Annotated in this window: 49 protein-coding genes and 1 pseudogene (2 of these 50 only partly in view); 28 read left to right on the top strand and 22 right to left on the bottom strand. The window is 68.9% G+C overall.

Going from position 1 to position 57,671, the window contains the following annotated elements:
• The 3 genes from ACZ7OI_RS15970 to ACZ7OI_RS15960 form a co-directional block, all read left to right on the top strand.
• A protein-coding gene (locus ACZ7OI_RS15970) for a helix-turn-helix domain-containing protein (RefSeq protein WP_470264936.1) crosses the window boundary here: on the top strand, nt 1-201 show its 3' portion. The gene continues 726 nt to the left of window position 1, outside the view; 201 of the gene's 927 nt are visible here — the last part of the coding sequence; its start codon lies off the left edge, out of view; its stop codon occupies nt 199-201.
• A 122-nt stretch (nt 202-323) separates the two neighbouring features.
• Nucleotides 324-743, top strand: coding sequence for a hypothetical protein (locus ACZ7OI_RS15965; protein WP_470264935.1), 420 nt, complete (start codon nt 324-326; stop codon nt 741-743).
• 189 nt (nt 744-932) lie between these two features.
• The gene (locus ACZ7OI_RS15960) at nt 933-1,202 is read left to right on the top strand and encodes a hypothetical protein (RefSeq protein WP_470264934.1); all 270 of its coding nucleotides are present in this window, start codon (nt 933-935) and stop codon (nt 1,200-1,202) included.
• A 9-nt stretch (nt 1,203-1,211) separates the two neighbouring features.
• Here the strand turns inward: ACZ7OI_RS15960 and istB are convergent, their stop codons facing one another.
• Complete coding sequence (istB, locus tag ACZ7OI_RS15955; RefSeq protein ID WP_470264933.1) at nt 1,212-2,012, bottom strand: IS21-like element helper ATPase IstB; 801 nt, start codon at nt 2,010-2,012, stop codon at nt 1,212-1,214.
• Entirely contained in the window at nt 2,009-3,643 is a 1,635-nt protein-coding gene (gene istA / locus ACZ7OI_RS15950; protein WP_470264932.1) for an IS21 family transposase, read from the bottom strand. The genes istB and istA overlap by 4 nt, the downstream gene beginning before the upstream one ends.
• A 140-nt stretch (nt 3,644-3,783) precedes the next feature.
• On the opposite strand from istA, the gene ACZ7OI_RS15945 reads away from it, so the two are divergent.
• The 11 genes from ACZ7OI_RS15945 to ACZ7OI_RS15895 all read left to right on the top strand — a co-directional run bounded on the left by ACZ7OI_RS15945 (nt 3,784) and on the right by ACZ7OI_RS15895 (nt 10,115).
• Nucleotides 3,784-3,951, top strand: a complete 168-nt coding sequence (locus ACZ7OI_RS15945; protein WP_470264931.1) for a hypothetical protein — start codon at nt 3,784-3,786, stop codon at nt 3,949-3,951.
• 79 nt (nt 3,952-4,030) lie between these two features.
• Nucleotides 4,031-4,396, top strand: a complete 366-nt coding sequence (locus tag ACZ7OI_RS15940; protein ID WP_470264930.1) for an HNH endonuclease — start codon at nt 4,031-4,033, stop codon at nt 4,394-4,396.
• A gap of 292 nt (nt 4,397-4,688) precedes the next feature.
• Entirely contained in the window at nt 4,689-4,928 is a 240-nt protein-coding gene (locus ACZ7OI_RS15935) for a hypothetical protein (RefSeq protein WP_470264929.1), read from the top strand.
• Between the two features lie 56 nt (nt 4,929-4,984).
• Nucleotides 4,985-5,644 (top strand): hypothetical protein, encoded by a 660-nt coding sequence (locus tag ACZ7OI_RS15930; RefSeq protein ID WP_470264928.1) that lies wholly within the window; start codon nt 4,985-4,987, stop codon nt 5,642-5,644.
• Nucleotides 5,641-5,832 (top strand): hypothetical protein, encoded by a 192-nt coding sequence (locus ACZ7OI_RS15925; protein ID WP_470264927.1) that lies wholly within the window; start codon nt 5,641-5,643, stop codon nt 5,830-5,832. Before ACZ7OI_RS15930 ends, ACZ7OI_RS15925 begins: the two co-directional genes overlap by 4 nt.
• Before the next feature lie 2 nt (nt 5,833-5,834).
• Nucleotides 5,835-6,254 carry a response regulator transcription factor gene (locus ACZ7OI_RS15920; RefSeq protein WP_470264926.1) on the top strand — a complete coding sequence of 140 codons (420 nt, stop codon included), beginning with the start codon at nt 5,835-5,837 and terminating at the stop codon, nt 6,252-6,254.
• Between the two features lie 330 nt (nt 6,255-6,584).
• A complete protein-coding gene (locus ACZ7OI_RS15915; protein ID WP_470264925.1) occupies nt 6,585-7,520 on the top strand; it encodes a hypothetical protein in 936 nt (311 codons plus the stop codon).
• A gap of 260 nt (nt 7,521-7,780) precedes the next feature.
• The gene (locus ACZ7OI_RS15910) at nt 7,781-8,728 is read left to right on the top strand and encodes a hypothetical protein (protein WP_470264924.1); all 948 of its coding nucleotides are present in this window, start codon (nt 7,781-7,783) and stop codon (nt 8,726-8,728) included.
• 186 nt (nt 8,729-8,914) lie between these two features.
• Nucleotides 8,915-9,328 (top strand): hypothetical protein, encoded by a 414-nt coding sequence (locus ACZ7OI_RS15905; protein ID WP_470264923.1) that lies wholly within the window; start codon nt 8,915-8,917, stop codon nt 9,326-9,328.
• On the top strand, nt 9,321-9,824 hold the full coding sequence (locus ACZ7OI_RS15900) for a hypothetical protein (protein ID WP_470264922.1): 504 nt from the start codon (nt 9,321-9,323) through the stop codon (nt 9,822-9,824). Before ACZ7OI_RS15905 ends, ACZ7OI_RS15900 begins: the two co-directional genes overlap by 8 nt.
• A 60-nt stretch (nt 9,825-9,884) precedes the next feature.
• Nucleotides 9,885-10,115 carry a hypothetical protein gene (locus ACZ7OI_RS15895; RefSeq protein WP_470264921.1) on the top strand — a complete coding sequence of 77 codons (231 nt, stop codon included), beginning with the start codon at nt 9,885-9,887 and terminating at the stop codon, nt 10,113-10,115.
• 199 nt (nt 10,116-10,314) lie between these two features.
• Here the strand turns inward: ACZ7OI_RS15895 and ACZ7OI_RS15890 are convergent, their stop codons facing one another.
• The 17 genes from ACZ7OI_RS15890 to ACZ7OI_RS15810 all read right to left on the bottom strand — a co-directional run bounded on the left by ACZ7OI_RS15890 (nt 10,315) and on the right by ACZ7OI_RS15810 (nt 39,859).
• Nucleotides 10,315-10,683 (bottom strand): hypothetical protein, encoded by a 369-nt coding sequence (locus tag ACZ7OI_RS15890; RefSeq protein ID WP_470264920.1) that lies wholly within the window; start codon nt 10,681-10,683, stop codon nt 10,315-10,317.
• A 45-nt stretch (nt 10,684-10,728) separates the two neighbouring features.
• The gene (locus ACZ7OI_RS15885; RefSeq protein ID WP_470264919.1) at nt 10,729-12,534 is read right to left on the bottom strand and encodes a hypothetical protein; all 1,806 of its coding nucleotides are present in this window, start codon (nt 12,532-12,534) and stop codon (nt 10,729-10,731) included.
• 1 nt (nt 12,535) lies between these two features.
• Entirely contained in the window at nt 12,536-18,166 is a 5,631-nt protein-coding gene (locus ACZ7OI_RS15880; protein ID WP_470264918.1) for a hypothetical protein, read from the bottom strand.
• 76 nt (nt 18,167-18,242) lie between these two features.
• Complete coding sequence (locus tag ACZ7OI_RS15875; RefSeq protein WP_470264917.1) at nt 18,243-22,265, bottom strand: type IV secretory system conjugative DNA transfer family protein; 4,023 nt, start codon at nt 22,263-22,265, stop codon at nt 18,243-18,245.
• A gap of 64 nt (nt 22,266-22,329) precedes the next feature.
• The gene (locus ACZ7OI_RS15870; protein WP_470264916.1) at nt 22,330-24,390 is read right to left on the bottom strand and encodes a hypothetical protein; all 2,061 of its coding nucleotides are present in this window, start codon (nt 24,388-24,390) and stop codon (nt 22,330-22,332) included.
• 163 nt (nt 24,391-24,553) lie between these two features.
• A complete protein-coding gene (locus tag ACZ7OI_RS15865; RefSeq protein ID WP_470264915.1) occupies nt 24,554-27,463 on the bottom strand; it encodes an AAA family ATPase in 2,910 nt (969 codons plus the stop codon).
• A 248-nt stretch (nt 27,464-27,711) separates the two neighbouring features.
• Complete coding sequence (locus tag ACZ7OI_RS15860; RefSeq protein ID WP_470264914.1) at nt 27,712-28,263, bottom strand: hypothetical protein; 552 nt, start codon at nt 28,261-28,263, stop codon at nt 27,712-27,714.
• 185 nt (nt 28,264-28,448) lie between these two features.
• Complete coding sequence (mobL, locus tag ACZ7OI_RS15855) at nt 28,449-30,716, bottom strand: relaxase MobL (protein ID WP_470264913.1); 2,268 nt, start codon at nt 30,714-30,716, stop codon at nt 28,449-28,451.
• 93 nt (nt 30,717-30,809) lie between these two features.
• A complete protein-coding gene (locus ACZ7OI_RS15850; protein ID WP_470264912.1) occupies nt 30,810-31,766 on the bottom strand; it encodes a hypothetical protein in 957 nt (318 codons plus the stop codon).
• On the bottom strand, nt 31,766-32,254 hold the full coding sequence (locus tag ACZ7OI_RS15845) for a hypothetical protein (RefSeq protein ID WP_470264911.1): 489 nt from the start codon (nt 32,252-32,254) through the stop codon (nt 31,766-31,768). Before ACZ7OI_RS15845 ends, ACZ7OI_RS15850 begins: the two co-directional genes overlap by 1 nt.
• Before the next feature lie 59 nt (nt 32,255-32,313).
• Nucleotides 32,314-33,039, bottom strand: a complete 726-nt coding sequence (locus tag ACZ7OI_RS15840) for a hypothetical protein (protein WP_470264910.1) — start codon at nt 33,037-33,039, stop codon at nt 32,314-32,316.
• Nucleotides 33,036-33,833: a hypothetical protein gene (locus ACZ7OI_RS15835; protein WP_470264909.1), complete on the bottom strand. Its 798-nt coding sequence runs from the start codon at nt 33,831-33,833 to the stop codon at nt 33,036-33,038. The genes ACZ7OI_RS15840 and ACZ7OI_RS15835 overlap by 4 nt, the downstream gene beginning before the upstream one ends.
• Nucleotides 33,834-33,896: 63 nt before the next feature.
• Nucleotides 33,897-34,613, bottom strand: coding sequence for a hypothetical protein (locus tag ACZ7OI_RS15830; RefSeq protein WP_470264908.1), 717 nt, complete (start codon nt 34,611-34,613; stop codon nt 33,897-33,899).
• Nucleotides 34,610-35,566, bottom strand: a complete 957-nt coding sequence (locus tag ACZ7OI_RS15825; protein WP_470264907.1) for a hypothetical protein — start codon at nt 35,564-35,566, stop codon at nt 34,610-34,612. Before ACZ7OI_RS15825 ends, ACZ7OI_RS15830 begins: the two co-directional genes overlap by 4 nt.
• A 185-nt stretch (nt 35,567-35,751) precedes the next feature.
• Nucleotides 35,752-37,596: a phage tail tip lysozyme gene (locus tag ACZ7OI_RS15820; RefSeq protein WP_470264906.1), complete on the bottom strand. Its 1,845-nt coding sequence runs from the start codon at nt 37,594-37,596 to the stop codon at nt 35,752-35,754.
• 427 nt (nt 37,597-38,023) lie between these two features.
• Nucleotides 38,024-39,331, bottom strand: a complete 1,308-nt coding sequence (locus tag ACZ7OI_RS15815; RefSeq protein WP_470264905.1) for a hypothetical protein — start codon at nt 39,329-39,331, stop codon at nt 38,024-38,026.
• A gap of 156 nt (nt 39,332-39,487) precedes the next feature.
• Complete coding sequence (locus tag ACZ7OI_RS15810; RefSeq protein ID WP_470264904.1) at nt 39,488-39,859, bottom strand: hypothetical protein; 372 nt, start codon at nt 39,857-39,859, stop codon at nt 39,488-39,490.
• Nucleotides 39,860-40,302: 443 nt separating this feature from the next.
• Between ACZ7OI_RS15810 and ACZ7OI_RS15805 the strand changes: the two genes are divergently transcribed.
• From ACZ7OI_RS15805 to ACZ7OI_RS15745, 13 genes and pseudogenes are all read left to right on the top strand, one after another.
• Nucleotides 40,303-40,737 (top strand): helix-turn-helix domain-containing protein, encoded by a 435-nt coding sequence (locus tag ACZ7OI_RS15805; RefSeq protein ID WP_470264903.1) that lies wholly within the window; start codon nt 40,303-40,305, stop codon nt 40,735-40,737.
• A gap of 1,525 nt (nt 40,738-42,262) precedes the next feature.
• A complete protein-coding gene (locus ACZ7OI_RS15800) occupies nt 42,263-42,835 on the top strand; it encodes a hypothetical protein (RefSeq protein WP_470264902.1) in 573 nt (190 codons plus the stop codon).
• Between the two features lie 503 nt (nt 42,836-43,338).
• Nucleotides 43,339-43,626 carry a hypothetical protein gene (locus ACZ7OI_RS15795; protein ID WP_470264901.1) on the top strand — a complete coding sequence of 96 codons (288 nt, stop codon included), beginning with the start codon at nt 43,339-43,341 and terminating at the stop codon, nt 43,624-43,626.
• A gap of 1,545 nt (nt 43,627-45,171) precedes the next feature.
• Entirely contained in the window at nt 45,172-45,795 is a 624-nt protein-coding gene (locus ACZ7OI_RS15790; RefSeq protein WP_470264900.1) for a sulfite exporter TauE/SafE family protein, read from the top strand.
• A 272-nt stretch (nt 45,796-46,067) separates the two neighbouring features.
• Nucleotides 46,068-48,320 carry a xanthine dehydrogenase family protein molybdopterin-binding subunit gene (locus ACZ7OI_RS15785; protein ID WP_470264899.1) on the top strand — a complete coding sequence of 751 codons (2,253 nt, stop codon included), beginning with the start codon at nt 46,068-46,070 and terminating at the stop codon, nt 48,318-48,320.
• A 1-nt stretch (nt 48,321) separates the two neighbouring features.
• Complete coding sequence (locus tag ACZ7OI_RS15780; protein WP_452080021.1) at nt 48,322-48,798, top strand: (2Fe-2S)-binding protein; 477 nt, start codon at nt 48,322-48,324, stop codon at nt 48,796-48,798.
• Complete coding sequence (locus ACZ7OI_RS15775) at nt 48,795-49,610, top strand: FAD binding domain-containing protein (protein WP_470264898.1); 816 nt, start codon at nt 48,795-48,797, stop codon at nt 49,608-49,610. Before ACZ7OI_RS15780 ends, ACZ7OI_RS15775 begins: the two co-directional genes overlap by 4 nt.
• 131 nt (nt 49,611-49,741) lie before the next feature.
• Nucleotides 49,742-50,428, top strand: coding sequence for a flavin reductase family protein (locus ACZ7OI_RS15770; protein ID WP_470233080.1), 687 nt, complete (start codon nt 49,742-49,744; stop codon nt 50,426-50,428).
• Between the two features lie 376 nt (nt 50,429-50,804).
• Nucleotides 50,805-51,656, top strand: a complete 852-nt coding sequence (locus ACZ7OI_RS15765; RefSeq protein WP_470264897.1) for an ESX secretion-associated protein EspG — start codon at nt 50,805-50,807, stop codon at nt 51,654-51,656.
• Nucleotides 51,657-51,703: 47 nt separating this feature from the next.
• Nucleotides 51,704-52,138 carry a hypothetical protein gene (locus ACZ7OI_RS15760; protein ID WP_470264896.1) on the top strand — a complete coding sequence of 145 codons (435 nt, stop codon included), beginning with the start codon at nt 51,704-51,706 and terminating at the stop codon, nt 52,136-52,138.
• 11 nt (nt 52,139-52,149) lie between these two features.
• Nucleotides 52,150-54,249 carry a PPE domain-containing protein gene (locus tag ACZ7OI_RS15755; protein WP_470264895.1) on the top strand — a complete coding sequence of 700 codons (2,100 nt, stop codon included), beginning with the start codon at nt 52,150-52,152 and terminating at the stop codon, nt 54,247-54,249.
• Between the two features lie 7 nt (nt 54,250-54,256).
• Nucleotides 54,257-54,556, top strand: a pseudogene (locus tag ACZ7OI_RS15750) (type VII secretion target); the annotation flags it as partial.
• 349 nt (nt 54,557-54,905) lie between these two features.
• Nucleotides 54,906-55,496 carry a YbaB/EbfC family nucleoid-associated protein gene (locus ACZ7OI_RS15745; protein ID WP_470264894.1) on the top strand — a complete coding sequence of 197 codons (591 nt, stop codon included), beginning with the start codon at nt 54,906-54,908 and terminating at the stop codon, nt 55,494-55,496.
• Between the two features lie 202 nt (nt 55,497-55,698).
• On the opposite strand, the gene ACZ7OI_RS15740 is transcribed toward ACZ7OI_RS15745, so the two are convergent.
• Nucleotides 55,699-55,941 carry a hypothetical protein gene (locus ACZ7OI_RS15740; RefSeq protein WP_470264893.1) on the bottom strand — a complete coding sequence of 81 codons (243 nt, stop codon included), beginning with the start codon at nt 55,939-55,941 and terminating at the stop codon, nt 55,699-55,701.
• 73 nt (nt 55,942-56,014) lie between these two features.
• Nucleotides 56,015-56,356 carry an MmcQ/YjbR family DNA-binding protein gene (locus ACZ7OI_RS15735; RefSeq protein ID WP_037811366.1) on the bottom strand — a complete coding sequence of 114 codons (342 nt, stop codon included), beginning with the start codon at nt 56,354-56,356 and terminating at the stop codon, nt 56,015-56,017.
• An 89-nt stretch (nt 56,357-56,445) separates the two neighbouring features.
• On the opposite strand from ACZ7OI_RS15735, the gene ligD reads away from it, so the two are divergent.
• Nucleotides 56,446-57,438, top strand: a complete 993-nt coding sequence (gene ligD / locus ACZ7OI_RS15730) for a non-homologous end-joining DNA ligase (protein ID WP_470264892.1) — start codon at nt 56,446-56,448, stop codon at nt 57,436-57,438.
• Between the two features lie 23 nt (nt 57,439-57,461).
• Here the strand turns inward: ligD and ACZ7OI_RS15725 are convergent, their stop codons facing one another.
• Nucleotides 57,462-57,671 carry the final stretch of a TetR/AcrR family transcriptional regulator gene (locus ACZ7OI_RS15725; protein ID WP_470264891.1) on the bottom strand. 366 nt of this gene lie beyond the right edge of the window, so 210 of the gene's 576 nt are visible here — the last part of the coding sequence; the start codon falls outside the window, past its right edge; it ends in the stop codon at nt 57,462-57,464.

Here is a 57,671-nt window from a genome sequence, read left to right as displayed (position 1 = left end):
CTCGGCGCGAGTTCCTTCGTCCTCGACGATGCCCAGCATTATCGGCGCACCCTGCGGAAATTGGACGCCTGCGCGATGTCTCCCGGTCAATCGCTGGCCTACATCTGGGGCCGAGCCGCCGGTCTGGTGCCAACGTCGCCAGCGGGAGCACCACGTGACGCGACGAGGTTCCGAGAAAAGGCGCCGGCTCGCACCGGATAGCAGCCGCGCACACGCCAAAACCGTAGGCCGGTCTCCGCCGAGAAGCTCACGGCGGTAGCGAGCCCTGCTCTTCGCGCTCGCCATCAGACGAGCGTCCGACCACTACGGGAACAGGAACGACCATGCCGAAATACCGAATCGTCTCCGAACTCGACCCCGGCGACGCGCATCGCGATCCCCGCGGTAAACGTCTGCGGCTCGACGAAGCGCGGCTCGACAGCGTCGTGGACGCAAACAGCCTCGCCGAGGCAGTTGCCGACGCCCGCGACACCGCACCGCACTGCGATCGACGGATCGTGGCGATCGAGGAAATCCATCCCGGATTCGCCTTCACCGACGAAGACCTCACCAGCGCCCTCACTTCGTCGGCGCTCGACGAACCGCTGGCACCGGCGAGCTTCGACTCCGGCACCGGTCCGATCTACGGCAACCGCCAGGTCAACATCTTCGGCGACGTCGTGGACGCGGTTGCCGAGCGCCTGCGCGAGACCGGGCTCGTACCGGGACTGAGCGTCTCCGCCGTCATGGCCGACTACGCCTGATTTCGGCAAGTCGAATTGGCCCCGGTTCGGCATTCTGATATGGCCCCGGCGGTCGGGTTGCGGGATCGGTCGGCATCTTGATGTGGCCCCACCTGCCCTTGTCGGCGACGGGCCGGCACTCTGATTTGGCCCCGCCTCGTCCGGGTGTCTCTGCTGGTCGCGGACTGGCCCGCTGGTGACGATGACGTGGTGAGCGAGCGTGAGCCTGGCCCGGCGGTGGTGACGTTGGTGTGGGCGCTGGACGAGGTGTTCATCGGGTTCGCGGGCCAGCCGGTCGCGGTGGTCCGCCGCGAGCTGGAGGACGCCTGCGAGACGTGGGACTGCCGGCTGGAGGAGGACGCGTTGGACGTGTTCGCGGCCGAGATCGCCGCCGGTGAGCGGGTCGAGATCGACGCGGGAACGGTCCGCGTCCCGCCGGCCGGGCCGGTCGAGGCGGACTGGCGCGACGCCCCGTTCTGACCGGTGTGGTCAGCTGGCTCGGTTGGTGCGGCGGCGTTTGGTGGTGCGCAGCCGGAACGACTCGCTGCCGGTCTCGATGATGGACGCGTCGAACGTGAGCCGGTCGACGATCGCGGCGCAGAGCCGCGGGTCGGTGAAGGTGCGGGCCCATTCGCTGAACGCGGAGTTGCTCGCGATCGCGATGCTGGAGCGTTCCTCCCGCTCGGTGAAGACCTGGAACAGCAGCTCGGCGCCGCGCCGGTCGAGTTCGAGGTAGCCGAGTTCGTCGAGGCAAAGGAGATCGACGCGGCCGTAGCGGGCGATGGTCTTGGACAGGTGCTTGTCGTCGGCGGCCTCGACGAGTTCGTTGACCAGCGCGGCGGCGGTGACGTAGCGGACCTTGAACCCGGCCTCGGCGGCGGCGGTGCCGAGCCCGATCAGCAGGTGGGACTTGCCGGTGCCGGAGTCCCCGATCAGGCAGACCGGCTGCCCCGCGCGGATCCAGGCTCCCTTGGCGAGGGTGTGCACGAGCGCGGGCGGGACGTTCGGGTTCGCGGCGAAGTCGAAGTCCTCCAACCGTTTCGTGCGCGGGAAGCAGGCTTGTTTGACCAGGCGGGCCTTGCGGCGGACCTCGCGGTCCTCGCACTCGATGAACAGCAGCTCGGACAGGAAGCTCTTGTAGGTGGCCTGCTGCCGGGCCGCGGCGGCGGCCTGGTCGCCGAAGCGGTCGCGGATGGTGGGCAGCCGCAGGATCCGGCAGGCCTGCTCGATGGCGGCGTCGGCGGCTTCCTCGGTGAGCTGGTCCCGGCCGCGGGCAGTGGTGCGGGTCATGACGCGTTCCCCTTCCTGGGAGTGTTGCGCAGCAGCTGGTCGTAGGCGGCGACCGACGGCGCCGGCCGGGAGTCCGGCGGCAGTTCGGGATCGCGGCGGCGTTCGGGCAGGGACACGACCTTGCTGCGGCTGCGCTGCGGCCTCGGCGGCTCGACCGTCGTGGTGTCCCCGGCCGCGGCGGCGTGCTTGCGGGCCTCGATCGCCACCACGTCCGGCGAGACCGACCCGGCCTCCAGCGCGGTGCGGATCCCGGCGATCACGTGCGCATGCCTCATCCGCCGGTGCAGCAGCAGGATTTCGATCAGCAGCCGGGTGCCGGCCTGGTCGCCGTGCTTGGCCCGCGCAGCGGCCCAGAACGCGTCGTGGGCGGCGGTGAACCAGCCCTTCTGCCGCGCGTGGACCAGCGCGGTCGCCCCGCGCAGCGCGCCCGGTTTGCCGGCCAGGACCTCCAGGTAGTGATCGAGCACGAGGTGCTGCCCGCCCTTGGCGGTCACCCGGGGGTGCCGCGCGACCTCGGTGGATCCGTGCAGCACCACCAGTTCCTCCGCGTCGAGCTTGGCCCGGACCGTCTGCCCGATCAGCCGGGCGGGGACCGAGTAGAGCGCTTGGCGGACGGTGATCCTGGCGTAGCGGTCGACCCGCGGTGTCGTGGTCAGCGCGATGTCGAACTCGTCAGTCGGCAACGGCGCCAGCAGCGGCGCCTCGAGAGCGAAGTCCTGCCCGATCGTGGCCGTCCGCTGGTCGATGTGGCGGGCGTCCTCGGCGAGGTCCGCCGCGGCGAGCCGGTCGTTGATGGCGGCCAGCCCCGAGACATCCGGGATCTTCGGGACCGGGACGAACCAGCGTCGCCGGAACCGGCCCCCTTCGCCCTCGACCCCGCCCTTCTCGTGCGCGCCTTCTTTGCCTGGCATGCAATAGAAACTCGTGATCCCGTAAGCAGACTTGAACAACACCCAACGATCCGTCTCCACCCGTGACCGTCCGAAGCAGACCCGACGGACCGCGGAAGACAGGTTGTCGTAACGGATCTCCCCGGCCGGGACACCGCCCAGCTCGGTGAACGCCGCGACATGCCCGGCGAAGAACGCCTCCTGCCCCTGCGACGAGTAGACGCGGTGAATCACCTTGCCGGAGAACGACATCCGCAGCGTGAACAGGAAGCACTTGGTGTCGACGCCGCCGACGTTGACCCAGACCTCGGCGAAGTCGACCTCGGCGTCCTGCCCCGGAAGGTGCGTCTGCGGAACAAACCCGTCCATCACACTCGCCCGATTCCTGGCTTCCAGCACGATCTCCGGCCGCCGCTTCGCGACGTACTTCGAGACCGTGCGATAGGCGATCGTCGCGTCGCGCTCGTCGACCAGCCGCTCCCAGATCCGGTGCGCGGTATGCCGCTGCTTGCGCGGCGCGTCCAGATCCGCCCGCAGCATCCCGTCCATCGCCTCACGCAACGGGCCCGTCACCGGCGACGACCGCGCCGGGGTCTTCCGTGGCGGCGGCACCGCCGACCCCAGGGCCTGGCGCACCGTCCGGCGATGCACCCCGTGCCGCTCAGCCAACGCCCGAACAGACAGACCTTCCACCCGGGCATCCCGCCGGATCAGCGCGAACAACTCCACCCTGGACACCATCCCGGCTCCCACGCGGACGGCCCCTCGCCGGCACTGTCCACCCAGGACCCTCAATTCGACCCACCGACTCGCACGCCACGAGCAGGAATTCCCCCGATCGGTGGGGCCCGCTAACGGTGCCGAACCGGGGCCAAATCACGATGCCACGGCCATACGCCATGGTCGAGATCTTCGACGACTGCCGCGGGATCTATTTGTCCGTCGGCACCGACCTGGCGGAGCTCACGGACAATCGCGACGCCGTCGGCTGGGACGGCGTCCTCGCGATCGGCCGGGCCCTCGTCCGCCTGAGCAACGTCCTGCACTGACCGCTGGGCGGCCCGGCAACCTCCGGGCCGCCTGCAGGAGGCGACCGCAGCGCGGCCGTGAATCTCCGATCCAAGGAGCATGCCTGTGAAAGACAGTCTTCTTCCGGCCTGCCTGGCTATTGCGTTCATCGGGTCGGCGCTGCTGGTCGCGATCCGCAGGCGCGGCCAACGTCGGCGCGATCGGCGACGGTTGTTCTCCTGGCAGGAGAAACGAATCCTGCTCTCCCGCGCGGGGCACCGCTGTGAATACAAACCGTTGCTCTGGTCGCGCTGCCGGGCAACCGTCGGCTTGGAAGCCGATCACGTCGTTCCGTGGAGCAGGGGAGGCCCGACTCAGCTGTGGAACGGCGCGATTCTCTGCCGCCGCCACAACCGTCGCAAGTCCGGTCGGATACCCACGGTGGTCTACCGCTGGCGGCTCGTCCGCCGCCGGAGGAGACGCTGACGGCCACAGTCTGAAACCCGAGACGCATGCCAGTTTTCGCGGGACAGCCCCTCAGCTTCACTTCGCGTCACGACTGACACTGGCCTCTGCGGTGCGCGCCGGGGAAAGCCAACCAAGCGTTGGGCACGCCCAACTCGTCGTCCAGGCCGGCCGTCACCGCCGAGTACACGAACCGGCGAACCTCCCGCATGTCCGCGGTCGCCGCTGTGCTCGCCGACGGCTCCTGGACCAGAACTTCGGCGGAAGGCCGCGCGGCACTCGGCGCCGACGACATCGCAATGAGAGGACAGCCATGGCCACCACCGGCACTACCTGCGAGCACTGGACACGTGACGAGATCAGCGTCGCAGTGAACCGGGCGGCCGACGAGATCGCGGCGCTGGCACCTGAAGACGAGCGGCTTCGCGAGGCTCTCTTGCTCGTGGTGAACACGTCGCTGCATTTCCTCGAACACCCCGAGGCAACCATGCGCGACGCCGACAACGCGGCCTACAGCGAACCGGATGCCGACCTCGCATGGATCCGTCGGTGATCCGTCGCGCTCCATGCGACAAGAACCCCGCCCGAAATGCACAAGGAGACACCGCCGTGAGCACAGACATGTCCATCGTCCTGATCGCCGTCCCGGCACATCGCACCCAACCGCCGGACTACGACAAGGGGCGGCGTCTGGTCGAGAAGATCGACAACGCCGCGCTGTTCGAATTCGACGGCCCCTGCGGCATCGAGAGCGAGATCGGAGCTTTGCTGCCCGAGTTGGACCCGGAGACGGAGGTTTTCGACGAGGCGGGGGAGCTCCGGCTCGACATCGTCCGGCGTGCCGGCCTCGCCGTGATCGACGGGCTCGAGAAGGCCCTCGCTTCTCGCGAGGTCTCTCGAATCACGGTCGGGGGCTTCACGCTCTATGTCTCCGGGGGTCTCACCGAAAGTGACCCGCCCGCGGACGCGGTCGAGCAGATCGAGAGCGCGTCCATGCTGCCAGACTTCGTGCTCAGGGAAATGGGCTTCGTGCCCGATTGCAGCACGCCGCCTCTGCTGGACGACGACGAGGTCCGGCGCCGCACATGCATGCTGGTCGAGCGCCATCAGCAGATGCGCGCAAACTTCGCGACGATCGCTGTCCACCGCATCCAGGACCCCACAGCCCAAGCAGTCTTCACGCAGTTGCGTACCGTCGTCGCCGCTCAGCATCTCCCTGCGGTGGAGAAACTGGCCGAGATCGAGACGATCTTGGGCGGTGCGGCATGAACCGCCCGGTCGCCCGGGTGCGCGGACCGCTCGGGAGCACGGTCGCGCAGGGCAGCCCGCGTCCCAGGAAGCTGGTCGAGAAAGGCAGCGCCGAGGAACGCAAGCTCGCCCGCGCGGAAGTCCGACGCCGCGCCGTCAGCGCTGCCGACCACGCGACGCTGCTCGACATGCTGGGGCTCGAGGAGTGAGCGTGACAGACCGGAGCTCGAAACATCGTCCCGGCCGCGACCCTGGTGCGATCGTCGCCGTCCTTGTCGTCACCGCGGCCGCCCACCCGGCGGTGGCGCGTGCGCTCAACGGGATCGTGAACCAGCAAGAGATCCCTGCGCGCCCTGGGCAGCCGCGCACGTTCAGGGTCGAAGAACGGCGAGCGCGCCGGGGGACTGCTCCTCTCTTCGGTTCGGATCTCACTCGACGCGAACGCGAGGTCCTCGCGCTCGTCGCGGAAGGGCAAACGAATGCCGACATCGGCCGTTCGCTTCACTTGTCAGTCGAAACGATCCGAACGCATGTCAAAAGCATTCTCCGCAAACTCGGCGCTCGCGACCGCACCCATGCCGTCCATCGTGCACACGCCAATGGCTGGTTCGGGAACAACGCAGGCGTATAACGAACTAGACGGGGCGGCGGCCGGCACGGTGCTCCTGCGTTATTCCCGGCAACCCCGCCCTTTGTGCGCATTGAGGGGGACGTCGTGCTGGATGCCTGGGAGAACGGGAACCCGTTTCGAGCGCTGAATACCTCATCCGCATCAGCACGATCCCCGGATGTGTGCACTGCCGCGCGTTGCGGAGAATGCGACGCCCTCGGAGGCGACCGTTGCCGCGGGTCCATGAAGGCGTGAGCCGTCCTGAGGTTGCGCCGATTTCGCTGTTGCCCGGCACTATCGGGTCATGCCGGCAGCGCGCCATGGTGCCCCTGAGCATCGAGAAGGAACAACATGAACGAGCCCCACAACCCTTATGAAGCGACCTATGCGGAGTTTCTGCGCGCGACCGCAGGCCATGAGCTTTCCGTGCTCCTCGACGACGGTGTCTACCGCCATCTCCGGATCGCCAAACCAGGCACGCGTGCGTGGTCCTGGGATATCGTGACGTGGCCCGGCCATCTGGCCACCGCCGGTGACATCGCATCCGGGTACACGTTTACTCGCATGCACGACATGCTCGAGTTCTTCGAGCTCCCCTCCGGGCTTCGGAACAGCTACTCGGACGGTGCCCCGGGCATCGATTTCATCTACTGGGCCGAAAAACTGTGCGGCGGCCGATCGCTCCAGGTCAAGCAGTACGATCCGGACGTCTTCCTGCAGAAGGTCGACGAGTCGCTCGACGAGCACGAGGACTTCTCCGGCGAGGCCATCGCCCAGGTCCGGGAGGGAGATCCGTCTGTGGCGGACCGTCGCGCGGATGCGCGAGCAGCCATTCTCGACGCCGCTCGATTGCACGGCGACTCGGAACACGAGGCGCGCGACTGGCTGCGCGCGCTGCCGCAGGCGGATGTGTTCAGCCAGGACGCGTCGTGGGACTGGGATCTGTCGGTCTACACCCACGGCTTCGTGACCGCGTGCTACTGCATCGCCCTGTCCGTTCAGCTCTATCGCGAGACCCGTGCCCGGGCCTGTGTCCGTGCGGTCCTGGAGTTCGCAGGAGAAGCCATTGCCGACGAAATCAGGACAATCAATCGCGACAGCCCGTATCCGGCGGACGCGGCCGCAGTCGTGCGGGATCGCATCGCGGAGGCCCGTGTCGGCATCAAACTGCTGACTGACGATCCGCCGACGGCAGCGAACGCAACTGGGACCCCGGCCGCCAAACACGCCCGGCAGATTGAGACACGGCCGATCCGGGCTCGGCACGAGAACAGTCCGGTGCTGTAGCGCTCTCCCGGATCACGGCATCGTATTCTTCCCTCGCCGCTCCCGAGAACTTAGTCGCGGCCGCACACCGTCGCGTTGGCTCAGGCCACGTGCAATATCTGCCCTGGACCGGCATTCACAGAATGCCGCGACCGCAGCGCGCCGACAGGTCCTCCCGGACCCGAGACACCACGGCTTCCGCTTCCAGCGCACTGCCGTGCCCCCGCCGCTCCTCGGACCGATATGCACAGCCTTGCCCTGCCAAACGAAGAAAGCAGACCATGAGCAAACCCAAGAATCCTCATGCCGAAACCTATGCTCGTTTTCTCCAGCGGACAGCCGAACACCGACTGTCTGTCCTCCACGACGACGATGTATACCGCCACCTGCGGACTGCGCGGCCCGGCACGGACCGAGAGACCTGGGACCTTGTCACATGGCCGGGGGGCGTGGCCATCTCCGGCGGCCACACCGCCGCATACATGTTTACCTGCGCTGGCGACATGATCGAGGTGTTCGACCTGCCCGACAGCGAAAGGAATTGCTACTCCGATGGCGCGCCGCGCATAGACTTCCGTCGCTGGTCCGAAATGCTTTGCGAAGACCGATCGCCCGACGAGGTCAGGGAATACGACGACAGGGTGCTGAAGCAGCACGTCCGTGCTTTTCTCGACGACCACGAGAAGTTCTCGACAGCAGCTATCGCCCAGGTCCGGACCGCAGACCCCGCCGAGGCGGATCGTCGCGGCGCGACACGGGAGCGCACCATGGGCAGCATTGCTCACACTTACTATACCGACGAGTCCGCAGCTCGGGACTGGCTCCAGGATCAAGCGCAATGGGAAGTGTTCGGTCATCACCCGACTGATGCGTGGGATTTGTGTGCGTACCCCGACAGCTTCCTGCTGGCCTGCTACCGCATCGACCTGACCGTCCGGCTCTACCGCGAGGCCCAGGCGCGAGCGCAGGTCGGCAGGGTCGTGGAGTTCGCGGAGCAGCGCATCGCAACGGAGTTGCGAGCAATTCGCGATTGCCGGTATTCGGCCGACGAGGCCGCAACGGTGAAGGCCCGAATCGCCGACGCTCAGATCGGCATCGGCCTGCTCACTGTGGACCCGGTCGGCGCGGGTGGCTCGAAGGGCGGCGGCCCGGCTGGCGACAGCAAGGACGCCCCGAGGGCGATCGCGGGCACGGCGTCCCAGGTCGAACAAGCAGTCCGCATCATCTGATGAGTGGACCCAGCCGCTTGGCGTTCGCCTCTGCAGTGGCGAGAGCATCACCCGGAGACGGCACCTCGGCAGCATCCACCGTCGTAACAGCTGATGAGCGTTTCACGCGCGAGGCTGCCACGCTGCGGTGGGCCGCATGTCTAATACATCAATGACAAGCGATTCGATAAGCAATAGAGTTGAGTCATGAGTGACGAGCCCGACGACCCAGGCGGCCGTCTTCCGAAGTTCGCCGTCAACGTCCAGCCGACCGGCCAGATCAGGGCCGCCGACCTGACTGCGTTGCTGGAGCGCTTTCGCGGCGGCAATGCTGAGCCGCTGATCTTCGGCGACGGCAACAAACCGGAAGCTGTCGTGATCCCCTTCTCGGCTTTCCTGCGCTTGATGAAACACGACCAGGCCGATTTCGCCCTAGGCGAAGGCGCATTCCGGGACGAGGTGGCCCGCAGGGTTGCCGAGGCCGATGCGCACAACCCTGCGGGCGGCGTCGGCGCCGAGGTCACCGTCGACGAACTCGCCGAGTCCCTTGGCGAATTCGGCCGGCGGTGGGCTGAGGAACGCCGTGGCGCTCAGCCGGGCGAGGCGGGCCAAGATGGATGAACAACGTCGCATCCGCATGGTCGTGCTGCCAGGGTTCGAGGAAGACCTCCGCGCCCTCCACGCCGCGGCGAAGAAGGACCGGCACAGCCCGGAAAGCCAGCTTCTGCGCTTTGCTCTGAACAGGTTGGAGCGGATCGCTCAGGGCGAACGCGGCAGGCACCGGCTCGAATACATGTCGAGCTACCCGGATATTTCCGACTGCGAGACGAGCTATGTGCGGTCGGCAGCAGGCCATAATACGCACAGGCTCGTGTGGCGCGAGCTCGTGCCTGAAAACCCCGATCAGCCGGTCACTCGCGAGATCATCGCTCTGGGGGAGCGCGAGGCTGGACATGCCTACTATGTGGCAGGGCAGCGCCTGGGCCGCCCTGTGGGGCTCACCCTCGCCGAGTTGCGCACTCAGGCCGAACCGATCGCGAATCGGTCCTTGCCCCGGAAGCCGTCGATCGATACTGCGACACAGGCGATCGAGGAATCGGACGTCGAGTTCCGTTGAGCAGCTGCGTCGTCTGCGACCAGCCGCGTCCCGAATGCCGGAAGCCGAGGAGCCGCTGCCGTGTCTACCAGGTCTCGCAAGGCCGCCCTTCTGTGCGTGCTGGGCGGAGTCACGGCGACGGTCATCGGCTGGACGAGCGGTCTCTTCAGTGCGGTCGCGGGTGTCATGGGCTGCGCGCGGGACAAGGTTGTCGCCTGGCTCGATGCACCGCTGAGCTGGACTCATCTGCTCGGCGGAGCAGGGGGCATCCTTGTCCTCGTGCTGGTCGTCGTCGCGCTCGTCGACGATTGATCTGCCTTTCCTGCGACAGAACCGAACGAGGAGAACCCCGGTGATGCAGACGCATCGTCGGGGTTCTCTCTTTTTTTGTGTCTTTTCCTCGTCTGGGGACTGTTTTCCGTTGGCCGGTGTCGTCGTGCCGGCTCTGCAGGGCGGTACTCGGAGTGTTCGCTGCGCGGGATGCGGATGGCGCCGATGGCTTGTCTGTCGGCTACACCTCCAAGTCGGGCTCGATCGCTTCCCGGCGGTCCACGGTTTCGTAGCCCACCGTCTCGATGATCGATCGCGTTCGCGGATCACGGTGCCGGGTGACGATTTTGCCGTGCGACTCGTCGAATTGTTTCTGTGCTGCCACGCGATGCGCGGCGTCGAGCCGTGCGTGGACGTTCATGTCCGCGAACTCGAGCAGCGCGGTCACCGATGATTTGAGGCCTTGTCTGATCGCGTTGACCTTCGGCGTGTTGTGTGCTCGTTGCTGTTCCCATCTGGCGCGGTCTTCCGGGGTGACATAGCCGAACATCCGCGCGAAACGGGATCCGTACGTCGTCTGCTGTTCTCCGCTCTGTGGCTCGTCTTCCATGGTTCTGGTCCCGTCTTGTGTCTCGTGCCGGTCAGGTCGGTTGCCCTACACCGGCTGGTGGTCGTCGCTGCCGTGGTGCCTGGCTGGGTAGCCCCAGTCGAAGTCGCTCTCGTGCTGCGTCGTGTGGTCGGGGCCGGCGTAGTAGACCCTGGGTTTCGCCCGGTGCTCGCGGACGAACCAGGCCGGGTCGTCGACGGCAGCCTGGAGCGTGGCCTGCCAGTCGTGGCCGAAGTTGCGGACCAGGCTCTCCTGGACGCCGGGGTGTGCTTGCGCGACGTCCTCCATGGCGTCGCTGAAGGCGTTCGCGTAGACCTCTTGCTGTGTCTCCGGTTCGAGGCCGTCCACGGCCATGCTCGCGAGCATGGCTTCCGATTCGTCGAGTCGCTGCTGGAGGACGACGGGGAGTCCCCGCGTGTCCAGGCCCGTCCGTTTGGCAGCGAAGCCGACGAGGTAGCCCATGACGCTGTCGGCATAAGCCCATCGTCCGGTGCGCTGCAGCCCGTCGAGCATGGACTCCGCCATCGTCTCCGACAGCTGGGCCTGATGGGTGTGGGCGTCCATCGGACGACGAAGCGTGAACATGCCGTCCTCGGGGAGCCTGCGGCCGCACTGGTCGTCGAACTCTCCGGTCCAGACCTCCCGGGACCCGTCGCCGCCCGCGGTCCGCACAGGATGCGGGGGGCTCTTGACGATGCGTCCGTGTGCGAGGCCGTTGAACATCAGGCGCAGTTCCGGTTCTGCCGCCATCCGCTCGCCGATGATCATGCGCGCCCGGGTGACGACGTCCTGGCGATCGAGGCCGTCGTCGGCCATCTGGCCGCGGAGCCGTTGGCGCATTGCCCGGTAGCTGGCGTAGATCTCGTCGCTGTCGGCGTCGGGGGCACGCATCCGCCAGAAGGCGTTCTCCATGAGCGCGACCTCGGTCATCGCAGCCGATTCGGGGGTGAACATCTCGCGGTGGCCGCGTTCGCGGGCTTCCATCTCCTCCAGGCGGCGCCGCCACTTGCGCGACAGGTACGCGTCCCGGTCGGTCTTCCTGGCGTCCCGTCGTGCCGCGAATGTCTCGTCGCCGGCCAGTTCGGGGTTGCGTGCCAGCTGGTGTGCGGTGCGGGCGTCGACGAGGTCGTTGTGCCTGGCGGCCTGCAGTTGCGCGAACGAGCGCGCCGAGACCGTGCGGGCGTCGATGCGCTCGCGGATCTTGTCTTTGAGCGGCTGCAGGTAGCTGTCCATCTCTTTCCTGAATTCCGGGGCGAGCAGCCGCATCGCGACCATCATGCCGACGGCCTGGACGATCGATGCCGGGTTCACGCCGCGGCTCAGCGGCCTGAGGCAGCCCTGCATCATCATCTGCATGTAGACCTGGTGCATGACGGTGAACTGGCGGTCGCGCTCGTCGTCGTTGAAACCGGGCACCAGCAGGCGGGAGTCGCGCAGCGATTCCATGTACCGCTCGCCGGCGAGTTTGGTCTCCGCTCGCAGCCGCAGGAGCTGCTCGCCCTCGTCCAGGTTGTCGCGTTCGGATGCGGCACGATCCCGTTCGGCCCGGCGTCGGCGTTGCCGCTCGGCTGTCCATGCCGTGGTCTTCGCGCCGAAGAAGCCGCGGACGCTGTCGCGCAGACGCTCGCGCGAGCGCCCCGTGTCTCCCGGCTCCCACTCGTCGACGACCTCGGCGTCGACGATGTCCGGTTCGCTCGGGTCCTCCGGCCGGGCGCGGGGGTCGCGCGGCGTCTGACCGGACGGCGGTTCGTCGCCGGCCGAGCTCCGGTGGCCGCCGGTCGGGGGGACGGGCAAGGCTTTGGTCGCCCGGCGTCCGGTCTCCGGCCCGGGTTCCGGTTCCGTGTGCGATGCCATTTCAGAATCCCATCGCGTAGTCGTTGCCGGTCTGCTGCTCCTCGGTCCCGGGCACCGGCGTGCGGGCCGGTCGTCGCGGTCCCACGCCGACCGCGTGTGCGGAGCGCCGGTGCGTGCCCCGTGCCCGGGCGTCCGGGGCCGCGTCGGCGACGACGTCGTGTTTGACCACCGAGGGGTCCACCGCGGTCTCCTGCACCGGCGGGACGCGCCCGCGCTGGTGCAGGTTCTCCAGTGCGCGGGCGGTGCGGGCCAGGGCCGTGCGGGTTCCGGAGGGAGCGAAGTGCGCGTTCTTTTCGCCGTCGTAGACGCTCTCGCGATTTTTCGCGGCCTGCACGAGGGTGTCGAAATCGCCGCCGTAGGCCATCCGGTCCATCAGCGTGCCCGCGAGCGCGGGGTCTTCTTCGAGGTTGCGGATCAGCGTCGTTGCGGGGTCTTGCAGGACGTGTGCGACGCGGGCCACGTAGTCCGGGTTGACCGTGACCCCGAAGCCGTCCGCGGATTCGTAGAACTCGACGAACTGCGCCTGCCATTGCTCTGCGGTGGCCTGGACTGGTTCGCCGTCGGCGGTCTCGGCGCGCCACTGGCCCGGGCCGACGTGCTCGAGCTTGCGCCCGCGCCACAGGTCGCGTCCGGGGCCCTGCAGCATCCGGTACTTGTTCCGGGCCTCGGCGGCGTCGTGCTTGGCTTGCAGGATCGACTGCGTGACGGGGTAGGTGACCTCCAGCACCGCTTTGAGGTCGCCGTTGCGCAGCGCGCGCGCCGCTCTCTGGCTGAAGGCGCCGCCGAGGCCGGTGCCGTGGGCTTTGATCGCGGTGGCGAACATGGACGCTTCCTGGTCGGCCTGGGTGATGCCCGGGTTTCCTTGCTCGTCGCCGAGGTTGCGGGCGTAGTCGGCGAGTTTCTTCTCGCTGCCCTTGGCTCCGGTCTTTACGCACACCTCGCGCACGCTCCGCAGATGCGCGTCGCGGTCGGCGAAACACAGTGCCGACCCGAACTCGCTGCGTTGCGCCTGGCGGTAGAACTCGCTCAGCTGCCGGGTCGCCTCGTCTTGACGCGCACGCGTCGTCTCGGCTGGTTCCGAGTCCGCGCCCCAGGCGATGAGGTTCGTCTTGCCGCTGAGGCTGTCGAGTTCCCTGCGCAGCACGGGGTTTCTGGAGAGCGCGACCTGTGTGTCGAGGGAGACCTGGATCGCGAGCGGATGCGTGCCGCGGTCGCTGCGCACACCGGTGTCGAGCAGGTTCGCGGGAACCGAGAGGTTGCGCAGGGCCTCGGCTTTGGCGGCGTCGGTGTGCAGTTTGACCACGGCGACCGCGTCGCCGTCGAAATCGCCGTCGAAGGGTTTGTCCATGACCGGGTTGATCGCGGCGCCGGTGAGCCGGTCGTCGATCGCGACCCGCATGTACCGGACGCCGGCGTCGCGCAGGACCGGGTCCCGCCACACCAGGGCGAAGTCGTCTTCGTTCAGCCCGAGCTGCCGGGCCTTGACCGAGCTCAGCGCGATCTGGTCGATGTCGAGCCGCGGGTCGGCGGTCCAGACCATGGTCGCGGAGTCCGAGAGCCGCGAGGACATCAGACCCGTTTTGACGATGTTGTTCTTGCCGGTGAGCACCCGGTTGCGCACGTCTGTCGTGATCGCCTCGAAAGCGCGCTGTGCGCGCTGGACGGACTCGCGCATGCTCTGGCGCAGCCCGGCGTGCTGCTCGGCCGACAGGCCGTGGCCCTCCAGTTGCTCCGACATGTACCGGTAGCGGCATGCTTCGACGAAGACGTCGAGGTAGCTGCGGGTGTGGTCGTGGGTGACCGAGGTTCCGTCGTCGAATTCCTGTCCGCTGCGCAGGTGCGAGGAGAGCACCGGCAGCTTCCACGAGGCCGCGCTGACCGGCTCGGTCGGCTCGCCGGTCGGATAGGTCAGCGGGAAGGGGATCTCCAGATCGCCGCCGCGGTCGCCGATGAGCTCGCCGAAGGACCGCCGCATCGCAGTGGTGTTCAGACCGGGCAGGTCGCCGGGCTTGCGCGGCTGGGTCCGTAGCAGCGCGGGCATGGCGATGAGCCGCCGCTCGGGCCGGTCGTCGATGCCGTCGGCCAGCCCGACGACGCGCAGGGTGCCGTCGGCTTCCATGTCCAGGCCTGTTACGAGCAGGTATTCGCGCAGATCTGCTTCGGCTCCGCTGTTGTGGCCGTAGAACTCGTCCATGATCGACGGGCAGTCCTGCGCCTGCAGGGCCCAGGCCAGCTGCGACGACGCTTTGCGGCCGCGGCCGGAGCGGACCTGCTCGTCGTCGTAGATCTTCGTTTTCTCGTCCACCGCCATGTGCGTGACCGCGAAGCGCATCTTGCCGAGCGCGCTCGCGACCCGCTCGCCGTCGGGGGCGCGCAGGTCCTCGACCGGTCCGTTCATCAGTTCGCGGGCCGATCCGGCGTTGCGCCGGGAGATCAGCGAGAACGGGCTCATCACGACGTCGAGGACCGGGTTGGCCCGGAACCAGGCCGCTTCCTGTTCGATGCCCTGCGCGCGAGCCTCGCGGGGCGTCATGAACCGGTCGACGATCAGCGAGATGACGCCCTTGTTGCCGTGCAGGTCGGAGATTTTGTCGCCGACGACCAGATCCCGCAGGCGCCCGCCGGCGCCGCGGATGCGGTGGACCGCGGCGAACTCCGCGCTGACCACGATCGGATCGTCGGCGGTCCAGCCGCCGAACGTCATCAGCGCGGTGCCGGCGGGGCGGGTGACCTCCGCGGACTGCATGATCGTCGAGGCGGTCATCTGCTGGCGGTCGAACGGGTCGTAGCGCAGGGTGTCCAGTTCGGGTCGGCACATCAGCGGCGCCCGCGACCCGGTCAGGGTGGCAGGGTCGCCGGGACGGATCGAGCCGTCGGGCTCGATCCGGGCGTCCGCGGTCAGATAGCGGACGATGCCCTGATTGGTCGCCCCGCCGGTCATCACCGGGTCGAAGTAGCCCGCCGGCGCGGCGACCTTGTTCTGGTCCGTGCCCGTCAGCACTGCCATGTTCCGGCCGCCGGTCAGCCGCCAGGGGTCGAAGCGGTTGTCGTCGGCTGGATCGGCGCCGTCCTGCTCGGCCCGGTACTCGGCGTAGACGGTCGACCCCTGCTTGATCTCGTTCGAGTAGCGGACGCGCCTGGCTTCGGTCTGCAGGATCGAGGCCGTCCACTCGTCGAGGTGGGCGCGGATCTGTCCGGAGGACTCGTCCCTCTCGTAGGAGGTGGCCCGTTCGATGAAGTCGACCGGGTGCTTGGTGCCGTAGAGCTGCGCGTAGACGCCGTTGAGGGAGGCCGGCTGACCGGTCTGGCTGCGTCCCGAGACCAGGTCGCCCGCGATCTGGTACTGGATCCGCTCGTGCATGAGCTGTTCGTAGCCGCGCAGGATCGTGCGCTCCTCGACCGAGGCCGGTGCTGCTCCCGGCCTCGGCGCCGCGATCCGGGCCTCGTAGCCCGGGACGATGAGAGCGTTCTCGCCGCTGGCGAACTTCGTGACGATCTCGCCGTGCGGGCCCACGTCGAAGACCTGGCCTATTTCGCCGGACACGGGGACGGTCGTCCCGTCGCGGCGGATCTTCTCCGCGCTCCAGCGGATGACGCCCTGATCGTCGACGAGGATGTCGCCCGGCGTCGTCGCGTTGCGCTCCAGGCACTCGCGCACCGTGTCGCCGATGCGGCGCAGGAACGCCGATTCGTGCCCGGCGATCGGCTGCGCGCGGTCGGCCCGGAAGGACACGATCTGGTCTTTGAACCGCGTCGTTTGGAAGCTCGATCCCAGCATCTCGTCGGGAGGGACCGCGCAGCGGCGCAGCGCCGAGGCCAGGTTGTCGAGATTCGACCATCGGCCTGCCGGGCTGGTCATGTATTTCGCGACCCGGGCGGGGTCGAAGCGCTGGTTGACCCATTCGCCGTCGACGTCGTGCGGCTCGGGTTCCCAGGTCCCGACCAGCTCGAAGGGCACGTCGTCGGCGTGGGCACGGACCTTGTCGGCCGCTGAGCCGGTGTAGGCGAGATTGCCCAGGTCGGGCGTCTCGCCGGCCCGCAGTTCGCCGATCTCGTCCAGGCGAGCCCGGTGCATGTCCTCGGTCGCTCCCGGGCGCAACAGGTCGTCGCGCGATCCGATGAGCACTTCCCAGTACGCGCGCTGGATCGCCGAGACTTCCGGGTCCGCGGAGAACTCCGGGGGCGCCGGATCCTCCCCGACCGCGCCGGCGCGCTCCAGTTCGGCCTCCGCGCGGACGATGAGCGTCTCGACGTCGAGTGCCGCCCGCAGGTTCTCCCGCGCGCTCGCGACGGCCTCCCGGGCGTAGGCCTCGGCGGGTTCGGCGTCGACGAAAAAGGCCGGCAACCGGCGGTTCTTCGCGTCGCGGCGCAACAGCACTTTCGACCCGGGCCGCGCCCTGGACTCGCCGGGGGCCACGTAGTCGCCCACGACGAACATCGCTTCCCGTTCGACGTGATAGGCGTCGGGCACCGCATTGACCGTGCGCCCGCGTCCGTGCTCCGGGTCGGTGGCGCCGACCTCGCCGACAATGCGCCCGGGCAGATCCGAGCGCTCGACGCGCAGGCCGAGGGCGTGGCGCAGCAGACGGACGGCGTCCTCCGGGCCGGGGGAGGGGACCGCGACGCCGCCGGGTGCCCGGTGATTGGTCGAATAGCGCAGGACGGTGCCGTTGTCGTAGACCCGTGCCCCGGCGTATTCCTCCCGGCGCGTGTCGGTGAGCCGGATTTCGATGCCGGTCCCGAGTACTTTCGCTTTGGTCTGGCCCGGCTCGCGGTCGCGCACGACCTCGTACGGCACGCCCTGCGATTTGAGTTCCTCGAGCACCGCCGCGGCGCGGGCGACGGCGCGGGGGCTCATGAAGCGGTTGCGGTCGACGCGACCGGTCTGCGGATCGCGGCCGCCGTCGATGACCCATTCGCGAACCTGCTCGTACTCCCGCTGGCTCATCTTGTCCATGAGCGCCGTGAGTCCTGCGGCGTCCTCGTACGTCATCGCCCGGCCGGCGTCGAAGGGCGTTCCTTCTTTGTCGAAGCGGGAGAGCATCATGTTCCCGCGTCGGGGCTCGGCCAGGGTTTCGACCTCGCCGCCCGCCACCCGCATGATCGTCTCGTCGGGGATGTAGACGAGTTCGGTCCCGGCTCGCTTCACGGTGGCGCGTTCGGACCAGGCCGGGTCGTACGGGCTGACGGGCAGCCAGGCCGAGGCGGGAGCGGCGCGCGCCCCGACTCCGGTGACGGCGGTGAACTCGCGTTGCAGCCGCTGGTACCGCGGACCGTCCGAAGAGGCGTCGCCGAACACCGGGTCGCATCCGGCTATCCGCTCGGAGAAGGCCCGGTCGACGGCGCCGAGGAAGTCCGAGACGGACAGGTTGGGATGCGCCACGCTCCAGCGCCGCCCGTTCGGATCCGGTGGCTTCTCCGCGAGGATCTCGTCGACGCGGATCCGGATGGCTTTCGCCTGCGAGATCGGGACGACCTGTCCTGTCTGGCCCCGCACATGCTCGACTCCCCGGTAGAACACGTACTCGTAGAAACACCTGCGCAGTCCGTATGCCTTCTTCATGGCTTGCCAGTCTCCTGCGGAGTCACGGATGAATGCTTGTCTATTAATCATAGACCTGTGAATAGACAAGGTTCGATAAGCGATTCGCGGGACGAGCGGATCCGGGACTGCCCGGCGGACGGGTCCGGCGCGACGGCCGGGTCGGCTACTTCGCGTGCATCTCGATAGCCATCGCGCGGTCGAAAGCGCCGTCGGCGAGATCCTCCCAGTCCGGCAACGAGGCCAGGTACTGGTAGAAGGCGGCGTGCACCTTGACCGTCGCCAGGGAACGCAAGTCGTCCGCGGTGACGTCGTGCTCCGCGTAAACCCGCGACTCCTCGTCTGCGATCTTCCCGTTGATCCGGCGTGCGGCCTCGGCGTACCACGCCGAGCGCGCCTGGCTGATGTAGGTCTCCGTCCCGTCGGCGCTGCGCAGTTCGCCGTCTCCGCCGAGGGAGAAGTGCGCGGAGTCCCGTTCCAAGTCGGGTTGTGTCCTCTTGTAAGCCTCGCCGATCTCGAGGTCGAGGCTCTTGATCTTCGCCGAGCCGTTCGGATTGACCAGCATCTCTTTGCTGATCGTGCCTTCGGCGTAGGCCTTCCGCTGCCGTTCGCCGGCGGCCGCGGTGCGCTCGGCGACCTCCGTGGCCACCAGGACGTTGTCGACGAACTCGTCTTCGCCGAACATCATCGCGCCGTACTCCTCGGGGTCGACGAAGACCGGGGCACGGGGATCGAGGCCCGCCTCGGCTGCCGTCAGCATGTCGACGATCTCCATGACCTCGTCGGAGTAGACGTCCGGGTCGAGACGTTCGATCTCGACGTCCTCGTAGTCGTAGATCTCCTGGTACTGCTGCTTCGCGGCAGGGGCTTTGAGGGCCTGCCGCATCCGCTTGTCGAGCATTTTGACGAAGTCGGGCTGATTCATCCGGACGTCGAAATCGCTCGCCGAGGACAGCGTCGGGATCGTCTGCAGCGAATACTCGTGTCCCGGGTGGACGATCGTGTGCCGGAACAACCGCCACGACATCGGCAGGATCGTGTCGTTGCGGTTCCACACGGGCGCGTCTCCGGCGCGGAAGACGATCGAATTGCGCGGCGGCAGGAAGGCCATGTCGTTGTAGCTGATCAGCGGTTCCTCCCTGGTGGTCATCGTGTAGGCGACACGGCCCTCGGTCGTGCCGCCCACGACTTTGTCCAGGTCTTGGCTGATCTGCTTGGAGTCCACGTAGGACCGGTGGGTTTTGCCGGACATCTTCTCCAGGGTTTCGATCATCGCGTCGTCGGTGCTCTTGAGGAAAGTGATGTTCGAGGTATTGCCCTGCACGATTTTGTCGACGGACTCCCCGTAGAGGTCGATCAGCTGCTGAAGGGTCTGGAACACCATGGTGAATTGCTGGTCCTGGCCCAGGCCGATCGACAGCATCGTCGCGAAACCGGCGATGCCGTGTCCTTCGGACTGCAGGTTGTAGAGCTCGTCGAGCATGAACCTCGTCTTGTACAGCGGTTTCTGGTCCGATTTGGTCATGTACGACCGGTCGAAGTTCAAGTCGACCAGCTGCTTGAGCAGGATCAGGATGAGCTTGGCGTATTTCATCAGATGCGGGGGAGTCACCAGGAAGATCGCCTTCGGCGACTCCGAGTACCGCACCATCGTCTGCGTGATCGCCCGCGCCTCGCCCGAGACCTTCTCGGGGTGCCCGGCGCCGGAGAAGTCGAGCCGGGTGCGCGGATACGTGGTGTCCCCGAAGCGGAACGACAGGATCCTCCCGCTCGTGTCGCGGCCTTCCCTCACGGGCCGCAGCTCGCGCAGCACGCCGTTCTTGACGATCTTCCTGCCGGTGACCGGCTCGACGACGAAGTGCCGTCCGTTGAGCGAGAGCTGGTGGCTCTTCTTGAAATGGAAAAAGAACGTGCGCACCAGCATCTTCGTCTGCGGGTTCGCGAGTTCCAGCTTGATCCACGCCTCGTTGCCGGGAAAGATCCCTTTGAAGTAGTACCGTGCCCAGCCCTCGGTCGTGACGATGTCCGCGTGCTCGAACTCGGCGCCCAGGTGGTCGGCGTACATCGGGTCCGAGTACGCCGACCAGAGCGCTTGCAGGCCTTTGAGGTGGTCGCGTTTGACGTAGTCGGGCGCGAAGCGCACGCCGAACCGGCGAGGGAAGCTCACGCCGCCCAGGTCTGTGTTCTGCGAGGGTTTTCCTGACGTCAGGGTCGAGATCGTCGGGTCGGTGAAGAAGCTCATCGCGGTGATCGCGATGCCGTAGACCGAGGCGAGCATTTTCTCCGCGCCCGCCATGGCGCGCAGCGCGTTGTTGGCGTTGCCGATGAGTGTGCGCATGGTGTTCGTCGGCAGGGCCTCGGTGGCGTTGAAAAACAACGTCAGCATGTCCTGCTCCGCCTTGCCGTCCCACAGGAAGTCTTTCTCCGCCGCTTTCTCCTGCTCCGCGCGCAGCAGTTCCGGGTTGTCGTCGAATTCTCCGGCGTTGATCCGCTTCTCCAGCTCGACGGCCGGGTTCCTCAGCTTTTTCGCGGTCAGCTGCACGAACAGCTGGTAGCAGTTGTAGAGCGTGACGCGGCCCCACATGTCGTCGAGTTTCTTCTCCAGCGTCTCCGGGTCCGCGCCGGCGGCGGCGGCTGCTTCGCGCAGTTCGCGTTCCTCCTCGAGATAGAAGTCGATGAGGCCGTAGGCGGTGCGTTTGAACGCGTTGTTGGCCGCGTTGGGCCAGACTGGGTCTTCGCTACCGTCCAGCGGGAAGAAGACCTCGGCGATGTTCTCCACGTAGAGGGCGCATTTGGTGCTGTCGCCCTCGCGGGCCGCCTCGGCGGCCATGACCAGAGGGTTGAAGATGTCGGTCTTCATCGCGTTGATGAGGTTCATCTGCACCGGCTCGAAACCGCGCACGACCAACGGGACGTAGTTCTTCACCAGCAATTCGCCTTTGGGGTCGTTGACCACCATGTTCGAGCGGTTCTTCTCGCGGCTCCACATGTCGAGCACCGGTTCGATGTAGGTCTGCCCTTTGCCGCCGCGGGTGATGGCGAGCACCATGGTGTTCACCGGTGCGGTGTCGACGAGGTACGCCCCGGCCGGGCGCTGCGCCTCGTATCCCGGGAACGTCCAGTCGGCGTTGATGAGGTCGGCGACGGTCCGGTAGGAAGCGAGCTTGTCGCGGTTCGTGCCGTCGGGGTCGTACGGGATCCTCGTCGTGTCGTACTTGCGGCGCAGGTTCTTGTCCCTGGGCACGCCCGATTTCTCGAAGAGGTCGTCGCCGAGCTTCTCGTCGATGATCGGTTTCGGGACGGTGATCGGGTTGCCGTCGGCGTCTTCCATGATCTCGCCGGCGTAGTAGAGAACGGTTCCGTCCTCGTCGAGGATGTCCGTCTCGGCGCGCCGGGCGACGTCGACGGTCTTGAGCCCCTTTTTGACCAGCATCATGTGGCTGATCATGGAGTTCGCCTCGACGGCGGAGTGCGCGCCCGCGTCGGGGAACCAGTCGAACCGCCGCTGGATTTCCTGGGGGAGCGCGATGTGCTGGTCGTTCTGGTACTGGTTGATGTCGGCGGTCGTGTTCATCAGGTTCGCCGCGGCGACACGTCGCGAGGCCCAGGTGCCGGTGACGGTCGCAACAAGCAGCCCCGAGCCGAGTGCGGTGAGGAGCTTGACCGGCGAGATCGCCGTGAGTTGCCCGCCGACGCCGGTCGTGCTCGCGCCGGTGCGCGCGCCGCTCTGGTTGCGTGCGGCATTGGCCGGAGTCCACCAGCTCGGTACCGGGACCTGGCCGGGGTCGCGGTAGCAGGGCGACCCGATGTGCGGACGGCCCGTCGCGTCCAGCGGGCGGTAGCAGGTCACCGCTGCGCCGCCCCGGCCGGCGGTGGTGTCCTCGACGTAGTACGGCCCCGCGCCGCCGCGTCCCCCGTGCGGGTTCGCGTCGGCGGCCGCGCCGATCGATAACACGGCCGCGGCGATCGCGGAGTAGAGGAGCCAGGCCCCGATCGCGACGAGTGCTCCTGCTGCCGTCGCGGCCGTCGTGCCCAGTGCCTTCGAGCGCCTTGGTCGGAGTTTGCCCCGGTCGAGTTGCTGGTCCTCGTGGACGTCTCTGTTCGTCAGGGTCTCGGTTGCCGGACGGGCCGAGATCTTGTCCCAGCTGCTGGCCCGAGGCCGGGACGCCTTGCGCTTGTCGGATGTCACTTTCGGTCCTTCTTCCTGACGAGCTCCCGTCTTCCCGGCGAGGTCTCGCGGGGGCGTTGCGCGGTCATCCGCTTGCGATGAAGCCGCCGATGAAGCCCGCCACGCAGAACAGCAGCGACAGCGCGATCATCAGGACGACGAGAATCCGATGGGACCGCCACTGGATCTCCGACGTGCGCGCCAGCTCGGTGGCATGTGCCGACCAGCTGGTCTTCAACTGGTCCACGTATGCGCTCCAGCGGCGATCCGCGGAGCTCTCGACGGTGTCGAGCTGGTGCATGAGTTCGGCTGTGCGCGCGATGTAGGACTTGGTCCGCTCCTGTTCGCGACCGAGGCTGTGCTGCCACTCCGCGTCGCGGATCTGCAGCTGCGCCACGGCGTCCCTGCGATGGCGCTCGAGAGTTTCCTGGAGCCTGCTGATCTGCGCGGTGTGCTCGACGCGCATGGTGTGGACCAGTTGCCGGTGCTCCTTGTGCGCCGACTCGACCTCGTCGGCGGTTCGCTGGTGCGCGGCCAGCGTCTCGGCCTGAGCGATGTCGGCTTTGCGGTTGTCGTCGACGATCCGCTGGATCTCGGTGTTCCAGGCGGCGAGGCGCTCGCCCTCGATCGCCAGGTAATCCGATTGGCGTTCGGCGAGCAGTTCGAAGATCTTCGTGGTGCCGACCTGCATTCTCAGCGCCGCGTCCGCTCGGCGCACGCGCAGAATCTCTTGCTGGTCGTGCACGTGCGCGCTGTCGAGGGCCCGTTCGATCTCGGCGGCCGCGTCGGCTTGCTCCCGTTCCATCCGCGGACGGTGGCGTTCGGTGTACTGGATCTCGGCAGCGAGAGCCGCTTGGTCGGCGAGCTTCTTCGCCTGGTCCGCGTGGGCCTGCGCGATCCGGGCCTGGGCCTGCTGGACCTGCACCGCTTTGTCCGACTGCCGGTCGGCGTGCGCCTGCTCGGCGCTGTCCTTGAGCGCTTTGTACCGGGAACCGGCGCGGTCGGTGGCGACGTCGCGGATCACCTGCTCCACGTGTACGGACATCAGGGTGACGTAGAGGGCTCGCAGTTCGTCCTGGTGCGCACGGTGCAGCTGGGCGATGTCGGCGTTCGCCTGGCGGGTGAGCTGGGCGACCTGGTCGCCCAGCCATTCGGTCGCGTCGTGGGGGAGGCCGATCTGCACGGCCGGCGCGGCGGCTGCGAACGTCGCGTCGAACTCGTCCAGGCGCACGACGAGGTCGAGGTCTTCGGAGAGGAATCGGCGAGCGATGACCTCTCGGGCCTGGTCCTGGTCGGACGGCAGCGCTGCCTCGTCGTCGACGCCTGGCCTGCGGGGGTCGGCGTCCTCGGCCTGGCCGTCGGCTTCGTCGTATTCTTCGAAGCCTCCTGTCGCTGCGAACACGGACTCGTCGGGGTCGATCACGACCCCGTCCGGGCCGGTGTCGTGATCGTGCTCGATGTCGGCGGGGTCCTCGTCGAAGACGGGCTCGCCCTCCGGGAGCGGGTCGAAGATCTCGTCGTGGTCCGTGCCGCCGGGACCGGGAGCGTCGTCGCCGTCCTCGGATTCCGTGCGGGACGGGGTTTTCTCGGAGGTCGCGTCGTCGGGCGCTGTGGCGGCGGTCGTCCCGCTGTGCTCGCGCCACACGTCCTCGCCGACAGCTTCCTCCAGGGTGTTTCCGCCGGAGTACACAGCTTTGGCGGCCGCGAAGGTCGTCTGGTCGGCGAGGTCGATCACGAGGCCGCCGTCCTCTCGCCATACGACGGCCCAGCAGTAGCGCGCGCGGGTGAGGAGTTCGATTTCCTCCATCCGTTCCAGCGTGTCCCCGGTGGGGATGATTCCGAAGATCTCACTGGCCAGCATGTCTGCTGTGGCCACGGTTTTGATCTGGTCGGAGGCGATGAGTTCGATGAGCAAGCCTTTCGCCTCGTCGCGACGGTGGCGTTTGCTCAGGCCCCCGAGATCGTCCGCGGAGACCGCGAGGATGACCCACGCGGTGCCGCTCGGGAAGGCGAACGGGGCATTCGACCGCAGCAGCTCCAGACACGCGGGCACCGCGGTCTCCCGGATCACGGAGGACAGCAGCATGTCCGGCTTCTTCTTGCGGCCCTGCTGCTGGCTTCCGGCGGCTGCGCCCAGAACGCCCATCGGTCTTGATCCCTCCAGCGGAGAGCTGCGGTCCACTCGGTCTTCTTGTGATTCTATCGTTGCCGTGCAAGGAATCCAATGAATATGTACTCGAATAGATAATAGACAAGGCTATGGGCAAGGCTGTGGAGAACACTGCGGTCGGCCGGCTGAGGGATCGTGGTCAGCGCAGGGCGCTGACCACGACGCGCGCCCCGGACGCGAGCCGGGTTTTGTCGTTGCTGGCCATCTCGCCGACGACGTCGACCCTGATTCGCCGTTCGGCGGGGTGCTCGTTGATGAAGGTCGCCACCGCGGTCGTGACCTCGTCCGTCGTCTTGGCCACGGCGGCGCGCGCGCCGCCGGCGTCGGAGTCGGTGTCGCCTCTGTCGTCGATCAGGTACTGGAGGATCTTCTTGTCGACGGCGACCCGCACGTCGTGCTTGGCCAGCGCGTCCCGGACCATCGCGCCCAGTTTGTCCTGCACGATCTTCCGCTGCGTCTCCAGGGACAACGGCTGGAAGGGCACGACGGCGTCGATGCGGCCCAGCAGTTCCGGCGGGAACCGGTCGTCCCCGACTGTCGTGGAGAGCGAGCGCAGGATGAGTTTCTGCCACTCGCGCAGTTTCCGGCCCGATCCCGTGTCGTCCTCGGCGTAACTCGCGACCGTCCGGTAGATCTCTGATCCGGCGTTCGTCGTGAGCACGATGTAGGTGTTGAGAAAGCTCACCACCCGGTTGTTGTCATCGGTCAGGCGACCGTCGTCGAGGACTTGCAGGAGCACCCGAGTGACCATCGCGGAAGCCTTCTCGGCTTCGTCGAACAGCAGCACGGCGTGGGGGAGGTCCCAGACTCTCTTCGTCAGTTCCGAGCGGAAGCCCGCCAGGGACGAATCGGCGGCGTACTCGGTCATGTCGAACCTGATGAGATGGCGCTGGTCGTCGCCGAAGAGCAGCCGGGCGAGCTGTTTGGTCAGTTCCGTGTTGTGCGTGACCACGAACTCGCCTGCTTGGTAGAGGCGTTCCTCGTCCGCGACGTAGATGCACGAGGCCGCTTGCTGTTCCGGCAGCTTCTCGATCGACAGGATGCCGACGGTGTCGAACTTCTTCACCCGGGTGCGCCCCGAGGTCGCGCGGGCCGCGGCTTGGGCGATCGCCCGTTTGCGCGGGAGCGAGAAGAACGCGGCTTTGTCCTCGTTGCCGATCTTCACGTGCACGTGGTGCTCGGTCTGCGTGCGGCCGTCGTTTCGCGTGCGGGTCCGGGAACTGAGCGAGTTCGAGACGCCGAGGGAGAACAGCACCTCCCGCAGATCCTGCGCGAGCGCTTGGGAAAAGGTCGAGTAGGAGACGTTGTACCGGCCCGACGAGGCGTCGACCGTGCCGTCGGTGTCGAAGAGCCCGCGCACCAGTTCCCATCGCTGCCGCACGGAACCGTGCCGGTAGGCCGGCGGGATCCGGCGTTGCGGCGAGTACGCCCCGACCATCTCCGGAACCGAGGCCAGCACGGTCTTGGTCTGGAACAGCGTGTCGCGCTTCTCCGTCGTGCCGCCGCCGACCGGGAACTGCCAGCTGCAGCTGTGGGCGGACTTCTGTTTCGGAGCCGAGCCCAGCCACTCGCCGACCGTCCGCACGGTGTGGTCCGCGTCGTCGTCGCCCGACGAGAGCGTCAGTTGCGAGAGAGTGAGGCACCCGTTGCCGATGAGCACGCCCAGGACGTACGGATCGACCTCGAGGTCCTGTTCGGGCCACTGCACGGGTTCGTTCGCCGGGACGAAGAATTTGACGTGCCGGCGGGGGTCTCCCGGGCGGGTCCGCGCGACGCCGCGTTCGAACATCTCCTCGGTGCGGAGCACTGTCGGCGTGACATCGCGTCCGCGGTGTTTGTTCGCTCGCTGCTTGTCCGTGTAGACGGTCCACAGGTGAGGGCCTCCGACGTCGAGCGTGCGGCCGTCCCAGAGCGTGACGCGGTAGAGGTCCATCGGCGCGTTCGGGAACACCCCGAGAACCTCGGTCGGCGTTCCCCGGCGGGAGAAGACCCGGTCGCCGGGGACAAGGTCCCCGTGGCGCTTCCAGGCCACCGAGGCGTCCTCGGTGAAGACCGGGACGGGAGTCGCATCGGCGACCAGTTTCCCGACGCCGGTGCTGCCGGTGAACAAGAACGAGGCCTCGGGGCGCGTCTTGTCGTTCAGGTCGGCCACCGACAGCTGCAGCCGGTTCGCGACCGCGCGGGTGGCGAGGTCCTGGCTGATCACCTTCGAGTCCAGCTGCTGTTTGATCTTCGCCCCGTCGACCCGGATCGCGACGTTGACGCCCGCCGACTCCTGCAGCACGTCGGTGAGCATGTCCCGGTCGAGCGCGGCCCCGGTATGGCGGTGCCAGCCGATCATCGAGTCCAGTACGAGAATGGACTTGCGCGGCTGCTCCGACGCGGGGATGTAACGCTGGGTGTACTCGTAGATGAGACCGAAGAGCCGGTCGTCGCGGAAGTGGTGCGCGACGCCGTGCTGCTCTGCCATGCCCCGCAGGATCTTGACGGTCGTGGCTTGGTCCGGAGGCGCGAGGTTGATGCGCTGGAGGCGTTCGACCAGCGCTTGATTCGGCGCGATGTGCTGGTGGAACTCGTCGTACGTCGTCGCTGCGACGATCCTGATTCCGCGCGGTCCGGACGCCGCGAGCACCGGTTTGATCGACTCGACCGCGGCGGCGGAGAGCTGGACGATCTGGTGGAACTCGTCGATGAAGAGCACCAGTTCGCGCCCTTCGCGTGCGACGAACCGCTCGGCCTCGTCGAAGAAGCCTTTGAGCATCGCGGCCATGTTCTGCGCGCTGCCTGCCTCGGAGATCATGCGCGCGGGATCCGCTTCGAGATACACGCGGTCCGGGTCGGCGCGCATCGTCGCCTGTACCAAGGAAGTCTTGCCCACGCCCGCCTCTGCGAGCAGCAGAGCGTTGCACAGCTCGGGCCGGCGCATCGAGGCCAGCAGTTGCGCCTTCTCGCGTTCGCGGCCGACGATGTCGCGCTCGGGCGTCCTCAACGGGCTCGACAGCGCGCCCAGCAGCCCGTAGCGCTGCGTCGTCTCGTCGTCGTGGGGCATGATCCGGAAGACCTTTCGCGAAGCGGTTCGGCCCTCGCCGGGCCGTGGGCGGGACTGGCCGGGCTTGCGCTGTTCCGGGCCGGGGTGCTCCCGCGACACGGTGCGGCTTGACCGGGCGCCCGTCGCGCCGTGAAGGGCCGGGTTTCCCGCTGGACGCCGGTTGCGCAACGGAGGCGCCGGCTCGTGCGCGAGCAGGCCCCCGGATGCCTGTCTGGGGGCCTGCTCGCGGAATTCGTGACGCGCGGGTCTCAGCCGAGTGCGGGTTCGTCCGCCTCGGCTGCCTTTTCGGGAGCCAAAGCTCCGCTCAGCGGCCCGTCGGGCGCGTACAGGTCGCTGACTGCGCGCGTCATCTTCGCGTCGAGGGCGGCGCGCATCGAGTCGTACTGGTTGTCGAGCGTGTGGGCGTCGACCTGGAAATCGGAAGCCTGCAGCGATTTGGTGTTGACCACCAGGCCCGGACCGCGCGAGGCCGGCATGACGTTGCCCTTGAAGCCGTAGAGGGTGCCGACTCGGATGTCGTTGTGCAGGATCGGGGTCTTGTTCTGGCCCGCGGTTTCGACGATCCGGTCGATCTGGCTCATGGAGTAGGGCAGCTTGTCGTTGAACAGGAGTCCGCCGTCTTGCTTTCTTGCCTTCTCGGTGTGGAGATGCAGGTTGGTCTGGCCCGCGCCCCGCGGGTCCCGCGCGTCGACTTGGAGGTCGGCGTACTGGCTTTTGCCGTCCTTGGTCTTGCTGTTGTCATAAATTTTGGCGACGAGGTTGACTCCGGTCATCGCGCCAGGGCCCTTGAGGTCGGCCATGTCCCTGTCCTTTCGTGTTCCGGCTGCACTCCGCAGACCGGCCGTGATCGGCCGCACCGTCCGGGCGAGGCGGCGGCGCTTGTCGGATGATTACGACACTAGCCCCGAATGGTTTAGTCGACAAGCAATAGATAAGCAATATATAAGCGATAGACAAGGGCGAGACGGGGGCCCGAGTGAAGGTCTTACGGCCCAACGGATCCGCCTGATGCGACGGGCGTGTGCGCGGCGTCGCCGAAGGCCGCCGCAGCGCCGGCAACGGCCGCGTCGACGCGATCCTGTACGCGCGCAACGAGTCCGGAGTCCAGCGCCGGAGCGCAGGACCGCGGTGTCCGTCCCGCATTGCCGGATCCGGTGCGGAGCGCGGCGATGCCCGAATGCAGCGTCGACGGTCCGGGCGCGCGGCCGTCCCCGTCGCGGGCGGCCAGTTCGCGGGAGAGCCGAGTCATGGCAGCGACGTCGTCGACCGGGAGATCCGCGATCGCCGCGGCCTGCGCGGACTGGTCGAGGTAGTCCATCGCGGCCATCAGCAACCGGCGGCGGTCGGCGGCGGCGGTCGCGAAAGTCGCCCGGGCCCTGGACCCGATCTCGACGTCGCCCGGGAAATCGAAGGCAAGATGGTGCAGGTCCAGGCTTCTGACCTCGCCGAAGTCGTGCATTGTCCCCGCCTCGATCGTCATGCCGGGCCGGATGCCGCCGACGATGCTGTCGGTGCTGTCCGCGGGGGCGGGACGCAGTACCAGCCCGGCCGCGGACAGCGAGGCGTGCAGGGCGTCGAGACGCTCGCGGTGGACCCGCGCCATCGTGGCTATCCGTGCATCCAGCACCGTCCAGCCTGTCTTGCCCGCGGCGAGAAGGCCTCCTCCGGGCTGGTTGTAGACGTCGCGGCCTGTCCGCTCGGCCTGCTCGGGGTCCGTCATCCGCTGGAGCGAGACGTCCCGGCTCAGCGCGGTGAGCGAGAGCAGCCGCTCGCTGCCGGCGGCGACCTGCCGCAGTTGCTCTCGCCACCGGCTCGCATTCCCGGGGTAGGGGAGGAAATGCCGGTACTTGGACATCAGCCGCCGGTGGTAGTCCTCTTCGAATCGGTAGAAGTCGTACAGCGGCCGCGAGTCCTCCGCGGCGGTCCCGGCTTCGTCCGCTCGTTCCCATTGGCGCGCGAGGTCGCGGTAGACGTCGGCCTGGTCGGTGTGGTGCCGCAACCGGTTCGCGTAGCTGCGCAGCCGGAAACCCGCGGAGACAAGGCTGTGGTCGGCGCGACCGGAACGGTCCGCTGCCAGCACCGCCAGCCGCGCGTAGTCGAGGGCCATGACCTCGAGCGCCGGTGTGCGTATCCGCAGTTCGGCTTCGGGCAGGGCGCGCAGCATCTGGTAGACGCCGTCGACCGCTCGTTCGATGATCCGGGTGCGGCCGCGGTCGACCAGGCGCCGCCAGTCCCCGGGCGTGAGCGATTCGGTCTCGCGCCGGTGGTTCGCGTGCTCGACGACCTTCGCCATCGCAGCCGGCAGGGGGGAGCCGGCACGTCGCAGCTGCTCGCTCACCAAGTCGGCGACGAGCCGGTTGGCTTTGCGCATGCGGACGTCGGGGGAGCCCGCATGCCACAGTGTCCGGTCGGCGGGCAGGCAGGCCAGGAGGAACTGCGGCAGCGCCTCGGCTCGGACGCGGTCGTGTGCCCAGCGCTTCACGAACGTGACGACGTTGCGCCGTTCGTATCCGGCAGCGCTGGACAGGCGTGCCACGGCCTGTTTCTCGCCGAGCCAGGAATCGATTCCGCGCCGCAGCCGGGATTTGTGCCGGTCCAGCAGCTTGCCGCGCTGCGTGCCGTCCTCGGCGAGTGTTCCCGCGCCGGCGTCGAACATGGCCAGGTGGCAGTGCACGTGCTCCGTGTCGACCTGGATCACGCCGATCCAGCGCAGGGCGTCGAACCCGCCGTGTCCCGCGCTCATCCGGTCCAGGCCGTGCATGATCGCCATGCGCAGCTTCATCTGGTCGACGTGCCCGCGGTAGTCCCCGCGCTGCTCGCACCGGAAGTCCTGTCCGACGAGGCCGTGTCTTCTCAGGTAGTCCTCGTCGAAGGAGAGGACGGTCTTGAGCACGGTTTTGCCGTTGTCGAACCCTTTCTGGATGTCGCGGGCCGCGGCTTTCAGCTGGTCGTCGGAGAGCGAGACCGAGCCGTAGCCGAAGGCGACTCCGGCGGTTTCCTGGGCGTGGCGCATCGCCGTCTTCGCGGCGTCCCGGGAGATCCCGGGGCGTGCGACCGCCGATTCGCGCGCCAGGTACCGCGCGGCGGGGTCGTCGGTGTGCAGCCGCCGTATCGGGGCCAGCGGCTCCGCCGCCTGCCCTCGGGCCATGTACCGGGTGACGTAGTCGCCGGGTGTCGCTCCGCGCGACCCGGCGCGGCCGGGCAGCGGCACGCTGAATTCGGAGACGATGACCACCGACTGCTTCAGCCCCATGCTGTTCCTCCGTTCCGACGCGCGCCCTTCGTCCAGGTTCGGTGCTCCCGCGATCCGGAGGCGTCGGCGCCCGTTGTGCCGTGCCGAGCGGGTTCACGACCCGAGCCCGCGGCTGTCGTCGCCGACGTCCAGGTCCGTCGTCGGTGCGCCTGATTCCGGCTCGGGCCGCGCGGTCCGTTCGTTCTGTGCGCGGCCGGGGCCCGGGAGCGTGTCGCCCGCGCGGTCCGGGCTCGTCCTGCCCGGGGCTGTGTCCCGCGTCGCCTGTGCGACGTACCGCATGTAGAGGTTTTCCGGCGTGCCCTGCGCTTGTCGGCGTGCGATTCGGTAGTCCGCGCGTTCGCCGTCGATCGCCGTCTCGATCTTGCGCAGATGCGCCTCCAGCGCATCGGCACGGGCGTCCGTCCGGGCGGGCGCGACCGGCCCGTCCGGGTCGGGGTCGGGGAACAACGGGTCGATCGTGTCCGGACGCGATCGCGGGCTTTGCCCGGGGGCCGGCGATGCGGTCGGTGCCGCATGCTCTCCCGACACGTCGTGGACGTAGTCGGTCAGGTCGTACCCGCAGGACGCGAGATCGATCTGGAGGGCGCCGATGTCGTGCACGCGCGCGAAGACGACGGGAGTGTCGCCTGGGGCCTCCGACGGGTCCAGCACCAGGACGTCCGCGGTGGCGGGCAGCTCCCATTCGATGCCGGTGATCTGCTGCTCGGGCACCGCGAACGCGGTGCGGAAATAGCCTTTGCGGGCGAGAAGGACCAGCTGTTCGTCGTCGAACTCGTAGAAGGCGTCGACCGTTTCGCCGTGACCGGGGGAGAAGCTCACCCGGGAGATTCCGTGCGGCAGCGGCTCGGCGGTCGCGATCCAGCGCAGTTCTCCGGTCACATGCAGGTACGGCCGGTAGTTCTGATTGCGGTCCCAGTGCTTGAGCTCGACCGACTCGGCGAAGACTCCGATCTCGGCGGACAGTTCCTCGTGGCGCCTGGTCTCGACGCCGTGTTCGCGCAGGACGCGATCGGCCCAGACGTCGGTCATCGGCAGGCCCGCGATGCGCATCAACGGCCTCGTTTCCTGCCCGCGGCCCCGCCCCGCCGTCCGGCCCGCGACACCGAGGTGAGCGGCGTCGGGGACGGGCCTGCCTGCGCGGCCTCGGGGGCGTTGCGGGCGCGGATCTTGCGGACCGTCCGCGTGCTGCCGCGCCACATCGCGCGCATGAGGGCGAGCTCGCCGACGGCGAGGACGGCGGTGAGAAAGACCAGGGGGAGCAGCCACATCGCGATGGTTCCGTCCGCGGTCAGGCGTCCGGTGCCGGCGCCGGATTGCCGGTGCAGCCAGACCGCGAGCGTCGGGATGACGGTCGTGGCGGTCACCAGCGCGAGCAGGAAATCGGCGAGCAGGACGATGACGCGTGCGAGACCCGGCCAGAGCACGGCCGAGAGCACGCGCTTGCGGGTGCGGGCCGGTTGCCGCCAGGCTCTGCGCAGTGCCGCGAGCGGTCCGGTTCGGGCAGCCGCGGCGGTCGGGTCTGCGGGGTGTGTCGTCATGGGCCGTCTCCGCCTTCGTGTCGTCGTGGTCGGTGGGGTGCAGCAGCGCGCAGCGCGGGTCAACCGCCGCTGCGGGGTGTGGGGCGCGCCGTCGGGGGCGCTGGGGCGTGGGTGTCGCCGGGCTTCTGCGCCCCGGCGGCGGCGAGCGCGTCGCGGGTGCGGCTCGATGCCAGGCAGGCCTGGAACGAGGACACGGTGCCGTCGGATGCCGTGCTGAACCCGAGGAGCACGTATTCGGTCCGCGGGCCTGGTGCGACGGGGTCGAACCGGGCCGTGCCGACGTAGCCGTAGCGTGAGCCCTGCACTCCGCTCAGGTCGACGTCCAGTCCGGCCAGCGCAAAGGCAGTTCCGGTGTTCTGCGCCGGTCGCGCCGCCGCCGACCATCGGGACACGAACTCGGTGAATGCCGGCGAGGCCGGGATCGCGAGCCCGTAGCGGGCCTGGAGCGTCGCCTGCGTGCGGGAGGTGTCCTGCCGCTCGGCCGAGGTCGTGAGGTCGAGAAGAACCGACTGTCCGGTGGCCGTGTCCCGTGCGATGCGCGCGACGTCGGCGCCTGGCAGTCCTGTCATCATGTGTTCGCGCCGGGCTGCCAGGCCGTTGCGCGCCGTGCGGAGACCGGACTCGAGGTCGGCGACCAGGCGGTCGGCCTGGCCGTCCGCCGCGGAGTCGCTGTGGAGCAGGCGCGCTCCGGCGGAGAGCAGGGACGCCGCGAGGAGCGCGCTTGCAGCGCAGACGAGCAGGGGCCTTGCGCGGCGGCGCAGCAGATCGGTCGCGCGGGCGGTCACGAGGGCGTCACCTGCAGCCGCCGCGCCTCGCCCGAGGCCGTCGTGCCGGTTTCCAGGTTCGAGAACGTCTGGCGTGTCAGGTCGAAGTCGGCGCGGGCCCAGGCGAACACCGTCGCCGTGCCGCCTGCGGGAGCCCCTGTCCCGACTGCCAGCCAGGTCACCCGCGCTGTGGCCTCGTCGGTGATCGTGTACGCGCGCTGCGCGACCCACGCGAATCCGGAGGGGAAACGCGGTCCGTCGCCGCTCGGGAGGTTCTTGTCGCCGGCCAGCAAGTACCAGGGGCCGAGCATGGCAGGGGCCGTCGTGGGCGCGAAGTAGGGGACGAGGTTGCGGCGTGTCGGCGACGCGGCCCGGTCGTCGAGTTTTCCGCCCGCCGCAGCGGCGCCGGGCGTCAGCCCCCGGTAGTCGTTCTGCAGATTCGCGACCTGTGCGGCCGAGGTGCCTGCCGCGAGCAGCCCCCGCTCGGCCTCGGGGCGTCGCGGCAGCGCGTCGGCCTTCGCGCGCGCGGCCTGGATCGCTTGGCGCAGCTGGGTGATCTTCTGCGCGGACTCGCCGCTTGTCGCGGTCGTGTCTCCGGAGAACCCGGCGGGCAGGGCGAAGCACCGCACGGCGGCCGCGCTCATGCCCGCTCCGGCGATCGCCGCGCGGCGGCTCATCAACGCGCGTGCGGGCGGGCGGCGGTCTTCGCCCGGGTCGTTCCCCGGACCCGGTCCGGCGCCTGACGGGATGACGAAGCGCGTCGTGCCCCCGGAGCCCTTGGCTCGCGGGGCCGTCTTCTTCGCTGTCGATTCCATTGCTTGTCCATTGCTTGTCGATTCGCTTGTCATTGTATCTATGACAAGCTAAAGAGTCAGGGGTCATTTCGAATGCCGGGCGGGGCCGCCTGCCGTAATGCCGGCGAGGTTCGCCACGCGGCGGTCGGCGCCGACGGTGACGGTGAGCAGCACGCGCAGATCCGCAGTGCCGCCGCGTCGGCGGGCGTCGTCGCGAGGACCCTGCCCGGGGGCTCGTTCGACGTCGACGAGGGCGGCGTAGGTGTAGTCGCCTGCGGCGGCCTTGACGATATCGATGTCCGGGGCTGCGCCGACCGAGGAGGTGAGGCCGTGCGCGTCGATGTAGTAGTACCGTTTGCCGGACGCGTCTTCGTTGTAGCGGGCCGGCGGCATGAACGCCGTCAGGAACCCGGAGTTCTCGGCCAGTCCCCACTTTTCCTTGAGCGCAGTGCGCGCTTGCTCGTAGGCTGGTCCCGAGTCCCAGGTGAACGCGGTTTTGGCCAGTGCAGTGACGATCGCGGCGTCTCTGTCCATGCGGGAGCGGCTCAACCCCAGCGCAGCCAGCAGGTCATGGTCGGCCCGCGCTGCCTTCTCCCGCTGCGCTGCCGCGCGTTGCTGTTCGAGTGCGGCGATCCGCTGCTCCTGGCGGGAGAGTTGTGCGTGCTGTGCGGTCCATGTCGTCGCCGCGGCGAGCGCAACAGCGGCCAGCAGCGCGGCGAGGACCAGCGTCCGGCCGTTGCGGCGGGCGAAACCCGGCTTCGGCGCGCGCGGTGTCTCCGGCGCGGCGGTCTGCGCGCTCACCGCGTCCCGCCCTGCTGCCCTGGGAATGTGTCCGGGCCGCTGGACCCGGCGTTCGCGGGCCTGTCCCTCGGGGCGTGCACCGGATTCTGACGCTGGGCGCCGGCCGCCGTCACGACCAGGTCCAGATGGCGGAAGGCGCCGTAGCGGCCGTCGTAGACATAGCGTGCGCTGGCCCAGGCGAGAACGGCGCCGGTCTCCGTTTCCCGGCACAGCCAGAGGGCCGTGGCCTCGTCGGCCGTGCCGCGGGAGGGCACAACGGGCGCGACCGTCTCGGTCTTCCACTGGTAGGAGGCGGGATCGGACGCGGTCGGTCCGTCGTAGCGGACGTACCAGGAGAAGCGAGGGTCGATTCTGCTGGTCGTGTCGAAGGGCAGGATGTCGTGCCAGGCGTAGGCGGTGGCGTCCTCGGCCAGATAGGACGTCCGGTCGAACAAGGGAGCCAGGCTTTTGGCGTGCTCGGCGGTCGCGATCATCGCCGCGTTCGGCGCGCCGTTGCCCGGGCGCGGTTGCAGGCTCGCTTGGCGATACAGCGTCGCGTACCTCTGCTGTGCATCGCGGACCTTGTCCGCGTCCGCGGTTGCCGCCGTCGTGAGCTTGGCGATCTTGCGGCCTGGGGCCGTGTCCGCCGGTTCGGTCCGTGCGTCGGCGACCTGGGCTTCCAACGACGCGATCCGCGCGTCGTTGTCCGCGCGGGCCGCCTCGAAGCGGTGACCCGTCACGGCCGAGGCGATGATCAGCGCGACCATCGTGACTCCGCCTGCGGAGGCGCACGCCCGGCGCCGAGTCCGCATGCCGTCCCCGGGCGTGCGCGCCTCGCGCTTGACGCGCCGTCCGGCGCGCCAGCCGTCGAAACGCGCGTGGAGCTGCGCCCCGGTGAGTCTGGTTCGCGCTCGCCGGGGCCCCGGGGGCGGCGCGTCGGCCTCCGGTGCGGTCGTGTCGTCCGGGCTCGTCATGTCCCACACCCTCTTTCCCTGTCGGTCTGCTGTGTCGCGGTTGCGTCCGAACGGCTGCGGGGCCTCGGCCCCGAGGATCGGATCGGCACGATGCTGCCCGCGCGCTGCGGGCCGGTCGCCGGTCGCGGGCGGGCCGGTGCGTGGCGCGCGGAGGCTGCCTCGCAGGCGCCGGGCATCGCGTCGAGTCAGGAGGACTTGATCTTGGCTGCGGGAAGCATCGCGTCCGACATATCCACGAATTTCCAGCCCTGGGCGGCCATCTGCGAGGCGCTGGCGAGACGGACGCGGCCCATGAAGGCGCAATAACCGGCCTCGCCCACGATGAGCCTGTCGCCCTGGACGCCGAGGACGACAAGCGTGTGGCCCGCCGGTCCCGACCCGGGCCCTGACCCGATGCTGTACGGGGTCGGCGTGGCCGAGACCTGTTTGCCTGTCTGCTCCGCGACCGTGTAGGCCGTCCGGATGCCGTCGCCTTGCGGGTACGTCTGGAAGGTCGTGTATTTGTTGAGGAAATACGTCGAGAACGACACGCAGTTGTCCGCGTGGTTGCTGCCGCACGAGCCGGGGCCTCCGGTCTCGCCGTAGCGTCCGTCGAGCCATTTGTCGCCCTCGGCATTGAACAGATCGACGAGTTTCTGCGCTTCCTCTTGCGTCATCCCGCCGTTGCTGGGCGACACGCCGCCGGTGTCGCCGTTCCTGGCGTTCGTCGCGCAGCCGGCGGAGGCCCTGCGGGCGTCGGCGCCGGTCCCGAGGCTGTCGGCGAGGCTGCCGACGATCTCCCGCACGCCGCCGGTCACCGCGGGGTCGGCCTTCCATCCGCTCATCCGGCCGAACCACATCTCGGCGTCGCGGGCGCGCATCGCCGTCCGGGAAGCGTCGTCGGCGGAAACCTCCCAGGTGCGGTGGAAGTAGTAAGCCGCGTCCGACGGCGACGCCTGTGCCGTGGTGAGCATGCCTTTGATGATGGCCGTGTCGCCGGGGCTGTCGCCTTGGAGCATGAACGCCAGCTGCGTGTCGATCGCGTACCAGTCCTTGCTTTTGGCTTTGGCGTAGCCGAGCAGCAGAACCGTGCGGCCGTTGGACCATTGCCCGAGGCCGATCCCCCCGTGGGACTGTCCGGGGATCTGGGTGAAGTTCCCGTCCCAGGCCGCTTTCTTGCGCGGGCCGATGCGGTACGGCTCGGTGTAGATGCTTTCCACCGAGGTCGGGTCGATGCCCGACTCCCGGCTCCAGTTGCCCAGGATGCCCGCGATGTTCTCCTCGGGCATGCCCAGGCCTTTGAACACCGAGTAGACGATCTTCGCGTTCGCCTCGGCGTCCGCTGCGACCTGGTTTCCGGGGTCTGGGCTGCGGTGGTGCGCGGCGGAGACCGCGCAGTCGTCGCGGCCGGAGCCGATTCTGCCGTCGTTCAGCGCGGCGTTGTCGATCACTGCGGCGACGGCCGTGCTCACCAGCGCGACGGCGGCCACCGCCGCGGCGACGGCGGCGGCGGGGGCGATCGCCGCGGTGACCGCGACGCCGAGCACCGTGCCCGCTGCGTGGGCGAGGAAACTGCCGATTGCCATGAACGGCGCGAGGACCGCGTTGACCACGGCTTTGACGACGCCCACGAGGAACGACCAGAGCAGGTTGGCGGTGTTGACCGCCGTCGCGAGCGCTGCGAAGAACATCGACTTCAGCCAGTTGAGCAGTGCCATGAGCGCGACCACGGCCGCCGCCGGGGGAGCGGCGCCTGCGGCGCCGCCGACCGCGACGGTTTTGACCGCCCTGGAGATCGGGCCGTGCGCGTCCGGTGCGCTCGCCCGGTCGTAGCCCGTGCCCCCGGCTCCCAGCCGGGGCCCGGCTGAGGTCGGGTCAGGATCGCCGCGCGCGGCCGGGGGCTGCGCTCCGGCGCTGTCCGCGTCCGGCACTGTTGCGGTCGCGGCGCCGAGGGCCGCGCCGTGCAGGCCGCCGCGCATCGCACCCTCGAGGGCGCCTGCGGCGACGCGGCCAGCGTAGCGCCGGGCGGTGCTGTCACCGTTGCCCTCCACGGCCTTTCCCGCCGCCGCCGCAGCGCCGCTCCTCGCGCCCTGGACAAGAGCTGCGGGCCATGGAGCGCTGCCCGGGGACCCGGAGGCGAGCCCTGCGCTCGGCGTGCCGCCCGCAGGGCCGGGAGGCGCGGGCGACTGTCGGTGCGCGGGATCCGGACCGGGGTTCGGGCCGAGGGGCTCGTTGTCGGCGGCACTGGCTGCGTCCAGGGTTTTGGTCCCTCGCCGGGTCCGGCCGGCGGCCGGCCGAACCGCGCCCGGGAGAGCGGTCGTGGACCCGAGAGACTTGCGCGACCGCTCCGCAACGCCGCGGTCCGCACGCGCCGTTGCGGCTGAGCCTGCCGGCTCGTGCGGCACCGCCCGTTTGCCGACGGCCATAGTCGTCCCTTCCTGCTCGATTCCCGGTCGGTCGCTGCGCGCGGATCGGCTCTCAGCTGAGCGTTTTCACGGTGCCCGCGTCGTTGCGGGCAGAACTGTTGGACCGCACGTCGCGCAGCTTCGCGTCGAGGCGAAGGAGATCGGGCAGCAGCTCGGACTGGTAGGCGGTTTTGGCTTTGGCGTAGTCCTGGTAGGCGCGCGAGAGGTTGTTCATCACGTTCGTGAGGGGGCGGACCGTCACGTCGGAGGACCGGTAGTCGCTTTTGAGATTCGAGCCGTCGGACAGGATCCACGGCACGGCCGAGACCTGCCGGGTCTCGGCCTCGGACGCTTCACTGTGCTTCTTGGCCAGAACCTCGGCATAGCTCTTGCCCACGGGAGCCACCGTGTCCAGGTATCCGTCGTAGACGTTGCCGGCGCGCCAGTTCAGGTTGAAGCCTCCCGGCACGACCTGCGCGGTTTCCAGCGCGAGCGTCGACACTCCGGTCCTGGACTCGGCGGCTGATACTCCGGTGACCCTGTCGCCAGCGACGACAGGCGGTTCCGACGGCGGCCGGATGAAGAGCCCGCCGACCTTGGTGGTGTTCAGGTCGAAGGTGTAGGACCGGATCTGTGCCAGGTTCGCGCGCATCGCCAGCAGCTTCTGGTCGAGCTTCGAGCGTGTCGCCTGTTCTTCCTTCCGCAGGACGACGTCGTAGTAGGCGCGCGCCGGGGCGAAATTCGGCGTGTCCAGGGCCGGAAGCGTCGCGATCCCGCTTGCTCCGGGGTTGAAGAAGACCCGCCACTGGTCGTGCCGGCGGAAGCTCGCGTCGTCCGGCGGTTCGTCGGCGGTGCTCCGCGCAGGCTTGTTCTCGTCGTAGGACAGCTCCGCGTTCGCCCGGACCGTCAGGTTGAGCACTTGCTTGTCGAAAGGCTTGCGGGCGTCCAGCAGGATGCCGAGGTACCCCGTCGAGCCGAAGACGTGCACCGACCCCTTGATGCCGCTGGTGGTCACCGGTTCGCTCGTGAGATCGGCGTCCGCCCCGAGAAGAAAAGCCTGGTAGTCCGCCGCGTTGTAGGAGATCGCGGTGTTGGCGGGGAAGTGCATCATCACGAGCGCTCTGTCGCCCTGCTGGTCGGTGTAGACGCCGTCGACGTCGCCTTTGAGCGCGGTTTTCGAGGTGGTGAACGTCGTCGTGAACAGCGCCGTGCGCGACAGCGAATCGCGGCTTCCTTGCAGCGCCGAGACGGCCGAGCCGACGAGCACCGCCGCGCCGGTAAGCGCGAAGACGCTGACGAAGACCCCGACGCGTTCGATCGCGTGGTGCGAATCGAGCTTGACTCGTGCTCCCAAGGCCAGCGCCTTGTCCTTGATTCCCAATGGCCTGCTCCTTGTTCGTACACTGCCCGCGGCTTCGTCGGGTCGCGCGGAGGCCTGCACCCGACGGGCAAATCGCGGGAGAAGCAGCCTGTCCTTCGACCGGCCCGCTCGGAGGCGCTGTCGCGCGCGGTCAGCGGCACGACCCGCGACGGTCGTTCAGCCGGCGGTCCGGTTGAACGGCTGGACGATGACGGTGCCGCCGCCGAGATCCTCGATGGTTTTCTTGCCGCCGGAACCGACCGCGAACACGAGCGTCCAGCCGCCGGCTGCCAACGCGCCGCCGACCACCAAAAGCAACGCGATGGTGCCCCACCCCTGATGCTGGTTCGACGCCTGCGGATTCGCCATCAGCTTCCTGATCGTGAGCACGCCGCCCCAGACCAGCCCGATGACCCCGGCCAGGATGAGGAGGCCCCCGCCCCATGTCTCGATCATGGTCTTCGCGTTGTCCAGGAAACTCCCGACGTCCCAAGCCGCAGTCGGCAATCCCGACTGCAGAAGGGCCGACACCCCGCTGATCGTTGCCATGGTCCTTTCCTCTGGCCGTTCGGATCGTTCGCGAGGTGAGGTCGCGAGTGAGGAGACGACAAGCTTGGTGGCCCCGCGGGCAGCGCGTACGAGCCTGCGTTGCCCTGTTGTTCCTGCAGGCGCGGGATATCACGCGAGAGACCTGTGCGTGCTCCATGGACTGACGGCCGCTGTCGGCCTTCTCGCATGCGTGTCGTCCTTGGCGATCAATCTACCTTAGTCGAATGATCTTATCGATAAGATTAATGACTAGTATTTGAAAGAGTTCGGTAGGAGGTGCCAGGCGGTGCGCGGCCTGCCGCATGCGAGACCCGCCCGGGAGGGCGGAGATGGCTGTCTTCCGGGGCGACTGGGTAACCTGCAGCTGCAACTCTGCGCCCGCTTGCGGTGCTGCCTGAACGCACCCCGGCCGCGCCGCACCCTCACCAGGAGCCGAGACCGTCATGCACCCGCTGCCCGGAGACATCTTCGCCCGTCGTATGCGTCAGGAGCGAGGCCGCAAAAGTCTTACCCAAGCGACTCTGGCCGAGCGGGCCACCGGTTTCCTCGGTACTCGCCTTGACGCGTCGGCGGTCACGCGCATCGAGCAGAGGATGCGCGAAGTGCGGATCGACGAGGCCGTCGCGATCGCCCAGTCCCTGGACGTGCCGTTGCAGCTGCTGCTCAGCGAGCATTCCGCCGCCGAGAACGAGGCACAGTTGCAGGAGCGTCTCGCCGAGTTCGTTCTGGTCCAGCACAGGGTCGAGCAGGACATCGACGAGCTTGTGCGGATCGCCGGGGACATCCGGACGCTCAGCGGCGGCATGGCTCCCGACGCATTGCTGGACGCCGAGAACCGCGCCTCGAACGGCACCGGCGAGGCTGCGGACCCGAGCTGACCGCACTGTGCTCGCGGCGCGTGCCGCCTCCGGCTGCGGCAGTTCATCGTCCCGGTCCCCGGCGGCACCTCGTGACAGGTCTAGCGCCGATTCGTCCGGTTGCGGCCGCGGTGGTCTTGGGGCAGTCCGAATTCCGGATGCCCGGTCCCGTCGCAAAACACGAGGTCGCCGTCCAGTACTGCCTCCCGTCCTTCGAAGGCTGGGGCGACAACGCCGGTGACCTCTGCGAATCCGCAGGTTACGTCGATGTCGTTGCGGCCGGTCAGGTGTGTTGTGCCGTCCGTCGCGAGCCACATGCAGGCGCGGCAGCCGTGAAGCTCGCACCCGTTGGTCCACTCTGGACTCGCGCGCCCGCGACCGCCGCCGGATCTGGCCAGCATGGTTTCTGCCCAGCCGGGTCGGTGGGAACTGCGCCGACGGGGCGTGCGCGTCACGTGGCACCTCCTCTCGAGTCCGCGGCGGGGAGGGGAGAGGCACCGCTGAGGCCACGGCCGGCTCCAAGGTGCGGCCCGTCACGCAAGTGACAGGGGGTGAACCCGCGCGGAGATGCCACCGCGGGCCGAAAGCTCCCGTCGTCTTCAGGGGAGAGCGGCTGCGGTCATCGCTTCACGTCGCACAGGAATGCGGTTGGCGTAGTGCCGAACGGCACGCCGAAACGGGGGACGCGATGTGTATAACGGTGTATTCACGTCGCCGTGGACGTGGCGTCATGGTCAAAGACCGCAAGAGCCAGGGCTCTTGCGGGGCCAGCTGCGGACCCTAACGCGCTCGCGCGAGCCCCGGAATGGTCCACGCCAACGGATTCGCCCGCAGCATGGCGCCATGGGGTCCTGCTCGGGACCCGGATAGTCCACATTCGGTGCTGATCCTCAAGGCAAGGCCGGTCTGAGACCCGAACAAGCCCAGTAGCGGCCGAGCCGAAGACCGGTGGAAGTTCGCACCTGTTGCCACGCCATCGGCTTGGATGACGGCAACCGGTGCTGTCCCGTTCGGCTCCGCATCGCTCTGCAGCGGGGGAGTCGTTCAGCAGTCCCGATCAATCCGGATAGGGTTGTGCCCATGGGGTTCGACTGGGAGCGCATTCTTGGCGCCGGCGATCTCCCTGGAAGCTGGAACCTGGCCTCGGCTGATGTCCTCTACCCAGGCCATCCGGCCGACGGCGCGGCACACAGGCGGGACGTCGGCCACGACGAAGGTTCCCTCCCTGTCTGCGAGTCCTCGCCGGACACCGACGACGAGTGGCGACTCGAAGGCTGGCAACAGCCCCCGGCACCGTCAGATCTTGCACCACCCGATGCCTGCGCACATTCTCCTCGGCCAGTCTGTGCAGCACTCGGTTTCGCGGCAGTCAGCTGCGACCTCGGGCAGCCGCACGCGGTTGCCGGCACGTGAACGATTCTTCCTGCGCCGCGCGCAGCGCTCCTTCGGCGGCGCAGGAACCCTGGACGAAAGGATCTTGGTGTGACCACACCGGAGGACGGCCATTACCCTGCGATGACTACGGTCTCCGTTGTCGGGAAAGGGCATGCTCGCGGACCTGGCGCTCACAACTGACACCAGCAGGGATGCGAGCCATCCCTTCACCTCCGTCCGCCTGCACACTGCCGGCGGCCGACTCCACGGATGGTCCAGCGACCGACTCTGCGCCGCACACGCCGCGGTGAACGCGACGGGGCAGCTGCCCTGGCCGGTGAATCTCGCCGCGACCGACGTCGCGACCCTCGCATCCGAATTCAGGAACGCGCCTGAAGTCGCTCTCCGCTTACATCCGATCGAAGCGGCGATCGAATTCGCAGCAGCAGGACAGTCCCGCGCCGTCGCGCTGCATCGCCCGAGTCCTTACGACCTAGGTGACGCTCTGCCCGTTGTGATCGACGACGCGTTGCCCGAGGGGTGGGCTGTCGCCGCCGCGTTGCGTTCCGGGCACTTGAACACGCTTGCGAAAATCGGGAGGCGGCGCAAAGTGCTCGTTCGTGTGATGCCGGGAACGGACGACACACATCCCTTCCACATCCGCGTCGGCCCGGACTACCGGGCATGGGTCATGCCTGTCCGGACGCCGGATCGCGAAGAGGGCTGGCTTCCCACCGAGTTCTGACCGCTGTGAACCGTGCGGGTGCCGGTGACGCACGTTCCCGGGCGGCAATCAGCTCGCTGCGGCAGAGAGAACCGCCGACCCCGGGAGGGCCTGTCCGCTCCGCCGACGAGCGAATCGAACTGTCGGACCTGCGACTTAACCGACCGGCTCTTCGACGCCGAACCGCATTGGTCGAACGGGGTTTCCGGACAACCTCGATCTCATCGCCGCGGCAGCCGCGTCTTCGACCGGAACCCTGGTGCGGCCTTTCTCGTCCACGGAGCACTCGTCACGACTGTCGTAGTGTCAGAATCACATGGGATTCCATGCGCTGGTGTTGTCATCGCACAGCCGCCGCGTACTCTGATGGTCAAGGCGGTGCCCGGACGGCGCTGCCGATCCAGGCGGACGCCAGACCGCAGAGAACCCTCCGGGGTTGCGGGACGAGGGACGGACTCGGACTGGGCTCGCCGCGCGAGGCGCGGGCGGAACGAGACTGCTCATCGATACACGAGAGGTCTCGGATGTCTGCCCGGCTGGTCCGCGTGCGTGTGAGTAACAAACTCGGCGGGAGTTGCGCGAGGTTGCGCTCCGCCGCGAGCGGTTTAACTCCCTCCTCGGATTTTGACCTGCGCCAGACGTCTTTATTTGAATATCTGGGTGCAGGGGTGGGGGCACTGACAATTCCGGTAGGGATCGAGCTTCCCTCCGAGCTGCTGAAAGTCAATTCTGGCATCGATGCAGTGGAGGTTGGGAATTTCTGCAAGCGTTTGTCTGTCGCTGTTGATTCTATTGCAGTGCGGGCTGTCTGATGGTCCCGCCGGTTCAGCTAGTTGCGGTTGACTCGACTTGCGATGCTGAAGAAAAATTTGTCGAGCAGGTGGTCGCCGCCGCCGGTCCACTGACATCGGAGGCTCGGGCCGAGGTGAGGCGACTCCTCGCTCCTGTTTCCTATCCTGAGCCTACTCACTCCGCGGCATGAAAAATTAGAAGTAACGGCACGGCCTGGGGGCTTCCAATCCGTCGTGCATGGGGATGTGAAACCGAGGAATCGCTCCGCCGCGCGAACAACGGCTATGGCGGCACGCTCTTTTGTCCCCCTGAACACGGCATATTGCGCCCGGTGGAAGCTCCATCGAGATTCGAGCTCCTGTACAGGGGGGGCGCGCTGGTGCGACTTGGCGACCGTCGCAAGCTATCTGCAGTGCTGACCCGAGGCGCTACGATCGCGTCATCGCTGGCGGTGTCGGCCCGCTCGGAACATCGCGACCGACACGACCCGAATAGGCCAGTCGCCTACATGGCCGGCACAATCGCCTCGGTCGACGACCTAGCAGCGGAGATCTTTGCCCGCGAATTCCTTAGGCATCATGAGCGTCAGGCACTTGACGGAAACTGGCTGTTGTGTGTACCGGATCAGCTCGTGTGGATAACGAGCACGGCGACCGCGTCATGGGTGAGCCGCGATAGCGGTCGACCGACGTAGCGTAGTTCCAGCGCGGCTCACCCATGATGCGGTCGCCAATCGCCGATTCAATGCCGATATCAGGGCCGACGCAGGCGTAAGGCTGCAGGGTACGGTCTCGGCCGGAGAGCTGAAGGGCGGATGCGTCAGCAGACCGAGTCCGGCACCGATGGCGGCGGTGGCACGGGCGAGTACTTCTGATTGGCAGTCCTATCAGGTACCGCTCGCTAGTCGCGCGGTGCCGCCTTACGCGGATATCTCGTGGTCGGGTTTCGCGCTTGAGGGAGGGGATCCGCAGCTCGGCCCATTCCGGAGTTCCTCGGTCCCGGCCTCGCCTAGGTGCCCGTACAGCAGGTCTCTGCGTGGAAGAGCCACTCCACGGTAGACGGCACGCACGGCTTGGGTGCAACATTAATTCCACGGTTGCTGAACTTCTTCTTGCGTTTCTGCAATTCGGGTGTGACCCACCACTACGCGTTCTCGCGATGCGGGTGGACCTACGGGAGGTCGGCAGGCCAGGCCGACGTGCGCCAGTCCTCTTTCTTTGCCCGTTTCCAGGACAGACAGGTGGCAGAGCCGGCAATGGCCGACGGCGGGGCAGGCGTTCGCTCGACCCTGCGTCGGCTCCGCAGCGAGCTGCGTGTCTGCGCTGAGGAGCGCGGCGATCAGGAAGCGCAGCGAGTCGTTGATCGGCGTCCGCTCTCGGTTCGTGACGCTGCCAGGAACGATCTATGCGAGCACGATCACCAGGACGACGAGCGGCATGCTGTGCGGGAAACGAGTAGAAACGGACACTCCGACCTTGTCGTCCGGAACGTCCCGTCTGCCGCGCCCCGCGACGGTTTCCGCAGTTCAGTGAGAACCACCTAGTCATCGTGGGTGCTCCTAACGCATGACTAGCACGGTGGCGATGCTGGGCACGACCGCCGGAGCGGCCGTCGGCGCGCGCCCGGAGCTGAAGGGTCAAGGCCGCCGGTTGCTGCCGCTGTGCCTGATCACCACGGCGGGCGGGGCGTGCGGCGGGCTCGTGCTGCTGGTCAGCTCGGCGGACGCGTTCACCGTCGTCGTGCCGTGGCTGATCGGCGGCGCGTCGATCGTGCTGATGGCCGGCCCGCGGCTTCGGCGGATGGCCGAGCATCACGAACACCGCGGGATCGGCCCGCTGACCGGGATCGCGGCGTTCCTCGTCGGCGTGTACGGCGGGTACTTCGGGGCGGCGGCCGGAGTGTTGATGCTCGCGCTGTTGACGACGGTGTGGAGCCAGTCGCTGGCCCGCACGAACGCGGCGAAGAACATCGCCACCGGCACCGCGAACCTGATCGCCGCATTGGTTTTCGCCTTCACCGGCAAGGTCTTCTGGCCCGCGGCGATCGCGGTGTGCCTCGGGTCGGTGGCGGGGTCCTGGCTGGGCTCGGTGCTGGTGCGCTACCTGCCCGCGACGCCGCTGAGGATCGCGATCGGCCTGGGCGGGCTTTCTCTGGCGGTGGTGCTGGGTTGGCAGGCTTACTCGGGCTGAGCGACACGCGGTCGTCTGGTCGCGGGTGCGGGGGACTTGCTTCGAGGAGCGAATCCCCACGGCAGCCACGCGGTGACGGCGAAGAACCCGGCCGGAAGCCGCGTCCCGAGGGTTCTTGGCGCTTGAGCGGAGCTCACCGTCCCGGTGCGCTATCTTCCGCCACGCCGCCACAAGCTCTCCCTCACGGCAGTTTCGGCGTGGCAAACCAATTCAGGCTGACGCGCGGCCGCGCGAACGGGCATAGTCGGCGGGGTATCCGAGCAGGAGGACAGATGAGCATTGTCGGCACCCGGGTGGTGCGCGTCGAAGACGAGAAGCTGATCACCGCGGGCGGAACGTACGTCGACGACCTCAAGGAAGAAGCGCTCGACGGCGCCGTGCACGCGGTTTTCGTGCGCAGCCCGATCGCGCACGCGCGGATCGTCGGCATCGACGTGGAGGAAGCCCGCACCGCTCCGGGCGTCGTCGGCGTTTACACCGCGGCCGACCTCGATCTCGAACCGGGCACGGCCGGGCCGGTCGCGGAGCCGTTCCTGGCCAAGGACGTCGTGCGGTACGTCGGCGAGCCGGTCGCGCTGGTGCTCACCGAGGATCGGTACCAGCTCGCCGACGCGGCCGAACTGGTCGATGTGGACTACGACCCGCTCGACGCGGTCGTGGACCTCGACACCGCGCTCGCCGGGGAGACGCTGGTGTTCCCGGACCACGGCAGCAACGTGGTCCACTCGCACGGGCCGGAGGAGTTCGACGATTCGGTGTTCGAGGGCTGCGAGGTCGTCGTCACCGGGGACATCCTCAACCAGCGCGTGGCGCCGGCTCCGGTCGAGCCGCGCGGCGCGTCCGTCGCGTGGGGCGAGGACGGCCGGGTCACGCTGTGGCTTTCCACCCAGAACGCGCAGATCGGCCGCCGCACGGTGGCCGAAGGGCTCGGCGTCGGCCAGGACCGGGTGCGGGTGATCGCGCCGGACGTCGGCGGCGGGTTCGGCGCGAAGATCGGCGCGGATCCGGAAGCGGTGCTGCTCGCCTGGGCGGCGAAGCGCGCCGGTCGCGCGGTGCGGTGGGCCGAATCGCGCAGCGAGAATCTCACCTCGATGACGCACGGCCGCGCGCAACGCAACACCGTGACCATCGGCGGCAAGCGCGACGGAACCGTGCTGGCGTACCGGCTCGACGTCCTCCAGGACACCGGCGCGTACCCGCGAGCCCTGTTCCTGCCGACGCTCACCGAGCTGATGGCCCCGGGCGTCTACCGCTTCCCGGTGGTGCAGACGCGCAGCCGCGGCGTGGTCACCACGACCACGCCGATCGATGCCTACCGCGGCGCGGGCCGTCCCGAGGCGACCGCGGCCGTCGAGCGCGCGATCGACATGTTCGCCGCGGAAATCGGGATGGATCCGGCCGACGTCCGGCGGGTCAACTTCATCCGGCCCGAGGAATTCCCTTACGAGACACCGACCGGCGGCTCCTACGACACCGGCGAGTACGCCGCGGCGCTCGACAAGGTGCTCGACGCGGCGGGATACGCGCAGCTGCGCGAGGAACAGCGGAAGCGCCGCGAGGCGGGGGATCCGGTGGCGCTGGGGCTCGGCATCGCGTCCTACGTCGAGATCACCGGCGGCGACGCGGGCGGCGAGAGCGGCCGCGTCGACGTGCACCCGGACGGTTCGGTCACCGCGTGGACCGGCAGTTCCCCGCACGGGCAGGGGCTCGGGACGTCGCTGGCGATGCTGCTGTCGGACCAGCTTGGCGTGCCGATGGACAAGATCACCGTGCGGCACGGCGACACCGACGAGGTCCCGCGCGCGGTCGGCACCTTCGGCTCGCGGTCGCTGCAGCTCGGCGGTTCGGCGATGCGGAAGGCGGCCGAGGAGGTCGTGGCACAGGCCCGCCAGGTCGCGGCCGAACTGCTCGAAGCGGCGCCGGACGACCTGGAGCTGGACGCCGAACGCGGCGTCTGGCAGGTCCGCGGCGCGCCGTCGAGCACGACGCTCTACTGGGCCCAGGTCGCCGGCGAGGCGGACGGGTTCACCGCCGACGTCTGGTTCGGCGAAGGCTCTCCGACGTTCCCGTTCGGCGCGCACCTCGCGGTCGTCGAGGTCGACACCGAAACCGGGAAGGTCGAGGTGCGGCGGCTGGTCGCGCTCGACGACGCGGGCCCGATCGTGAACCCGCTGACCTTCCGCGGCCAGCGGCACGGCGGGCTCGGCCAGGGCATCGCGCAGGCGCTGCTCGAGGTGATGAGCTACGACGCGGACGGCAACCCGACCACGGCGACGCTGGCCGACTACTCGTTCGTCACCGCGCCCGAGCTGCCCGATTTCGAACTGGTGGACATGGAGACGCCGACGACCCGGAACCTGCTGGGGGTCAAGGGAATCGGCGAGGCGGCGACGATCGGGTCGACGCCGGCGGTGCACAACGCGGTGGTCGACGCGCTCGCCCACCTCGGCGTGGCGCACCTGGACATGCCGACCACCCCGCTGCGGGTGTGGACGGCCCTGAACGACGCTAGGAAGGCGAACTGACGTGCGGGTCTCGATCGAGGTGAACGGGAAGACGGTCGAGCAGGAGGTGCCCGACCGCACCCTGCTCGTGCACTACCTGCGGGACACCGCGGGCCTCACCGGCACGAACATCGGCTGCGACACCACGTCCTGCGGGGCGTGCACGGTGCTGCTCGACGGCGAATCGGTGAAATCCTGCACGGTGCTGGCCGCGCAGGCGGACGGGCACGAAGTGACCACTGTGGAGGGTCTGGCCTCCGGACCGGGCGCCGACGGCCTGCACCCGGTGCAGCGCGCGTTCCGCGAGCAGCACGGCCTGCAGTGCGGGTTCTGCACGCCCGGCATGATGATGGCGACGGTGTCGCTGCTGAAGGAAAACCCGAAGCCGACCCGCGACGAAGCCCGTGCCGCGCTGGAGGGCAACCTCTGCCGGTGCACCGGGTACCACAACATCGTCAGCGCCGTCATCGACGCGTCCGGGCAGGAGGTGGCGCAGTGATCCCGGCTGGGTTCGCCTACCGGCGTGCGTCCACTGTGGACGAGGCGCTCGCGCTGCTCGCCGAGCACGGGGAGGACGCGAAGCTGCTCGCGGGCGGGCATTCGCTGCTGCCGTTGATGAAGCTCCGGTTCGCCGCGCCGGAGGTCGTGGTGGACATCGCGCCGCTGCGGGAGCTGAAGTTCGTCCGGACCGAGGGCGACGAGGTGGTGATCGGGGCGTTGTCCCGCTACCACGACCTTCAGCACGACCCGGTGCTCGCCGAGCACGCGCCGCTGCTCGCGCACGTGTCCGGGTCGGTCGGCGACCCGCAGGTGCGCCATCGCGGGACGATCGGCGGGTCGCTGGTGCACGCCGATTCGGCGGCCGACCTGCCCGCCGCTGTCCTCGCGGCGGACGGCACGCTCGTCGCGCGCGGGCCGCGGGGGGAGCGGCGGATCCCGGCCGCGGAGTTCTTCCTCGGGCCGTTCACGACGCCGCTGGAACCGGACGAGCTGCTCACCGAGATCCGGCTGCCCAGCCAGGCCGGACTGGGCTGGGGGTTCGAGAAGTTCACCCGCCGGGCCATCGACTGGGCGATCGTCGGCGTCGTGGTCGCCGGGCGTTCGGTCGGCCTGATCAACATGGGCGGCACGCCGCTGCGCGCGTCGGCCACCGAACGCGCGCTGGCTGACGGCGCCACCGCGGCGGAGGCGGCGAAGCTGGCCGCGGAGGGCACTTCGCCTCCGGAAGAACCGCACGCCACGGCCGAGTACCGCCAGCACCTCGCCCGGGTCCTCACCGCCCGCGCACTGGCCGCCGCCGGCGTCGCCTGACCGGCTGTCCGTGAAGGACTCCTTGAGGGAATCAGATTCACTCAAGGAGTCCTTCACGGCTTTTCCGGGGCCGAGAGCGACGGCCGATTTCCGCCAGCGGGGCACGGGCGACGGCGGCAAGACTGGGCGTTGTGAACACGACTTTTCCCGCCCACACGGCAATCGAGCCCGGAATCCTGTACTTCGGCACCCCGGTGGTGCTGGTCTCGACGTCCAATGAGGACGGTTCGGCCAACCTGGCCCCGATGTCGTCGGCGTTCTGGCTCGGCTGGCGCGCGATGCTCGGCCTCGGCGCGCGCTCGAAGACCACGCTCAACCTCCTGCGCACGCGCGAATGCGTGCTGAACCTGCCGTCCTCGGCGATGGCCGCCGCGGTGGACCGGCTCGCGCTGACCACCGGGTCCGATCCCGTGCCGCCGCGCAAGGAAGAACGCGGCTACTTCCACGTCGCGGACAAGTTCGGCCGCGCGGGGCTCACTCCGGTGCCGTCGGAGACGGTGGCGCCGCCCCGGGTCGCCGAATGCCCGGTCGCGATGGAAGCCGTGCTGGAGTCCGTGCATCCGTTCGCCGAGGACGACGAGGCCCAGCGCGGCGGCATCGTCGGGCTGGAGGTGCGCGTGCAGCGAGTGTTCGTGCACGACGACATCCGGCTGCCGGGCACTGACGACCACGTCGACCCGGACGCGTGGCGGCCGCTCATCATGAGCTTCCAGAAGCTGTACGGGCTCGGGCCCCAGGTGCACGAGTCGACGCTGGCGCGGATCCCGGAGCGGATGTACCGCTCGCCGGACATCGAACGGGCGCGCGGCGTCTCCTGATGCAGGCCCAGTCCACTGTGGAGCAACGACCCGGCGAAACGAGGGCGAAGGACAGAAGAACAACTCGGTAAAACCGGGCACGACAAGGGGCCGCCGCGATCCGCGGCGGCCTTTTGTCGGCTTTCTCGCACCCGGGAATTTCCGCCGCTTCCCGGTCGCGCGTCAAGCGGCGCGCGCGGCGAAACCGCAGGTCGTGTCTCTTCGGACACGGCCCTCGGTACATTGGGGCAGCTGTCCCCGTGGTGATCACCCGCCCCTGCCGGACTGATAGTCTTTCCCCATTGCGAATCCCAGGCACGGCAACGCAATTCGGCGTCACTCACAAGGGTGCCGAAGCGGCCGTGCCCGACCCGGCTGTGGGAAGGATGCCCTCGGGATGGCGGACAGGTTCGAGTTCGTTCTCGACGTCGTCGAAGCTTTGGTGGTCGGGGAGGCGACCGGCGGGAACATCCGCCAGTTCCCGCTCCGGATCGGCTCCGTGCCCGCGGAGCCGGACCGGTACGTCCAGGTCGCGAAGGTCGTCAACGACGCGATCGAGGAGCGCAGGCTCTCCAGCGGCGACGAGCTGAGCCCCTACGTGCGCACTGCCTTCGAGCTGCTCGCGAAGCCGCGGGTCTCGGTCGCGGTCAGCGGGATCGACGGCCTCGGCGCGGACATCGCGGTGGTCGCGCTCAGCGACGGCAGGCAGGCTCTCGGGATCACACAGGACCCGAAGACCGACAAACTGCTGTTCTCGCTCTTCGACGACGAGGAGCTCGTCGAGGTGATCGCCGGAGTGCTGCCGCAGGCGCGCCCGGCCAGCACCGGCGCGCACACGATCCGCCAGGCGGCCTCGCAGGAGGTGTCCGCGATGACCGCGCGCCGCCGGGCGGAGGCGGCCGAGGACGAGGAAGAGACCGACGCGTTCGGAATGATCGAGGTCAGCGGGCGCGTGCAGCCGCGCCGCCCGGACCCGCGGGTCTCCCGCCCCGCCCCCGGCGGGGTCGAGGTGCTCGAACGCGTGCTGGCGCAGCCCCGGCTCGGCGGCGGGCACATCGCGGTGAGCGGCTGGGGCCGCCATGGCGAGCGGCGCGGCGGCAACCCGATCGGCTGGCTCGACACCGCCGACGGCCGCTACCTGATCACATCCACCGTCAGCGAGGCGGGCGACCTGACCGCGGAATACGTGCCCGCCGGGCCCCGCGAGCTCAAGCGCGCGGTGCAGCAGGCGGTTTCCGAGGTTTACTGATCTTTCCACTGCAGGCGGCGACAGTTCACGAGGAGAACGAGGTCCCGATGACCGACGAGGCACCGATGGCGATGGAAGCGAGGGTGGCCCCCGAGGCCCCGGTGGGCTTCTCGCTTCCCGCGCGCCAGCTGAAGACGCTGGCCGAGCGCGGATCGTTCGCGGTGGACGACAGCACCGGCGACAAGATGATCGCCGCGCTCCAGGGCGTGCTCGACGCGCTGGAGGCGCACGTGCAGCTGATCGAGAAGATCGCCGGCGTCCCGGCGATGTCGAAGAGCCCGGCCGGGATGTTCGTCAGCAAGCACATGGCCGAGACCGCGCGCGACCAGCAGGGCCTGGTCACCCAGCTGCAGGCGGCGCACCGGGAGTTCCCGACCTACGTCGAGGCGATCAAGCTCGCGAAGAAGAACTACAAGGAGCGCGAGCACAGCTCCAAGGAGACCTTCGAGCGCATCCACCGCACCGCACAAGAGCAGGGCTGAAGGGGAGACCAGTGGCCGACAAGAAGCAACCGACCGCCGAGTCCGTCTCCGATCCGTCCTCGACGGACTACGACCCCGGCAACACCGCGCTCTACAACCCGACGCTGGACCCCTCGTCGAAGTACTACATCGGCCCGGTGCGCCCGGACGACGTGGCCTCGGGCGACCAGTTGCGCGAGGACGCGCAGCACAAGATCGACGCCGTGTTCAACGGCTGGCTGCTCCCGAACGTCCAGGGGAAGGCGCGCGACCAGCTGATCCAGGCGATGTACCAGCGGAACCTGGAGGAGTCGAAGAAGCATCTCGGCAAAGACCTCGAGATGCGCGATCCGGGCGCCGCGCCGCACACCGACTGGAAGAACGCGACGCACGAGCAGATGATCGACGCCATCACCACGCACGCGGACCCGGCCTCGGTGGCGGAGTCCTCGGAGGCGTGGGTGAGCCTCGGCAACGAGCTGGCGACGCACCAGAAGAACCTCGGCGACGCGATCAACGCGAGCACCTCGAACTGGAAGGGCGACGCCGGCGACGCCGCGCGCGTGCACCTCGCCAACGTGGGCAAGTGGCTCGGCACCACCGCGCAGGGCGCGTCGCTGACCGGGCGCCAGCAGGAGGTCCACTCGCAGGCGCTCAACGAGACGCAGAAGGCGATGAACGCCAACCCGCCGGTGAACTTCTCGGCGCAGGACGCGAACAAGGTCCTGATGACGATCAAGGACCCGGCCGCCTACGTCGTGGCCTACTCCTCGGCCATGAAGACCTTCACCGACCAGCAGGCCGCCCGGGAGCAGGCCGCGCAGATCATGACGCGGTACGACCAGACGATCGGCGGCGCGGTCGCCACGCCGCGGTTCGCCGAGCCGCCGAAGCTGCCCACCGCGCAGCTGTCCCCGGCGCTCCGGGGCACCCCGATGAAGCCCGGCGGCGGCGCGGGCGCGCCCGGCGGGGTGCGGGTCGGCCCGGACGGCCGCCCGATCGGCCCCGACGGCAACCCGATCGGCCCTCCCGGGACCACGGTCGGCCCGAACGGCCAGCTCATCGGCCCGGACGGGCGTCCGCTGGGTCCCGACGGCAAGCCGATCGGCCCGCCGGGGACGACGGTCGGCCCGAACGGGCAGCCGATCGGCCCCGACGGACGGCCGATCGGACCGGACGGCAAACCGTACGGTCCAGGCGGCGGTGGTCCGGGCGGCGGCGGACCGGGCGGCGTCCCCGGAGGTCCCGGCGGGCACAGCCCCGAGCGCAGGTTCGACCCGGCGTCGCTGAACATCCCGCAGGGCGGTCCCGGCGGAGCCACCGGCGGGCCGGGCGGTGTCCCCGGCGGGCCCGGCGGCTCGTTCCCGCCCATCCCTGACACCAACCCGGATTCGACCAAGGCACAGGGCTTCACCCCGCCGAACATCCCGCCCATTCCGGGTCCCGGCGGCGGCAACCCCGGCGGCGGCTTCATCCCGCCGAACATCCCGCCGATCCCGGGTCCCGGTGGAGGCAACCCCGGCGGCGGCGGTCCGAGCTTCACCCCGCCGCCGATCCCGAGCATCCCGACCGGCAAGGACGGCGACCCCTACAAGTCGAATCCGTACAAGCCGCAGCCGTTCAAGCCCTCGATCCCCGAGGGCCCCGGCGGGCTCAAGCCGTACGAGCCGAAGCCGTTCAACCCCGGCAAGATCGGCCCGGACGGCAAACCGCTGTTCCCCGGCGGCGGCACCGGCCCGAGCGGGGAGAAGCTCGGCGGCATCGGCAAGGTCGGCGGCGTCAACGGCGAGAGCATCAGCAGCAGGCTCGGCGGCGGCGGTGCGGGCGGCCTCGGCGGCGCCAAGGGCGGTCCGGGCTCCGGCGGCGCGTTCAGCGGCGCGGGCGGCTCCGGCGCGGCCGAAGAAGGCGTCGCCGGGCGCGGCGGCCCCGGCTCGAGCGGTGCGGGCGGCAAGGGCGCGACCGGCGCTCCCGGCATGGGAGCCATGGGCGGCGGCAAGGGCGGCAAGGGCCCGGAGGACAAGGAACACAAGGTCGCGAGCTTCGTCGAGTCGGACGATCCGTCGTTCTTCGCGCCGGACGAGGTCGTCGCCCCGCCGGTGATCGGCGACTGGAAGAACAAGGACTGGAAGTGAGGCGGCGATGAGCGGAGGCGCACAGGGGTTCCGCGTAGAACCCGACGACCTCGTGGCGCACGCGAGCCACCTGGACGGCCTGGTGGACCGGCTGAACACGGCGGCGCAGGCGGCGAACTACGCGATGTCCGACGACGCGTACGGGCTGCTGTGCGCTTTCCTCCCGCCGATCATCAACCCGACCGGCGAGAAGGCCAAGGAAGCGATCAGCGGGGCGATCGAGGGCGTCCAGGCGACCTCGGACAACGTCCGGACCGCCGCGAAGTCCTACCAGGAGGGCGACGAGGGCCAGTCGAAGCCGTTCAAGAAGGTGGCGACCGACGGGATGCTCAGCAAGACCGACAGCGGGGAGCTCAAGGACCGGTTCCGGGTCGGCGGCGTGCAGGCTCCGACCGGGCAGAACGTGCCGTTCAACCGGGACGGCGTGCCCGCGGAGGCCCGGTACGACAGCGCGGAGCCCTTGCAGGCGAAGCAACGGGTCGATGCCGCGCAGCCGGTCGACCGGGGCGTTTCGCCGGGCGAGGCGTAGCGAGGCGATGGCGCTCTCGCGGCGCGGCGGCGGGCGGGTACCTTCGACAGATGACGGTGCCCGTCGCGGCGAGGATTGGACCCGCCCGCAACGGAGCGGGTGACGGGATTCGAGGAGAACGAAAAGCATGACCAGCGCGGGTGGGCTGGGCGACCTGATCAGGGACCCCGACGACGCAATCCGGCGAATGGACGAATGGGCGGCCGGGTTCGCCCGCAAGGCGGAGCGCTACGCGGCGGCCCAGCAGGAAACCGAGCAGCTGCGGCTGACCGCGACGAGCCCGGACGGGACCGTCAAGGTCACCGTCGGTGCCGACGGGGTCGTGTCGGACCTGGTGTTCAGTTCCCGCACGCGCACCATCCCGCCGGAGGAGCTCTCCAGGATGGTGCTCGAGACCATGCGGAAGGCGCAGTCGGGCATCACCGACCGCGTGGCCGAGGTCATGGGCCGCAGCCTGGGCGACGAGGACCCGGACACCCGCGCCGTCATGCTCGATTCGCTGCGCAACCGGTTCCCGGACCCCGACCCGGACCCGGCCGAGCAGCAGGACAGCGCGGAAGAGCAGCCGGAGCCGCCCGCCAAGACGCCGCCGCCTCCCGCGGGCGGTGCGCCGCGTCCGCCCGCGTCGCCGCCCGCGCCGGGCGGGCCCGCTTCTCCTCCGCAGGGACGCCGTCCGGGCGGGATCGATCCGGACGAGCAGGACAACAACCCCTGGTGACTGCGCGGTGCGCCCCGGCCTTCCCGGCCGGGGCGCACTGTCGTTTGTGGACGGTCCGATGTGGACTGGAGTGCGGGAACGGCGCCCCTTGAGCACGGTCGGCGGCCCGGTCCGATGTGGACTGCCGGGGCAGCTCAGCGCGGACGAGGGCCGCGCACCCCGAGACGGGCAGACGGCGGATCGGTCCGATGAGGACTCCGGCTCACAGAACCTGTTTGCGGTCGGCGAGGTAGCGCAGATAGAGCAGCGCCAGCATCGCCCCGATGACCAAAACCCCGCCCCACTCGGCCGGGTTGGCGTAGGAGGGGCCGCACGAAGCGGGCTGGTCCTGGCCCGGGAGGCACTCTTCGCCGGGCCTGGCGGCGAAAAGCGGCTGACACAGCAGGAACATCCCCGCGGCCAGCACCCCGAACGCCACCAGCACCTGCACCGTCCGCCGCGACACCGCAGCCCCCTTCTCCCGGAACACGAAGAAGATCGCCAGGACCCGCCGGGCCGTTACCCGATATGCCGGATTGTCAGAGCTGCGGCAGCGGAACCTCGGCCGCCAGGTCCTCCGGGGCGGAAAGCCGCCACGCCTCGTACACGAGTTCGGCCAGTTCGTCGGCCTCGATCCCGCTCAGCTGCACCACCACCCAGCCGAACCCGCCGGACGTGAACTGCTCCTCGAAAACGTCCGGACGCTCCGCGACGAGCGCCTGCTGTTCCGCGATGGTCTGCTTGAGCCCGACCGTGTCGGTGCGCGGCCAGTGGTAGCCGAAGCGCTTGCCGCGCACGCTGAACGACGTGTAGTCGCGGCCGCTGCCGCGCTCGACCTCGCGCAGCTTGCGGATGATCCGTTCGAAATCCTTGCTCGGCACCGGTCCTGGCCCCCTCCATCGTGGACCCGGCCATCTTACGGCGGCGGATCCGGCGGGTTCGGCTTACGGTGGTGCGCGGAGGTGCCCGAATGTCCGAACCGGCCCGCGGCATGCCGCCCGCGATCGAGCCGATGCTGGCGTCGCCCGACGGAGGCACGCTGCGCGACGATCCGGCTTACGCGTACGAGTTCAAATGGGACGGTTACCGGGCGACCATGCGCGTCGCACCGGACGGGAGCACGTTGCTGACCAGCCGCAACGACAACGACTTCACCGCGAGGTTCCCGCAGCTGTCCGGCGCGCTCGGCGACGCTCTCGGCGGACGCCCGGCCGTGCTCGACGGCGAGATCGTCGCCCTCGACGAGCACGGCCGTCCCGATTTCGGCCTTCTGCAGAACCGCACCTGGCAGGCCGTCGCGTACTTCGCCTTCGACATCCTGAGCCTGGACGGCGAAATCCTGCTCGACGCGCCGTACGAGGAACGCCGCGAGGTCCTCGCCGAAATCGAGCCGCCGGACCGGCAACTGGTCGCGATCACGCCCTGGTACCGGCACCGCGACCTCGCCGAAGACGGCATGACCCCGGCCGGTCTGCTGGACGTCGCGCGCAAGATGATGCTCGAAGGCCTGATGGTGAAGGCCCGCGCGTCGCGGTACCACCCGGGACGGCGCAGTCCGGAATGGCTCAAACACCCGCTGGTGCAGACGACCGAGGTGGTGCTGGGCGGCTGGCGTCCGGGCCAGGGCCGCCGGGAGGGCACGATCGGCGCGCTGCTGCTCGGCGCGCACGACCCGGCTTCGGGGGAGTTGCGGTACCTGGGCGACGTCGGCACCGGCTTCACCGACGCGATGCTCAAAGACCTTCAGGCGCAGCTGATTCCGTTGGAGCGCAAGACAAGCCCGTTCGCCGACCAGGTGCCGCGAGACCGGGCGCGCGGCGCGCATTGGCTGAAGCCGGAGGTGGTCGGCGAGGTGGTGTACCGCAGGCTCACGCCGGGAGACGGCCGGCTGCGGCATACGGCTTGGCGAGGGTTGCGTCCGGAGCGGCGTCCGGACGAGGTCGAGGTTCCGGCCGCGCGGTAGCGGATCCGCTCGTTTCGCCGCGCTTACCCGGTCTGCCGCAGCCCGGTGATCAGCAGCGCAGCCAAGCGGCGAGCGTCATAACTGTCGTCGGCCTCCGCGCCGATGCACAGGTTCCCCACGCCCCGCATCAGATGCACGGCCTCCAGGTCGGTGTGGATTTCCCCGGCCTTCGCGGCGGCGTCGAGCAGTTCCGTGCACACCGGGACGAGCCGCTCCAGGAAGTAGGAGTGCAA

It is taken from the genome of Amycolatopsis sp. NPDC114503 (assembly GCF_055633655.1).
This window is presented reverse-complemented; position numbering and strand designations above follow the sequence as displayed.

Excerpts from the sequence above, each read along its gene's own strand:
- ACZ7OI_RS15905 (WP_470264923.1), top strand. The coding sequence starts at position 8,915 with ATGAGTGACGAGCCCGACGACCCAGGCGGCCGTCTTCCGAAGTTCGCC.
- ACZ7OI_RS15870 (WP_470264916.1), bottom strand. The coding sequence starts at position 24,390 with ATGGGCGTTCTGGGCGCAGCCGCCGGAAGCCAGCAGCAGGGCCGCAAG.
- ACZ7OI_RS15935 (WP_470264929.1), top strand. The coding sequence starts at position 4,689 with ATGGCCACCACCGGCACTACCTGCGAGCACTGGACACGTGACGAGATC.
- ACZ7OI_RS15925 (WP_470264927.1), top strand. The coding sequence starts at position 5,641 with ATGAACCGCCCGGTCGCCCGGGTGCGCGGACCGCTCGGGAGCACGGTC.
- ACZ7OI_RS15795 (WP_470264901.1), top strand. The coding sequence starts at position 43,339 with ATGTCTGCCCGGCTGGTCCGCGTGCGTGTGAGTAACAAACTCGGCGGG.
- ACZ7OI_RS15910 (WP_470264924.1), top strand. The coding sequence starts at position 7,781 with ATGAGCAAACCCAAGAATCCTCATGCCGAAACCTATGCTCGTTTTCTC.
- ACZ7OI_RS15850 (WP_470264912.1), bottom strand. The coding sequence starts at position 31,766 with ATGCGCATCGCGGGCCTGCCGATGACCGACGTCTGGGCCGATCGCGTC.
- ACZ7OI_RS15760 (WP_470264896.1), top strand. The coding sequence starts at position 51,704 with ATGACCGACGAGGCACCGATGGCGATGGAAGCGAGGGTGGCCCCCGAG.
- ACZ7OI_RS15835 (WP_470264909.1), bottom strand. The coding sequence starts at position 33,833 with ATGGAATCGACAGCGAAGAAGACGGCCCCGCGAGCCAAGGGCTCCGGG.
- ACZ7OI_RS15890 (WP_470264920.1), bottom strand. The coding sequence starts at position 10,683 with ATGGAAGACGAGCCACAGAGCGGAGAACAGCAGACGACGTACGGATCC.
- ACZ7OI_RS15860 (WP_470264914.1), bottom strand. The coding sequence starts at position 28,263 with ATGGCCGACCTCAAGGGCCCTGGCGCGATGACCGGAGTCAACCTCGTC.
- ACZ7OI_RS15965 (WP_470264935.1), top strand. The coding sequence starts at position 324 with ATGCCGAAATACCGAATCGTCTCCGAACTCGACCCCGGCGACGCGCAT.
- ACZ7OI_RS15915 (WP_470264925.1), top strand. The coding sequence starts at position 6,585 with ATGAACGAGCCCCACAACCCTTATGAAGCGACCTATGCGGAGTTTCTG.
- ACZ7OI_RS15765 (WP_470264897.1), top strand. The coding sequence starts at position 50,805 with ATGGCGGACAGGTTCGAGTTCGTTCTCGACGTCGTCGAAGCTTTGGTG.
- ACZ7OI_RS15745 (WP_470264894.1), top strand. The coding sequence starts at position 54,906 with ATGACCAGCGCGGGTGGGCTGGGCGACCTGATCAGGGACCCCGACGAC.
- ACZ7OI_RS15885 (WP_470264919.1), bottom strand. The coding sequence starts at position 12,534 with ATGGCATCGCACACGGAACCGGAACCCGGGCCGGAGACCGGACGCCGG.
- ACZ7OI_RS15845 (WP_470264911.1), bottom strand. The coding sequence starts at position 32,254 with ATGACGACACACCCCGCAGACCCGACCGCCGCGGCTGCCCGAACCGGA.
- ACZ7OI_RS15810 (WP_470264904.1), bottom strand. The coding sequence starts at position 39,859 with ATGGCAACGATCAGCGGGGTGTCGGCCCTTCTGCAGTCGGGATTGCCG.
- istB (WP_470264933.1), bottom strand. The coding sequence starts at position 2,012 with ATGACCCGCACCACTGCCCGCGGCCGGGACCAGCTCACCGAGGAAGCC.
- ACZ7OI_RS15945 (WP_470264931.1), top strand. The coding sequence starts at position 3,784 with ATGCCACGGCCATACGCCATGGTCGAGATCTTCGACGACTGCCGCGGG.
- ACZ7OI_RS15785 (WP_470264899.1), top strand. The coding sequence starts at position 46,068 with ATGAGCATTGTCGGCACCCGGGTGGTGCGCGTCGAAGACGAGAAGCTG.
- ACZ7OI_RS15865 (WP_470264915.1), bottom strand. The coding sequence starts at position 27,463 with ATGCCCCACGACGACGAGACGACGCAGCGCTACGGGCTGCTGGGCGCG.
- istA (WP_470264932.1), bottom strand. The coding sequence starts at position 3,643 with ATGGTGTCCAGGGTGGAGTTGTTCGCGCTGATCCGGCGGGATGCCCGG.
- ACZ7OI_RS15800 (WP_470264902.1), top strand. The coding sequence starts at position 42,263 with ATGCTCGCGGACCTGGCGCTCACAACTGACACCAGCAGGGATGCGAGC.
- ACZ7OI_RS15790 (WP_470264900.1), top strand. The coding sequence starts at position 45,172 with ATGACTAGCACGGTGGCGATGCTGGGCACGACCGCCGGAGCGGCCGTC.
- ACZ7OI_RS15940 (WP_470264930.1), top strand. The coding sequence starts at position 4,031 with ATGCCTGTGAAAGACAGTCTTCTTCCGGCCTGCCTGGCTATTGCGTTC.
- ACZ7OI_RS15900 (WP_470264922.1), top strand. The coding sequence starts at position 9,321 with ATGGATGAACAACGTCGCATCCGCATGGTCGTGCTGCCAGGGTTCGAG.
- ACZ7OI_RS15825 (WP_470264907.1), bottom strand. The coding sequence starts at position 35,566 with ATGACGAGCCCGGACGACACGACCGCACCGGAGGCCGACGCGCCGCCC.
- mobL (WP_470264913.1), bottom strand. The coding sequence starts at position 30,716 with ATGGGGCTGAAGCAGTCGGTGGTCATCGTCTCCGAATTCAGCGTGCCG.
- ACZ7OI_RS15805 (WP_470264903.1), top strand. The coding sequence starts at position 40,303 with ATGCACCCGCTGCCCGGAGACATCTTCGCCCGTCGTATGCGTCAGGAG.
- ligD (WP_470264892.1), top strand. The coding sequence starts at position 56,446 with ATGTCCGAACCGGCCCGCGGCATGCCGCCCGCGATCGAGCCGATGCTG.